At 35.4% G+C, this 57,671-nt stretch carries 60 protein-coding genes, 1 pseudogene and 1 riboswitch (1 of these 62 running past the window's edge); of the genes and pseudogenes, 47 read left to right on the top strand and 14 right to left on the bottom strand.

The window, feature by feature from the left end; all coding sequences use genetic code 11:
* The 3 genes from EKG35_RS09980 to EKG35_RS09970 form a co-directional block, all read left to right on the top strand.
* Positions 1 to 323, top strand: partial view of an ABC1 kinase family protein gene (locus EKG35_RS09980; protein WP_126294305.1) — the 3' end only. It extends 1,654 nt beyond the left edge of the window; the window shows 323 of its 1,977 coding nt (coding positions 1,655-1,977); its start codon lies beyond the left edge, outside the window; the stop codon is at positions 321 to 323.
* A gap of 849 nt (positions 324 to 1,172) precedes the next feature.
* The gene (locus tag EKG35_RS09975; protein ID WP_126294304.1) at positions 1,173 to 1,919 is read left to right on the top strand and encodes a hypothetical protein; all 747 of its coding nucleotides are present in this window, start codon (positions 1,173 to 1,175) and stop codon (positions 1,917 to 1,919) included.
* A 102-nt stretch (positions 1,920 to 2,021) separates the two neighbouring features.
* Complete coding sequence (locus EKG35_RS09970) at positions 2,022 to 2,909, top strand: 5'-3' exonuclease (protein ID WP_185807700.1); 888 nt, start codon at positions 2,022 to 2,024, stop codon at positions 2,907 to 2,909.
* A gap of 35 nt (positions 2,910 to 2,944) precedes the next feature.
* Here the strand turns inward: EKG35_RS09970 and EKG35_RS09965 are convergent, their stop codons facing one another.
* Positions 2,945 to 3,457, bottom strand: coding sequence for a C39 family peptidase (locus EKG35_RS09965; RefSeq protein ID WP_246020291.1), 513 nt, complete (start codon positions 3,455 to 3,457; stop codon positions 2,945 to 2,947).
* A 253-nt stretch (positions 3,458 to 3,710) separates the two neighbouring features.
* Here EKG35_RS09965 and EKG35_RS09960 point away from each other — a divergent pair, with 253 nt between their 5' ends.
* Positions 3,711 to 4,421, top strand: coding sequence for a YjjG family noncanonical pyrimidine nucleotidase (locus EKG35_RS09960; protein ID WP_126294302.1), 711 nt, complete (start codon positions 3,711 to 3,713; stop codon positions 4,419 to 4,421).
* A 183-nt stretch (positions 4,422 to 4,604) separates the two neighbouring features.
* Here the strand turns inward: EKG35_RS09960 and EKG35_RS09955 are convergent, their stop codons facing one another.
* Positions 4,605 to 4,922 carry a thioredoxin family protein gene (locus EKG35_RS09955; RefSeq protein ID WP_126294301.1) on the bottom strand — a complete coding sequence of 106 codons (318 nt, stop codon included), beginning with the start codon at positions 4,920 to 4,922 and terminating at the stop codon, positions 4,605 to 4,607.
* Positions 4,923 to 5,202: 280 nt separating this feature from the next.
* Between EKG35_RS09955 and EKG35_RS09950 the strand changes: the two genes are divergently transcribed.
* The 3 genes from EKG35_RS09950 to EKG35_RS09940 all read left to right on the top strand — a co-directional run bounded on the left by EKG35_RS09950 (position 5,203) and on the right by EKG35_RS09940 (position 10,747).
* On the top strand, positions 5,203 to 7,587 hold the full coding sequence (locus tag EKG35_RS09950) for a 3-hydroxyacyl-CoA dehydrogenase/enoyl-CoA hydratase family protein (protein WP_126294300.1): 2,385 nt from the start codon (positions 5,203 to 5,205) through the stop codon (positions 7,585 to 7,587).
* Between the two features lie 51 nt (positions 7,588 to 7,638).
* Positions 7,639 to 8,811 (top strand): acetyl-CoA C-acetyltransferase, encoded by a 1,173-nt coding sequence (locus tag EKG35_RS09945; RefSeq protein ID WP_126294299.1) that lies wholly within the window; start codon positions 7,639 to 7,641, stop codon positions 8,809 to 8,811.
* A gap of 154 nt (positions 8,812 to 8,965) precedes the next feature.
* A complete protein-coding gene (locus EKG35_RS09940) occupies positions 8,966 to 10,747 on the top strand; it encodes an acyl-CoA dehydrogenase family protein (protein WP_126294298.1) in 1,782 nt (593 codons plus the stop codon).
* Between the two features lie 244 nt (positions 10,748 to 10,991).
* Here EKG35_RS09940 and EKG35_RS09935 read toward each other — a convergent pair whose 3' ends face one another.
* The 3 genes from EKG35_RS09935 to tatC form a co-directional block, all read right to left on the bottom strand.
* Entirely contained in the window at positions 10,992 to 11,354 is a 363-nt protein-coding gene (locus EKG35_RS09935; protein WP_126294297.1) for a hypothetical protein, read from the bottom strand.
* A 212-nt stretch (positions 11,355 to 11,566) separates the two neighbouring features.
* Complete coding sequence (gene tatA, locus EKG35_RS09930) at positions 11,567 to 11,770, bottom strand: twin-arginine translocase TatA/TatE family subunit (protein WP_126294296.1); 204 nt, start codon at positions 11,768 to 11,770, stop codon at positions 11,567 to 11,569.
* A 29-nt stretch (positions 11,771 to 11,799) separates the two neighbouring features.
* Entirely contained in the window at positions 11,800 to 12,540 is a 741-nt protein-coding gene (tatC, locus tag EKG35_RS09925; RefSeq protein WP_126294295.1) for a twin-arginine translocase subunit TatC, read from the bottom strand.
* A 144-nt stretch (positions 12,541 to 12,684) separates the two neighbouring features.
* On the opposite strand from tatC, the gene EKG35_RS09920 reads away from it, so the two are divergent.
* From EKG35_RS09920 to EKG35_RS09875, 10 genes are all read left to right on the top strand, one after another.
* A complete protein-coding gene (locus EKG35_RS09920; RefSeq protein ID WP_126294294.1) occupies positions 12,685 to 12,942 on the top strand; it encodes a hypothetical protein in 258 nt (85 codons plus the stop codon).
* 15 nt (positions 12,943 to 12,957) lie between these two features.
* Positions 12,958 to 13,725 (top strand): gluconate 2-dehydrogenase subunit 3 family protein, encoded by a 768-nt coding sequence (locus EKG35_RS09915; RefSeq protein ID WP_126294293.1) that lies wholly within the window; start codon positions 12,958 to 12,960, stop codon positions 13,723 to 13,725.
* Positions 13,726 to 13,758: 33 nt separating this feature from the next.
* Positions 13,759 to 15,480 carry a GMC family oxidoreductase gene (locus tag EKG35_RS09910; RefSeq protein ID WP_126294292.1) on the top strand — a complete coding sequence of 574 codons (1,722 nt, stop codon included), beginning with the start codon at positions 13,759 to 13,761 and terminating at the stop codon, positions 15,478 to 15,480.
* Positions 15,481 to 15,798: 318 nt separating this feature from the next.
* The gene (locus tag EKG35_RS09905; RefSeq protein ID WP_126294291.1) at positions 15,799 to 16,152 is read left to right on the top strand and encodes an arsenate reductase family protein; all 354 of its coding nucleotides are present in this window, start codon (positions 15,799 to 15,801) and stop codon (positions 16,150 to 16,152) included.
* A gap of 80 nt (positions 16,153 to 16,232) precedes the next feature.
* Positions 16,233 to 16,616, top strand: a complete 384-nt coding sequence (gene gcvH / locus EKG35_RS09900) for a glycine cleavage system protein GcvH (protein WP_126294290.1) — start codon at positions 16,233 to 16,235, stop codon at positions 16,614 to 16,616.
* 336 nt (positions 16,617 to 16,952) lie between these two features.
* On the top strand, positions 16,953 to 17,309 hold the full coding sequence (locus EKG35_RS09895) for a toprim domain-containing protein (protein ID WP_126294289.1): 357 nt from the start codon (positions 16,953 to 16,955) through the stop codon (positions 17,307 to 17,309).
* 81 nt (positions 17,310 to 17,390) lie between these two features.
* On the top strand, positions 17,391 to 17,711 hold the full coding sequence (locus tag EKG35_RS09890; protein WP_126294309.1) for a thioredoxin family protein: 321 nt from the start codon (positions 17,391 to 17,393) through the stop codon (positions 17,709 to 17,711).
* Between the two features lie 44 nt (positions 17,712 to 17,755).
* A riboswitch (SAM riboswitch) is annotated at positions 17,756 to 17,861 on the top strand.
* Positions 17,862 to 18,025: 164 nt separating this feature from the next.
* Positions 18,026 to 19,051: a methionine ABC transporter ATP-binding protein gene (locus tag EKG35_RS09885; RefSeq protein ID WP_126294288.1), complete on the top strand. Its 1,026-nt coding sequence runs from the start codon at positions 18,026 to 18,028 to the stop codon at positions 19,049 to 19,051.
* Positions 19,044 to 19,712 (top strand): methionine ABC transporter permease, encoded by a 669-nt coding sequence (locus tag EKG35_RS09880; RefSeq protein WP_126294287.1) that lies wholly within the window; start codon positions 19,044 to 19,046, stop codon positions 19,710 to 19,712. Before EKG35_RS09885 ends, EKG35_RS09880 begins: the two co-directional genes overlap by 8 nt.
* Before the next feature lie 71 nt (positions 19,713 to 19,783).
* On the top strand, positions 19,784 to 20,644 hold the full coding sequence (locus EKG35_RS09875; RefSeq protein ID WP_126294286.1) for a MetQ/NlpA family ABC transporter substrate-binding protein: 861 nt from the start codon (positions 19,784 to 19,786) through the stop codon (positions 20,642 to 20,644).
* A 50-nt stretch (positions 20,645 to 20,694) separates the two neighbouring features.
* On the opposite strand, the gene gltC is transcribed toward EKG35_RS09875, so the two are convergent.
* Positions 20,695 to 21,597: a glutamate biosynthesis transcriptional regulator GltC gene (gene gltC / locus EKG35_RS09870; protein ID WP_126294285.1), complete on the bottom strand. Its 903-nt coding sequence runs from the start codon at positions 21,595 to 21,597 to the stop codon at positions 20,695 to 20,697.
* Between the two features lie 119 nt (positions 21,598 to 21,716).
* On the opposite strand from gltC, the gene gltB reads away from it, so the two are divergent.
* The 7 genes from gltB to sufB all read left to right on the top strand — a co-directional run bounded on the left by gltB (position 21,717) and on the right by sufB (position 33,448).
* Positions 21,717 to 26,237: a glutamate synthase large subunit gene (gltB, locus tag EKG35_RS09865; protein ID WP_126294284.1), complete on the top strand. Its 4,521-nt coding sequence runs from the start codon at positions 21,717 to 21,719 to the stop codon at positions 26,235 to 26,237.
* Positions 26,238 to 26,252: 15 nt separating this feature from the next.
* The gene (locus EKG35_RS09860) at positions 26,253 to 27,731 is read left to right on the top strand and encodes a glutamate synthase subunit beta (protein ID WP_126294283.1); all 1,479 of its coding nucleotides are present in this window, start codon (positions 26,253 to 26,255) and stop codon (positions 27,729 to 27,731) included.
* A gap of 542 nt (positions 27,732 to 28,273) precedes the next feature.
* Entirely contained in the window at positions 28,274 to 29,053 is a 780-nt protein-coding gene (sufC, locus tag EKG35_RS09855; RefSeq protein WP_126294282.1) for a Fe-S cluster assembly ATPase SufC, read from the top strand.
* A gap of 18 nt (positions 29,054 to 29,071) precedes the next feature.
* Entirely contained in the window at positions 29,072 to 30,379 is a 1,308-nt protein-coding gene (gene sufD / locus EKG35_RS09850) for a Fe-S cluster assembly protein SufD (protein WP_126294281.1), read from the top strand.
* Positions 30,379 to 31,602, top strand: coding sequence for a cysteine desulfurase (locus EKG35_RS09845; protein ID WP_126294280.1), 1,224 nt, complete (start codon positions 30,379 to 30,381; stop codon positions 31,600 to 31,602). The genes sufD and EKG35_RS09845 overlap by 1 nt, the downstream gene beginning before the upstream one ends.
* The gene (gene sufU / locus EKG35_RS09840) at positions 31,592 to 32,026 is read left to right on the top strand and encodes a Fe-S cluster assembly sulfur transfer protein SufU (protein ID WP_126294279.1); all 435 of its coding nucleotides are present in this window, start codon (positions 31,592 to 31,594) and stop codon (positions 32,024 to 32,026) included. Before EKG35_RS09845 ends, sufU begins: the two co-directional genes overlap by 11 nt.
* A gap of 24 nt (positions 32,027 to 32,050) precedes the next feature.
* The gene (gene sufB / locus EKG35_RS09835; protein ID WP_126294278.1) at positions 32,051 to 33,448 is read left to right on the top strand and encodes a Fe-S cluster assembly protein SufB; all 1,398 of its coding nucleotides are present in this window, start codon (positions 32,051 to 32,053) and stop codon (positions 33,446 to 33,448) included.
* Between the two features lie 37 nt (positions 33,449 to 33,485).
* Here the strand turns inward: sufB and cysC are convergent, their stop codons facing one another.
* The 3 genes from cysC to EKG35_RS09820 form a co-directional block, all read right to left on the bottom strand.
* Positions 33,486 to 34,082 carry an adenylyl-sulfate kinase gene (cysC, locus tag EKG35_RS09830; RefSeq protein ID WP_126294277.1) on the bottom strand — a complete coding sequence of 199 codons (597 nt, stop codon included), beginning with the start codon at positions 34,080 to 34,082 and terminating at the stop codon, positions 33,486 to 33,488.
* Between the two features lie 17 nt (positions 34,083 to 34,099).
* Positions 34,100 to 35,236, bottom strand: a complete 1,137-nt coding sequence (gene sat / locus EKG35_RS09825) for a sulfate adenylyltransferase (RefSeq protein ID WP_126294276.1) — start codon at positions 35,234 to 35,236, stop codon at positions 34,100 to 34,102.
* Positions 35,237 to 35,451: 215 nt separating this feature from the next.
* Entirely contained in the window at positions 35,452 to 36,153 is a 702-nt protein-coding gene (locus tag EKG35_RS09820; protein WP_126294275.1) for a phosphoadenylyl-sulfate reductase, read from the bottom strand.
* A gap of 501 nt (positions 36,154 to 36,654) precedes the next feature.
* On the opposite strand from EKG35_RS09820, the gene EKG35_RS09815 reads away from it, so the two are divergent.
* The 9 genes from EKG35_RS09815 (at position 36,655) to EKG35_RS09775 (ending at position 43,600) form a co-directional block, all read left to right on the top strand.
* Positions 36,655 to 37,695 (top strand): sulfate ABC transporter substrate-binding protein, encoded by a 1,041-nt coding sequence (locus tag EKG35_RS09815; protein ID WP_126294274.1) that lies wholly within the window; start codon positions 36,655 to 36,657, stop codon positions 37,693 to 37,695.
* 148 nt (positions 37,696 to 37,843) lie between these two features.
* On the top strand, positions 37,844 to 38,680 hold the full coding sequence (cysT, locus tag EKG35_RS09810; RefSeq protein ID WP_126294273.1) for a sulfate ABC transporter permease subunit CysT: 837 nt from the start codon (positions 37,844 to 37,846) through the stop codon (positions 38,678 to 38,680).
* A gap of 16 nt (positions 38,681 to 38,696) precedes the next feature.
* Positions 38,697 to 39,575, top strand: coding sequence for a sulfate ABC transporter permease subunit CysW (gene cysW / locus EKG35_RS09805; protein WP_126294272.1), 879 nt, complete (start codon positions 38,697 to 38,699; stop codon positions 39,573 to 39,575).
* Between the two features lie 13 nt (positions 39,576 to 39,588).
* Positions 39,589 to 40,659: a sulfate/molybdate ABC transporter ATP-binding protein gene (locus EKG35_RS09800; RefSeq protein WP_126294271.1), complete on the top strand. Its 1,071-nt coding sequence runs from the start codon at positions 39,589 to 39,591 to the stop codon at positions 40,657 to 40,659.
* A 135-nt stretch (positions 40,660 to 40,794) separates the two neighbouring features.
* Complete coding sequence (locus EKG35_RS09795) at positions 40,795 to 41,190, top strand: riboflavin kinase (protein WP_185807698.1); 396 nt, start codon at positions 40,795 to 40,797, stop codon at positions 41,188 to 41,190.
* A gap of 13 nt (positions 41,191 to 41,203) precedes the next feature.
* A complete protein-coding gene (locus EKG35_RS09790; RefSeq protein WP_126294269.1) occupies positions 41,204 to 41,479 on the top strand; it encodes a hypothetical protein in 276 nt (91 codons plus the stop codon).
* 207 nt (positions 41,480 to 41,686) lie between these two features.
* The gene (gene cysK, locus EKG35_RS09785; RefSeq protein ID WP_126294268.1) at positions 41,687 to 42,637 is read left to right on the top strand and encodes a cysteine synthase A; all 951 of its coding nucleotides are present in this window, start codon (positions 41,687 to 41,689) and stop codon (positions 42,635 to 42,637) included.
* Between the two features lie 118 nt (positions 42,638 to 42,755).
* On the top strand, positions 42,756 to 43,289 hold the full coding sequence (gene ssuE / locus EKG35_RS09780) for an NADPH-dependent FMN reductase (protein WP_126294267.1): 534 nt from the start codon (positions 42,756 to 42,758) through the stop codon (positions 43,287 to 43,289).
* A gap of 161 nt (positions 43,290 to 43,450) precedes the next feature.
* Complete coding sequence (locus tag EKG35_RS09775; protein ID WP_126294266.1) at positions 43,451 to 43,600, top strand: YezD family protein; 150 nt, start codon at positions 43,451 to 43,453, stop codon at positions 43,598 to 43,600.
* Positions 43,601 to 43,832: 232 nt separating this feature from the next.
* Here EKG35_RS09775 and EKG35_RS09770 read toward each other — a convergent pair whose 3' ends face one another.
* On the bottom strand, positions 43,833 to 44,213 hold the full coding sequence (locus EKG35_RS09770; protein WP_126294265.1) for a hypothetical protein: 381 nt from the start codon (positions 44,211 to 44,213) through the stop codon (positions 43,833 to 43,835).
* A gap of 292 nt (positions 44,214 to 44,505) precedes the next feature.
* Here EKG35_RS09770 and EKG35_RS09765 point away from each other — a divergent pair, with 292 nt between their 5' ends.
* The 7 genes from EKG35_RS09765 (at position 44,506) to EKG35_RS09735 (ending at position 51,017) form a co-directional block, all read left to right on the top strand.
* Positions 44,506 to 45,363 (top strand): DUF72 domain-containing protein, encoded by an 858-nt coding sequence (locus tag EKG35_RS09765; RefSeq protein WP_126294264.1) that lies wholly within the window; start codon positions 44,506 to 44,508, stop codon positions 45,361 to 45,363.
* Entirely contained in the window at positions 45,363 to 46,184 is an 822-nt protein-coding gene (locus EKG35_RS09760; protein ID WP_126294263.1) for a sulfite exporter TauE/SafE family protein, read from the top strand. The genes EKG35_RS09765 and EKG35_RS09760 overlap by 1 nt, the downstream gene beginning before the upstream one ends.
* A 37-nt stretch (positions 46,185 to 46,221) precedes the next feature.
* Positions 46,222 to 47,586, top strand: a complete 1,365-nt coding sequence (locus EKG35_RS09755; RefSeq protein WP_126294262.1) for a bifunctional metallophosphatase/5'-nucleotidase — start codon at positions 46,222 to 46,224, stop codon at positions 47,584 to 47,586.
* 81 nt (positions 47,587 to 47,667) lie between these two features.
* Positions 47,668 to 48,771 (top strand): HD-GYP domain-containing protein, encoded by a 1,104-nt coding sequence (locus tag EKG35_RS09750; protein WP_126294261.1) that lies wholly within the window; start codon positions 47,668 to 47,670, stop codon positions 48,769 to 48,771.
* 41 nt (positions 48,772 to 48,812) lie between these two features.
* A complete protein-coding gene (gene yunB, locus EKG35_RS09745) occupies positions 48,813 to 49,595 on the top strand; it encodes a sporulation protein YunB (RefSeq protein WP_126294260.1) in 783 nt (260 codons plus the stop codon).
* Between the two features lie 101 nt (positions 49,596 to 49,696).
* Positions 49,697 to 50,617: a lipoyl synthase gene (gene lipA / locus EKG35_RS09740; protein WP_126294259.1), complete on the top strand. Its 921-nt coding sequence runs from the start codon at positions 49,697 to 49,699 to the stop codon at positions 50,615 to 50,617.
* A 49-nt stretch (positions 50,618 to 50,666) separates the two neighbouring features.
* On the top strand, positions 50,667 to 51,017 hold the full coding sequence (locus EKG35_RS09735; RefSeq protein ID WP_126294258.1) for a YutD family protein: 351 nt from the start codon (positions 50,667 to 50,669) through the stop codon (positions 51,015 to 51,017).
* A 161-nt stretch (positions 51,018 to 51,178) separates the two neighbouring features.
* Here the strand turns inward: EKG35_RS09735 and EKG35_RS09730 are convergent, their stop codons facing one another.
* Positions 51,179 to 51,445, bottom strand: coding sequence for a DUF3055 domain-containing protein (locus EKG35_RS09730; protein ID WP_126294257.1), 267 nt, complete (start codon positions 51,443 to 51,445; stop codon positions 51,179 to 51,181).
* A 92-nt stretch (positions 51,446 to 51,537) separates the two neighbouring features.
* Here EKG35_RS09730 and EKG35_RS09725 point away from each other — a divergent pair, with 92 nt between their 5' ends.
* Together EKG35_RS09725 and EKG35_RS09720 are read left to right on the top strand one after the other, a co-directional pair.
* Positions 51,538 to 51,987, top strand: a complete 450-nt coding sequence (locus tag EKG35_RS09725; protein WP_126294256.1) for a DUF86 domain-containing protein — start codon at positions 51,538 to 51,540, stop codon at positions 51,985 to 51,987.
* Positions 51,987 to 52,751, top strand: a complete 765-nt coding sequence (locus EKG35_RS09720) for a TIGR01457 family HAD-type hydrolase (protein WP_126294255.1) — start codon at positions 51,987 to 51,989, stop codon at positions 52,749 to 52,751. Before EKG35_RS09725 ends, EKG35_RS09720 begins: the two co-directional genes overlap by 1 nt.
* A 122-nt stretch (positions 52,752 to 52,873) precedes the next feature.
* On the opposite strand, the gene EKG35_RS09715 is transcribed toward EKG35_RS09720, so the two are convergent.
* Entirely contained in the window at positions 52,874 to 53,110 is a 237-nt protein-coding gene (locus tag EKG35_RS09715) for a YuzB family protein (RefSeq protein WP_126294254.1), read from the bottom strand.
* Positions 53,111 to 53,304: 194 nt separating this feature from the next.
* On the opposite strand from EKG35_RS09715, the gene EKG35_RS09710 reads away from it, so the two are divergent.
* On the top strand, positions 53,305 to 54,378 hold the full coding sequence (locus EKG35_RS09710; RefSeq protein ID WP_126294253.1) for an NAD(P)/FAD-dependent oxidoreductase: 1,074 nt from the start codon (positions 53,305 to 53,307) through the stop codon (positions 54,376 to 54,378).
* A 136-nt stretch (positions 54,379 to 54,514) separates the two neighbouring features.
* Here EKG35_RS09710 and EKG35_RS09705 read toward each other — a convergent pair whose 3' ends face one another.
* On the bottom strand, positions 54,515 to 54,844 hold the full coding sequence (locus EKG35_RS09705; RefSeq protein ID WP_126294252.1) for a YuzD family protein: 330 nt from the start codon (positions 54,842 to 54,844) through the stop codon (positions 54,515 to 54,517).
* Between the two features lie 83 nt (positions 54,845 to 54,927).
* Between EKG35_RS09705 and EKG35_RS09700 the strand changes: the two genes are divergently transcribed.
* On the top strand, positions 54,928 to 55,164 hold the full coding sequence (locus EKG35_RS09700; protein WP_126294251.1) for a NifU family protein: 237 nt from the start codon (positions 54,928 to 54,930) through the stop codon (positions 55,162 to 55,164).
* Positions 55,165 to 55,282: 118 nt separating this feature from the next.
* Here the strand turns inward: EKG35_RS09700 and EKG35_RS09695 are convergent, their stop codons facing one another.
* Positions 55,283 to 55,981, bottom strand: a complete 699-nt coding sequence (locus tag EKG35_RS09695) for a DUF2225 domain-containing protein (RefSeq protein ID WP_126294250.1) — start codon at positions 55,979 to 55,981, stop codon at positions 55,283 to 55,285.
* A 197-nt stretch (positions 55,982 to 56,178) separates the two neighbouring features.
* On the opposite strand from EKG35_RS09695, the gene EKG35_RS09690 reads away from it, so the two are divergent.
* From EKG35_RS09690 to EKG35_RS09680, 3 genes and pseudogenes are all read left to right on the top strand, one after another.
* The gene (locus tag EKG35_RS09690; protein ID WP_126294249.1) at positions 56,179 to 56,553 is read left to right on the top strand and encodes a HesB/IscA family protein; all 375 of its coding nucleotides are present in this window, start codon (positions 56,179 to 56,181) and stop codon (positions 56,551 to 56,553) included.
* A 178-nt stretch (positions 56,554 to 56,731) separates the two neighbouring features.
* The gene (locus tag EKG35_RS09685; protein WP_126294248.1) at positions 56,732 to 57,229 is read left to right on the top strand and encodes an NUDIX domain-containing protein; all 498 of its coding nucleotides are present in this window, start codon (positions 56,732 to 56,734) and stop codon (positions 57,227 to 57,229) included.
* 161 nt (positions 57,230 to 57,390) lie between these two features.
* Positions 57,391 to 57,552, top strand: a pseudogene (locus EKG35_RS09680) (carbon starvation CstA family protein); the annotation flags it as partial.
* Between the last annotated feature and the right edge of the window lie 119 nt (positions 57,553 to 57,671).

Below are 57,671 nucleotides of genomic sequence, written 5' to 3'. Positions count from 1 at the left end.
TACCGAATTTGCGAAAAATCCCGCGAAGAGTAGATCAATTGTTTAAGCGTGTGGAGGATGGCAAGGTTATTTTACACCATGATATTTTTTCAGATAAAAATAATGCGAAATTCATTACTCAATTATTTTCAAAATTTATCTTGTTATTAGTCGGAATTACATTTGGGATTATATCGGTAGCACTATTAGCCATTTCGCAATTTATTAATACTGCTTATGCAATTTATCTAAATGCAGCAGCCTATTTAGGATTGTTCCTTTGCGCGGTATTGCTTGTACGATTATCCATCCAGGCAATTCGAGATATAAAAAAAATGGAGTAACTTAGACTAAATATTTTTTAATGAAAGTGTTTAATTTCCATAATTTGAATATTATAAATTGTGTGTTATAATTCAAGTGAAATAATCGAAAAATAAAAAGACCGATAGTGCTGGACACACTAAACGGTCTTGTAACAAAACTAATCGCTTCAAGGCGATTGGCACAAGGCGATTAAAAAACCATCCCTACCCTGCGCTAAAGGTATCTGGGGTGGTTTTTACTTTCTCTTTGAAAAAGTAAACGACAGCGAAAGTATTGCAACTACAAGCGATGAAAAACTTATAGAAATTATCAACACTTCATAAACTGTCATCATCGGCATCATCTCCTTTCCGCTCACAAGTTGTGAGTTAATTGGAAAGCAAAAGATGTGCCAACCACCCTCGAAACCTCAGTTTTGCTACAACTTCATTATACCATTCAACCACTAAAACTTCCATTTTGTAACAGATGACAATGCGATTAATTATCCAAAAAGTATATTGAAAAAAAGCAATTGCAATACATCATTATAAATTTTATTAATGAGTATAAAAGTTAGTAAATAATGGTAATGATATTCTTGAAGAATATTTTCATTATATTGCTAAATATAATAGCTATTATTTGAGTCCGTTAAATATTGTTCTTTCAATACATTAAATATTTCCCAGGTAATATGACTGCTATTTTTGTTATTAAAATATAATACTTATTTTTACCAACTTACATATTTGTGCAATTATTTAAAATAACTTTTTTGAAATTAAGTATATTTCTAATCAATAAATAATATAGAAAAGTATAAAGCCATAGATTTTAAAAGCTTTCACTAATAGAAAAAAATAGAAAACAAAGGAGTGTAATTAATGTTGCAAATAAGTAGAAAGTTTCTTGCATTGCCTTTTAACGAAGTATTTTTTTATGAACTAAAGAGTGAAAGTCGGTATGTACCGAAAGTAATTAATTATACACATCGACTAAAGCCTAGTCGTCAGCTCCAAAAACAGCAAACTATCCACATTGATTTAAGAAAAAATGAACAATTATTGTTTGCAGAGATGTCTTCCACTATAAAGAATGTAATACAAAACATCAAAGCGAATGATTGGGCTGTTTCAATCATCCAACAACCTTCCAATGATCAAATTATTGAGTTTCAACGGTTTTATAATGTTTATGCTGCACAAAACAAAATACAAAAAATAAACCGCTACGCTTTACAGACATTAATACTTCTTCGAGATAAAAATGGACTTATAATAACGAAGGTAACCGATGATAACAATACTTTATGTTATCGTGTTTATGCTGTAGATGGACAAAATGTCATGTCTTTATATACGACAGGCCAGTCTTTACAAGAAGAAAATGAAGCTTTTAAAAATGCATACTATTACCTTTGCTGGGAAAATATGAAGCGATTTCAGCGCTTAGGTTATAAAGTTTATGATTTTGGGGATTTACGAGACATCAGCTTGCTCAAGGATTTAAATGAAAACTTTGGGGGAAATGTTGTCAATGTTTATTCAGGATATATAACGAAATCCCGCTTTAGTAATATACTGCTGCAAATAAATAGTTTGACAGGTAGAACATATAAACTGAAAAAATAATGAACTCTTTAATTGTTTCCAATTATTTATAAGTACCTTTACCATCATTTCTAATTTAGAGATGTTATAATAATAGGACTAGAATTAGAGAGGATTATGAAAATGACAAATAAACCACATCTTTTAGTAGTTGATGGAATGGCATTGCTATTTCGTTCTTTTTTCGCATCAAGTGCTATGGGCCATTTTATTCGATTGGAAGATGGGACGCCAACGAATGGGGTACAAGGTTTTGCACGCCATGTTTTGACAGCTCAATCTATTATGAAGCCGACACATTTAGCAGTATGTTGGGATATGGGAACTCAAACTTTCCGCAATGAATTGTTTGACGGATACAAGGCAAATCGACCAGCACCTCCAGTAGAAATGTTGCCACAATTTGATATGGCAAGAGAAGTTTCAGAAATGATCGGCTGGAAAAACTTTGGTGAAGTTGGTATGGAAGCTGACGATACAATTGGTTCGATGATTGAAAAGTGGAAAAATGAAGCGGAGATCACAGTTATAAGCGGCGATAAAGATTTATTGCAATTGTTAAACCCTACGACTAAAATTGCCTTTACGAAAAAAGGTTATTCAGAATATGACGTTTATACAGAAGAGCGTTTTAAAGAAGAATATGTTATTGAGCCACATCAATTTGCTGACGTAAAGGCGTTTATGGGAGATTCAAGTGACGGCTATCCGGGTGTAAAAGGAATCGGCCCTAAAACAGCCCTGCAGCTCATTCAGAAATATGGTTCCATAGATGGTGTATTAAACAATTTAGATGAGTTAAAACCTGCACAGCGTACTAAAATTTCTGATTATATGGAAATGTTGCAGCTTTCTCTTAAACTAGCCACAATACACAGAGAAATGCCAATTCCTGCAGATTTGCATGACTTACAAATCGTTGATTATTCAAATGAAACATTTGAAAAACTTGAACAAAAAGGATTTAAGCTTATAGCAAAACATGCTCGAAGCTTGTATTCCTTAGTATAGCTACTTAAAGAGCCGAAGTAATTGATATTTATCATTTACTTCGGCTCTATTTTTACAAAGCTCAATACTTTCTCATTATTGGCATACCGCACTGTTCGAATTTGGCTTTCTCTATTCCGTCCGCCGTTATCATGAAGGATTAAAAAAAGCTCGTTATTTCTTATTTCATAGCCAATTAACGGTACCCAATGATATTTAAAAGCCGGATTAGCCTTCCATTGCCAAGTAAAATATTTATCAAATTTCATCGCAACAGGATTTCCTTCGTCAAGCTGCTGAAGAGCTTCTTTAAGCGTACAGCCTGCAATATTCCATTTTGGACCTAAATATTTTCTTAAATTTTTAATAAGTCTCCATTTAAATAAGCCGATTTTTGTTCCGCCAAGAAGTTTATACAGTTCGTTTACATTTTCGGAAAACTGTCGGCCTCTTTGTAAATAATTTAATATGACATAAACTGTAGTTGGACCACAAGCTGAATTGCGAAGCTGTGGGTCTATCTCATTGCTGTACTGTGACATCCCGGCTACTTGAAGTAAAACACGCAATTTTTTCACCCCCATATTGAATCTCTTTTAACTTCTTCATTATAGCATCCCTGGTCTGTCTTTTATCGAATGCATGTGGCATATATCCAAAGGAAAAATCATACTTGACTCTTAGGAGTTTCTTCTAATTGTTTCTACTAGATTCATGATAAACTTTCTCTTTTCTGATTATGATATTATGAAAATAGACTTATGGAGAGCTAGATTAAGTTAATTTTTCAATGAAAGAGCGTAAAATTTGGAGGTGCTTTTTTTGAAACACTATAGAACTTTATTATTCGATTTGGATGATACTTTATTAGATTTTGGTGCAACTGAAGAAGAGGCGTTAATTAATTTATTTAAGGACCAGCAAATAACATTAACACCGGAAATTAAAGAGCAATATAAAAAGCTCAATAGCCGATTGTGGAAAGCCTATGAGGATGGAGAGATGGAAAGGGATGAAGTAGTTAATACTCGCTTTTCTCTTCTATTTGAACAATACGGCAAACAAGTAGATGGAGCCGCATTAGAAAAAAACTATCGGAAATATTTAGCTGAAGGTCATCATCTAGTGGATGGAGCTATTGAATTAGTTAAACGGCTTTCTCAACAGTTTGATTTATATGTTGTCACAAATGGAGAATCTAAAACTCAATATAAAAGATTGAATGATTCGGGTTTATATCCATATTTTAAAAATATATTTGTTTCAGAGGATACAAATTATCAAAAACCAATGAAGGAGTTTTTTGATTATGTATTTTCAAAAATTGGCGACATTCAACTTGAAAGTACATTAATTATTGGGGATTCATTGAGCGCGGATATTACAGGAGGATTTAGAGCAGGTATTGATACATGCTGGGTAAACTTAAAAAAGAAAGATAATCATATTAACGTAATTCCTACATATGAAATTAATAAACTAGATGAATTATTTAGAATTTTAAATGTGAATGATAACATTACAACCCGCTAGAGGAGCGGGGATTGTACTTAGAGGAATTAGAAGTCCACTTAAATTGTGAACTGCGCTTACACAAAATACTTTCCTATAAAAGATAACGAAAAGTTAAAGTAATTAAAAATCTGCTCATTACTAAAAAATGAGCAGATTATATAAGATATTTAATTGTGGTAAAGAACCAGACTTTTTTAAGTCTTACGCTTGTGCAGTTAAAAACTCAATTACTTGCTCTGGAGATTTAGCGTTTGCACTGTGCAAGTGAGCTAACTTTTCTCCATTTTTAAAGATTAATAAACTTGGAATCCCCATTACTTGGTATTTTTCTGCAAGTTCTGGAAACTCATCGCGATTAATTTCATACCAGTCGTATTGGTTATATTCCTCGATAATTGGATCGATGAACATGTTCATACGTGTACAATCAGGGCACCAGCCAGCGAAAAATTTTACGATAACAGACTTCTCCGTACCAATAATTTCATTAAATTGTTGTTCTGTAGTAATTTCTTTCATTAATAATCACACTCCTTACATGTAGTTTACACATTTTATAAATTTTGAAAAGTAATTTGACTTAATGAATGACTGTTCATAAAATAGTTATAAAGCTATTAAATCATTAAAACTACTAATTTATTTTTAGAAAATTGAAAATAAATTATTGCTAAAATTGACAAAATCAACTACACTAAGAACAGAAAAACTGTTTAAAACTTTTATTTTCTTCGAAGTTATTTTTTTTAAACATAAAATGAATGAGTATTCATTCAAGTAATTGATAAGGGGGATGCTTATGACTTACAACATTCAAAAAGCAGCCGTACTAGGCTCGGGGGTTATGGGTTCAGGTATTGCTGCACATCTAGCAAATATCGGAATTCCAACATTAATTTTAGACATTGTGCCAAAGGAATTGACAAAGGATGAGGAAGCAAAAGGCTTAACATTAGATCACGCCGTAGTTCGTAATCGTTTTGCAAGTTCAGCTGTTCAAAAATTATTAAAACATAAGCCTGCACCACTTACTTCAAACCAAAACTTAGCTTTGCTTACTGTTGGGAATTTAGAGGATGATTTAGAAAAACTAAAAGACGTAGACTGGATTATTGAAGTTGTAGTCGAAAACTTGGAAGTAAAGCAAAATTTATTTGAAAGAGTAGATGCGGTTCGAAAACCAGGGACGATTGTTAGCTCAAATACTTCTGGTATAAGTGTCAATGAGATGGTAAAGGGGCGTTCAGAAGATTTTCAAAAACATTTCTTAGGAACACACTTCTTTAACCCACCACGCTATTTAAAATTATTAGAAGTAATTCCAACGGAGCAAACGTTGCCGGAAGTTGTTTCTTTCATGAAAACCTTTGCTGAGGATGTGTTAGGTAAGGGGGTAGTTATTGGAAAAGATACACCAAACTTTGTAGCGAATCGAATTGGAACATATGGTTTACTTGTAACTCTTCGTGAAATGCTGGAACGTGGTTACTCAGTTGGTGAAGTAGATTCTGTAACTGGTCCACTAATTGGTAGACCTAAGTCAGCAACTTTTAGAACTTTAGATGTTGTTGGTCTAGATACTTTCGTTCATGTTGCAAAGACAGTGTATGATCAAACAACAGGTGAAGAACAAAAAGTTTTTGAAGTTCCTGAGTTTATGAAAAAGATGGTTGAAAACGGCTGGCTAGGTGCAAAATCAGGTCAAGGTTTCTTTGTTAAAAAAGGAAAAGAAATTTTTGAGATCGCCCCAGCTTCATTCGAGTATGTACCGGTGAAAAAATTACAATCACCATCTATTGAAATGGCGAAGCAAACAAAAGGTCTATCAAATAAAGTGAAGACTCTAGTGTATGCAAATGATCGTGTTGGGGAGCTTTTATGGAATATATTTGCCCCTACATTAATTTATTCAGCAGAGTTAACAGGCATTATTGCTGATAATATCGTAGAAATTGATAATGCAATGAAATGGGGATTCGGTTGGACACAGGGGCCATTTGAGCTATGGGATGCAATCGGTGTTAAGCAATCAGTAGAAAAGATGGAATCTGAGGGCAGAGAAGTACCTGCTTTTGTAAAAGAATTATTGGCAAAAGGCTATGAAACCTTTTATTCAGAAATCGATGGAGATTTAGCATTTTATAATGGCTCTCAATATGAAAAAGTACCAGTAAATGAAAAAGTAATTGATTTAAAGCGTTATAAGAAAAAACATGGTGTTATTAAATCAAATTCTGGTGCTAGCTTAATAGATTTAGGAGATGGCATTGCTTTATTAGAATTTCATTCAAAATCCAATGCAATCGGTCTAGATATTGTCCAAATGATAAATTTCGCTATCGATGAAGTAGAAGCGAACTATAAAGGGCTTGTGATCGGAAACCAAGGTAAAAACTTCTGCGTTGGAGCAAACCTTGGCATGATTTTAATGGAAGCTCAGGATGATAATATTTTTGAGTTGGACTTTACAATTCGGGCGTTCCAAAAAGCGATGCGTCGTATTAAATATTGTAAAAAGCCTGTCGTTGCAGCACCTTTTGGCATGACATTGGGTGGAGGATCAGAGGTTTGTTTACCGGCTTCACATATCCAAGCATCGGCTGAAACATATATGGGATTAGTTGAAGTAGGTGTTGGATTGATTCCTGGTGGCGGCGGTAACCTAGGACTTTATGAAAAATTCCTAAAAGGTTTGCCAAATGGAGTAGAGATTGATTATCAAGCAATTGCAAATAAAGTATTTGAAACAATTGCCCTTGCAAAAGTTTCTACTTCAGGTGAAGAAGCAAGAGAAAATAATTTCTTAAACTTTGCTGACGGCATTTCAGTGAATCCAGATCACTTAATATATGACGCAAAACAAGTTGCCCTAGCTCTTTATGAAGCAGGATATACAGCGCCGATTCCAAAGAAAATAAAAGTAGTAGGAGCTCCAGGCTATGCAACATTGCTGCTAGGGGCACAAGGTATGTTCCAATCAGGCTATATTAGTGAGCATGATTTAAAAATTGCGAAAAAACTTGCTTATGTTATTGCAGGTGGTTTAGTACCATACGGAACAGAAGTAACAGAGGAATATTTGCTAAACCTGGAACGTGAAGCGTTTTTACAACTTGTAGCGGATCCAAAATCACAGCAGCGTATGCAGCACATGTTAGTAAAAGGTAAGCCATTACGCAACTAAAATTCGCTTTTATGTAATTGTAAAAGCAATCGATAAGGGGGATATATCAACATGCGTGAAGCCGTAATTGTAGCAGGTGCACGAACACCAATTGGCAAAGCTAAGAAAGGTTCTTTAGCAACTGTACGTCCCGATGATTTCGGTGCAGTTGTAGTGAAAGAAACTTTAAAAAGAGCAGGCTATGAAGGGCAAATAGATGATCTAATTATGGGCTGTGCAATGCCAGAAGCAGAACAAGGGATGAATATCGCAAGAAATATTGGTGCATTAGCGGGTCTACCAGATACAACACCAGCAATTACAATAAATCGTTTCTGCTCTTCAGGATTACAAGCTATCGCTTATGCAGCAGAACGTGTCATGCTAGGTCATTCGAAAGCTATTTTAGCAGGTGGTGTGGAGTCAATGAGTATGATTCCGATGACTGGCAATACGGTTCGTTTAAATCCGAAATTAGCAGAAGAAGCTCCACAATACTATATGAGTATGGGGCATACCGCTGAAGAAGTTGCAAATCGTTACGAGGTTAGCAGGGAAGATCAAGATGCATTTGCACTAAGATCACACCAACTTGCAGCAAACGCCATAAAAGAGGGCAAGTTTAAAGAAGAAATTGTTCCTATTGAGGTTGTACAGCATTATGTTGATGACAATAACAAGCTTCAAAAGAAAACTTTTATATTCGACACAGATGAAGGTGTGAGACTAGATACTTCAATAGAAGGGCTAGCAAAATTGCGTCCCGCTTTTAATGTGAAAGGGTCTGTAACAGCAGGCAACTCCTCTCAAACATCCGATGGAGCAGCGGCGGTACTCGTTATGGATCGGGAAGAAGCAGAGGCGCAAGGACTAAAACCTATGGCAAAATTTTTAGGCTTTGCTGTTGGAGGAGTTCCACCTGAAGTAATGGGGATTGGACCGATTGAAGCAGTTCCAAAAGCACTAAAAATTGCTGGTCTTTCTCTAGAAGAAATTGACTTATGGGAGTTAAATGAAGCATTTGCATCTCAATCAATCCAAGTTGTCCGTCATTTAGGAATTGACATGGATAAAGTGAATGTCAATGGGGGAGCTATTGCATTAGGCCACCCTCTAGGTGCAACAGGTGCCATTCTTACTTTAAAACTCATTCACGAGTTAAAACGTCAAGGTAAAAAGTATGGTGTTGTAACGATGTGTATTGGCGGCGGAATGGGCGCTGCTGGGGTATTTGAAGTATTATAAAAATTCTATTCGGGGATTGGCTTTAAGCAATAAAATCTACCGTTGCCTCCGAAATGATTTTGCTTAAAGCTTTTCTATAAATCTTTTGAAAGAGTAAAAATTTACTATCACTTAAAATATCTTTTACTACTAAATTAAAGGGGAGGAATTATGAATGGTTCAAACAACAAATATTATTAAAGGCGGCAGTTTTTTAATTGAAGACGTTGATTTAGAGCGAGTAATTACACCAGAGGATTTTACTGATGAGCAAAAAATGATTGCTCAGACTACAGCCGAATACGTTGAAACAGAAGTAAAACCTGTAGTTGAAAATCTAGAAAATCATGAATTTGAGCATTCAGTACGTTTGTTGAAAAAAGCTGGTGAGCTAGGATTACTTGCTGCAGATGTGCCAGAAGAGTATGAAGGGCTTGGTTTAGATAAAATTTCATCAGCACTAATTGCAGAGAAAATGTCGCCAGCAGGTGGATTCTCTATTACTCATGGTGCTCATGTTGGTATTGGGTCATTGCCAATCGTATTATTCGGTAACCATGAACAAAAGTCCAAATATTTACCGAAGCTTGCATCAGGTGAATTGATTGCTGCTTATGCATTAACAGAACCAGGCTCAGGTTCAGATGCTTTAGGCGCAAAAACGGTGGCAAAATTAAATGAAGCGGGTACGCATTACATTTTAAATGGTGAAAAACAATGGATTACAAACGCAGGATTTGCAGATGTTTTTGTAGTGTATGCAAAAATTGATGGCGATAAATTCTCTGCTTTCATTGTTGAACGTACATTCCCAGGCGTTTCAGTAGGTGCTGAGGAAAAGAAAATGGGGATTAAATCATCCTCTACACGTACATTAATTTTACAAGATGCCCAAGTGCCGGTTGAAAATTTGCTTGGTGAAGTTGGACGTGGTCATGTAATTGCTTTCAACATTTTAAACATCGGTCGTTATAAATTAGGTGTTGGTACAGTTGGGGCATCAAAACGTACTTTTGAACTTGCTGCTGCATATACAAATCAACGCCAACAATTTAAGACGCCGATTTCAAGCTTTAACTTAACTAAAGAAAAGCTTGCAACAATGGCTTCACATCTATATGCTTCAGAGTCTTTAAATTACCGAACAGTTGGATATTTTGAAGATCGTTTAAGCCAATTGTCGCCTGAAGAACAAAAAGACGGTAGAGCAATTGCTGCTGCAATTGCAGAATATGCTATTGAATGTTCAATCGCAAAAGTATTTGGCTCTGAAACACTTGATTATATTGCCGATGAAGCAGTTCAATTACATGGCGGTTATGGCTTTATGGCTGAATATGAGGTAGAGCGTATTTACCGTGACTCACGTATTAACCGTATCTTTGAGGGAACAAATGAAATTAACCGTTTAATCGTTCCAGGTACATTTATGAAAAAAGCGTTAAAAGGCGAGCTTCCTCTTCTTCAAGCAGCACAAAAATTACAGGAAGAATTATTAATGTTAATGCCTGAAGAAATTAGTGATGAGCCATTAGCACAAGAAAAATATCTTGTTAAAAATGCAAAGAAAATTGGTATTTTAGCTGCAGGAGTTGCTGCACAAGCATTTGGTACAAAGCTTGAAGCTGAGCAAGAAGTTTTAGTGAACATTGCAAATATTGCAAACCAACTTTATGCAATGGAATCAGCAGTCATTCGTACTGCGAAAGCAATTGAGCGTGACGGTGTAGAAAAGTCTAAACAAAAAATTCTTTATACTGAAATTTTCTGCCAAGAAGCATTCGCTGAAATTGAAAAAGAGGCGAAAGAAACGATCCTTGCTTCAGTTGAAGGTGATGCTGGCAAAATGACGCTTTCTGCACTTCGTAAATTAACACGCAGCAATCCATATAATATCATTAAGAAAAAACGCGAAGCTGCTGAGAAGTTAATTGAAGCAGAAAAATATGTAGTTTAAGAATCAATTGAATTTTATAGAATGACCGTCTGTAGAGCCATTTCGAGACGGCCCCTTTGCGATTGTTGGAAGCTTTCTTCGTAGATGAAATGTAATCTTATGGAGAATCAGACTGTAATCATCACAGGTGCAAAGGTTTATATTGATATTTAAACAATAGTAAAAAGGGCTGCTCATATATGGGTAGCCCTTTCCTCGTATCAAAGAAATCCGTCAAATTAATGTTGTTGCTAATTATTTTTTGCTATTCACGGTTATTTTGATCAGCTTCTTTATCATTTTCTATGTCTTTACGTTCGGAGCTATCTGTACCATTTTCACTATTGAAGTCTTGACCGTCAGCTCCACGAGTTGCATCATTATAAGCATCCTCGCCTTTACCGCCTTTGCCGTCAGTACCATTGTTAATATCATTACCGTTTGCATTATCATTATATGAATCGCTTTCTAGTGTTCCATCTACACCTTCATTGACATCTTCTAAAATTTCGTTTGCATTTTCGTTATTTACGGAGCTTTCTTCGTTTACGGAATTTTCGTCCTGTGTATTACATCCAACTAAAAATGTACTGCCAAGGATCAAAGCGTAAATCGACTTTTTCCACATAATAAAAATTCCCTCCTTTCGTTCTTAGCACGTCATCATATTCGTTAGTCAGGTGGATATAATTAGAGTGCCCGAGAAAGTAAGGACTATCCTAAGATTTCTTGGTTTGCACTTCATTAAACTTCAAAATTTTTTCTTTTATTGAACGGTCAAATAGCTAGCTCAATATCGCCTTATTTCCTTTTAGAGACGATTATTTTGAAGGGAAATGGCTAATTTGTTTTTTCTTGTTTCTTAACTTCTTCTATATTAAATTCCTCAGTTACTTCATCAACTACACCCTTTGTTGAATCTTTAAACTCCCTCAATGTTTGACCAAAGGCACGTCCTAATTGAGGTAATTTAGATGGTCCGAAAAGAATTAGAGCTATTACTAATATAATGATTAACCCCGGTACACCTATAGATTGTATCATGATGAAATTCTCCTCTGTTTTGTATATGTTTATTCAATAGTTTGTACTCTTTTTGGGAATTCTTTCTTATAAGTTTTCTCCGAAATGATAATACTTATTTCAAATAAAAGTAGTAGTGGAATGATAATTAAAAAGTCTGATACGAAATCGGGTGGTGAGATCATAACTCCAATGACAATCAAAATAAAATATGAAACCTTTCTCATCTTTTTTAATCGATCAGGTGTAACGATTCCTAATTTTGTCATAAATAAAATTATTACTGGCAACTCAAATACCAATCCTACAGGAATTATTAAATTAAACATTAATGTGAAGTATTGCTTCATACCATAAGTTTCTGTTGCACCGATGGACTTATTAATACTAGACATAAAATTGAGCATGAGAGGAAATAAGATGAAATAACTAAATACAACTCCAAGTAAAAATAATAGAAATGCGGCAGGGATAAATGTTGCAGTACTAGTTGCTTCTTTTTCTGTTAATCCAGGTTTCATAAATAACCATAGTTGATGCATTGCAATTGGCAAGGTTAAACAGATAGAAATCAATAGAGCACATTTCACATAGATAGAAATACCATCCGTGTAGCCAAAAACGTTCCAATCAACATTCTGAGCAACTTCTTGTGACTTGATAAACTGTAATAAATCAGGTGCAAATAGAAATCCGATTATTAGTGTGATTAAAAAGGTACTAGATATAATAATAAGCCTTGTCCGTAGTTCAGTTAAATGTTCGATTAGGGTAAATTCTTTATCTTCCATAATTATCACCACCATTCTAAGTATGAAAAAATAAAAAATAAGTATGCAAAAAAAAATAAATATTTGATTTAAAAACTAGAAAATAATACACGCTTAAAATACAAACTAGTAAGAATATATTTCACAAGGGTAAGGAAGGATATTATGACAGAGTATAACAGAGAAGAACTATTTCTAATCATCCAAATGTTAGCGGGAATCACATTCACTGCTGGTTGTGCATTTTCAATTGAAACCTTCTACGGAACAGTACCTGCTTTTGCACTAATCGGTTCAGCTGTTGGCTTATCCATTATCATCGGGTGTTGGTTAGGAGCTGAACATGTAGCATTTATGTTTACAATTATTGTTACAGCAGTTGTGTTCTCAATATATTTTAATTTTGGAACTTTATTTGGTTAAAAAGGAGGAGTCAGTATGTCAGAAAAGAAAAATAGCTTTACAGAAAAACGCTCAACAAGACGCAATTTTATAAAAAATTCGGGTTTAACACTTGGTGGTTTAGTTCTTGGTGGAGCTGTTACAAGCCTTTTTGTAAAAAATAACAATAATGCAACTACTACAACTCCAACTGAAGAGTCAGCACATGGTGGAGCAGTTACACAGTACAACCATGCGTTAATGTTTTTTAAACCTGCTGAATATCAAACTACAGCAGCTGCTGTAGAGCGAATCTATCCTGAAGATGAAAACGGACCAGGGGCAAAAGAATTAGGTGCAGCAATTTATATTGATCACCAATTAGCGGGTCAATGGGGAAATAATGTAAAGGATTACCGTCTTGGTGCTTTTTATAAGCCAGCTGATAACCAAAGTCCTCAAACTGTTTTATTACGTAAAGATTTGTTTAGAGCTGGCTTAGAAGCATTAGATGAATATTCTAAACAAAACTATGATGCAGTATTTACTGGATTAGAACCAGAACAACAAGATGAAGTGTTAACAGCCTTCAGTGAAGGAAATGTAACACTATATGGTGATACTAGTTCGGCTGAATTTTTCAGCTTACTGCGTACAATGACGATAGAAGGAGTTTATGCTGATCCGATGTATGGTGGTAACAATGAAATGAAAGGCTGGGCAATGCGTAAATACCCAGGAACACGTATGCAATATGTAAACGAAATTCAAAGTGATGAATTTATTGAATTGAAACCAGAGGGCTTAAGCAGTCATATGAGCTAATGAAATCAACAGCATAGAAAGGACTAAGGATAGATGGCAACCAAATTAGAAAAAGTACCTGTAGTTGTAATCGGAATGGGTTGGGCAGGTGGTATTGTATCAGCGGAGTTAACAAAAGCGGGAATCAATGTTGTTGGCTTAGAACGTGGTAAAGATCGTACAACAGCTGACTATACAATGGTTCACGATGAACTTCGTTATCAACACAGAACGGAACTTATGCAAGACTTATCAAAAGAAACCATTACGTATCGTAATACAATGGAAGGTAAAGCACTGCCAATGCGTTATTATGGAACATTTATTGTTGGCGATGGTGTTGGTGGTGCAGGCACTCACTGGAATGGACAAACATATCGTTTCTTACCCTATGACTTCGAAATTCGTTCAAAAACCGTAGAACGATATGGTGAAGGGAAAATTCCAGATTGGATGACGTTGCAGGACTGGGGAATTACGTACGATGAAATGGAGCCCTATTATGATAAGTTCGAAAAAATGGCAGGTATTTCAGGTGAAGAGGTACCAGAACTTTGGGGACCACGAAAAAATCCATATCCAACAGGCCCTTTAGTAAAGACGCCTTTAATGAAAACTTTTGAAAAGGCAGCTAAATCTCTTGGTTATAAACCGTTTGTAATACCGGCTGCAAATCTTTCGGAAAACTATACAAATCCAGATGGAATTTCACGTGGAGCATGTCAATACTGTGCATACTGTGAAAACTTTGGTTGTGAATATGGTGCTAAAGGGGACCCGGCAGTAACAGTAATCCCAGTTGCTAAACAAACTGGAAAACTAGATTTACGTACACATGCAAACGTTTTAGAAATTACTTCTTCGGGTGGAAAAGCAACGGGTGTAATCTACGTTGATATGTTAACAGGAGAACGATTTGAACAACCAGCTGATGTTGTCGTTGTTGCTTCTTATGTATTTAATAACACACGTCTTTTATTAAATTCAAATTTAGGTACCCCATACAACCCGAAAACTGGAAAAGGAACAATTGGCAAAAATTATTGCTACCAAGTAACAGGTGGTACAACTCAATTATTCTTTGAAGACCGTCAATTTAACTTATATGGTGGTGCAGGTGCTTTAGGGATAGAAATTGCAGAGTGGATGGGTGATAACTTTGATCACTCTGATGTAAACTTTATCCATGGTGCTGGTATTCGTTCTACACAATACGGTGATCGTCCAATCGCAGTGAACCGTGTACCAAAAGGGACACCGAACTGGGGCGCAGAATTTAAGAAACAATCCATTAAATATGCTAACGCAAACTTTCCAGTTAAAACGCAAGGGGCAAGCATGCCACACCGTGAAAACTATTTAGACTTGGACCCAGAATTCAAGGATGCTTGGGGTTATCCATTACTTCGAATGACTTATGAATACACAGATAATGACCGTGAAATGGTAAAATTTATGGCGCAAAAAACTCGTGAAATCGGTGAAAAAATTGGTGCTGATATTATTGAAACAGCTGAAGAACAAGGGAATTTCAGTGTAAATAAAGATACAAATACTCATAATACTGGCGGGGTAATTATGGGGGTAGATCGTGAAACTTCTGCACTAAATACCTATCTTCAAATGTGGGAAGTAGAAAACGTTTTCGTAGTAGGTGCATCTGCATTCCCTCATAACTCTTGTTTCAATCCTACTGGTACTCTAGGTGCATTGTCATATAGGGCGGCAGAAGGTATTCAACAATACATTAAAAATGGCGGCGGGTTATTAGTATAGTATATATTTAAAACTCAGTAATGTCTTAAGGAAGAAACGGCGTTTATCTGGATTCCAGACATTTTTCCCTCAAAAGCCGAGGTAATATCTGTAGGATATGCCCTTTAAAAGTTAGACACCAATCTACTTTTTTTGGTCAGTTCAGTTTGCATCGGCTTTTGAATTGTACATATTGTTTTGTATGACGATTGTTAGAATATTATTTATTGTAATGGCTCTTCAACTTATATATCTGCTAAGAAAAATTTCGCAATTTATTACTATTTAAGTTAATATCTTTATTAGATAAATAACATTAGTTAAAGGAGCTTTTTGCAAATGCTACAATTTATTCATTACCCACGATGCACAACTTGTAAGAAAGCACAAAAATGGTTAGATGAGAACGGAATCAAATACGAAGCATTACATATTGTGGAACAAACACCGACGAAAGAGCAATTAAAATCTTTATGGGAAAAAAGTGGACTTCCACTTAAGAAATTTTTTAATACATCTGGTATGAAGTATAAATCTTTAGGTTTAAAGGATAAATTAACAACAATGACTGAAGATGAGCAGTTGGAACTTCTTGCCTCAGATGGAATGTTAATTAAACGTCCAATTGTAACAGATGGACAAAAAGTGACATTAGGATTTAAAGAGCAGGAATTCATAGAATCTTGGAAATAATGAGCTTTACTAACTTGTTTTTACCAAAAAAATATGTCACACTGAACTTGATGGAACTACATAAATTGGAGGGGTTTTGAGTGAGCACACCGAAAGATTTACGTTACTCAAAAGAGCACGAATGGGTAAAAGTTGAAGATGGAAAAGTACGCGTTGGTATTACGCATTTTGCACAATCTGAATTAGGTGATATCGTATTTGTTGAATTACCGCAAATCGGTGACGAGATTCAATTGAACGAACCATTCGGTAGTGTTGAGTCTGTTAAAACAGTTTCAGAGCTATATGCGCCTATTTCAGGAAAAGTGGTTGAAGTAAATTCTGAACTAGAAGATAACCCAGAATTCGTTAATGATTCTCCATATGACAAGGCATGGATGATTGTTGTGGAACCGACAGATGTTTCAGAAGTTGAAGCTTTATTAACTCCTGAGCAATATGATGAATTAATTGATGCTGAATAAGAATATGATATATAAAAAACGCCAGAATAACACTGGCGTTTTTTTTACAATAAAATATAATATTAAACCACCTTCTTTTTAAAAATAAGAAATATAATTTTTATTGAAGAGTGTTAGCGCAAGCCACCCAGCTGATCGAGGCCTTCTCCAAGCTAATGAAATTAACTATGTGATTTCAGCCAATAGTCTCTTAGACGTTGATGACGACCAAGCTTAGGGATAAGAAAAAAGCATAATCGGCTAGATCTATGATATTACGTTTTAGAGTAGCGCAGCTAAGGGTGTTTATGCTCTTCATTTTTAGCTTATATTACTTACAAACCGTGGGGTGAGCAAATGACTGTTGAAAAGTGTATAATTGTTGAGGGTCGATCGGATAAGTTGAACATTGCACCAATCTTTGCTGAAGACGTAAAAATCATTTGTACAAATGGTACTATAAGTGAAGATGCATTGCTAGATTTGCTTGAACCTTTTGAAGAATGTAAACTTTATACTTTATTTGATGCAGATAATTCGGGAGAGAAGTTGAGAAAGCTAACGAAAAGAATTTATTCAGAGGCTATCCATCTTTGTATTCCTAGAACATATATTGAGGTTGCCAATGCACCGAAGAAAGTGTTGGCTCATCTGTTAAGTGAAGCTAAATTTTCTGTTCATAAACAATATTTATCCTCATCCAGTGAGGCGTAAAACCTTAATCTTGCATAGAAGCCTGAGGAGAGTTATAAATTCTAGTACTTGATTAAATTAATGATAGTAGGACTGATAACAATGGAAGAGTGGACAAAACAACATTGGGAGCAAACGATAAAGCAAAATAATTTAGCAGCGTTCTATTTATATACGCCAATGTGTGGTACTTGTGCCGTAGCATCTAAGATGATGGAAGTAATCGAAAAGTTATTGCCTGAAGTTCCAATTGGAAAAGCTAATATCAATTTTATAGAAGAACTTGCATTTGACTATCAAATCGAAAGTGTTCCATGCTTACTCATTAGTAATAATGGAGAAATTGTTGAAAAAGTGTATGCTTTCCAATCCGTACCATACCTATATGAAAAGTTGAAAAAAATGTTGACTATATCAAACTAACATGATAAAGTTACATTCGTAATATTTAAAATTTAATATCGTAACTCTTATAAAGAGCGGTGGAGGGAAGTGCCCTATGAAACCCGGCAACCATCACAATATGTGAAAAGGTGCCAAGTCACGCGAAGTGGATACTTTGAAAGATAAGAGAACGGTTAGCGTATAAACATAACAATGTACGATGCCCCTTCTACTTATCTGTGTAGAAGGGGTTTTATTTTAAATTAAGTATATATGCTAGAAAAGTATAGAGAATATTATAATGCTTTGTCGCGGTACAAATACGTAACAGCGTATCTTAAAGGAGTACAAATATGATCGAATTAAAGGATATAACAAAAGTATATAAAACGAAGAATGGCGAGCTGACTGCTGTTCAAGATGTCAATTTGACGATTAATAAAGGTGAAATTTTTGGAATTATCGGTTACAGCGGTGCCGGAAAAAGTACATTAATTCGATTGTTAAATGGTCTTGAAAAGCCAACAAGTGGAACAGTTAATGTAAATGGTCAACAAATTTCATCTATATCAGGGAGTAAATTGCGCCTTGCTCGCCAAAAGATAAGTATGATTTTCCAACATTTTAATTTGTTATGGTCTCGTACAGTTGCAGAGAATATTGCATTTCCATTAGAAATTGCAGGTGTAGCGAAAAGCGAACGAGCAAAGAAAGTAAAAGAGCTGATTGATTTAGTTGGATTATCTGGCAGAGAAAACGCATATCCATCACAATTATCAGGTGGACAAAAGCAGCGTGTCGGCATTGCTAGAGCTCTTGCAAACAATCCAGAAGTATTACTTTGTGACGAAGCGACGAGTGCATTAGATCCAGAAACAACGGATTCAATACTAGAGCTTTTACTTGATATTAATAAGCGTTTAGGCCTTTCAATTGTTCTTATTACACATGAAATGCATGTAATTCAAAAAATTTGCCATCGTGTTGCAGTGATGGAAGCTGGACGAATTGTGGAAACAGGCGAGGTACTCCGAGTATTCCAAAATCCGCAAGCTGAAATAACAAAAAATTTCGTAATGCAGGTTTCGGGAACAAAAGAGACTAAAGTATCAATCGAACAGGTTTTAGCAAACTATCCAACAGGGAAAATTGTAAAATTAACGTTTATTGGCAACAAAACAGAACAGCCAATTATTTCACAGCTAATTAAGCAATTTGATGTAGAAGTAAATATTGTTCACGGGAATATTTCGCAAACAGCAAATGGACCATATGGAACATTAATTGTTCAAATTGATGGAGAAAACTCAAATGTTGTACAAGCATTAAATCTCCTTAAATCAAATGAAATTCAAACGGAGGTGATTGAACATGCTTAGTACATTATTTCCAAATGTAAGTTGGGAGGATATGTGGCAAGCTACATATGACACCCTTTATATGACGATCATCTCAACTGGTGCAACATTTGTTCTTGGATTAGCTATTGGGATTCTATTATTTTTAACTAGCCCACATCAAGTTTGGGCAAATAAAGTGGCAAACTTTATAACTGGATCGCTGGTAAATATTTTCCGCTCTATTCCATTTATCGTATTAATTATTTTATTAATTCCATTTACAAAGTTTTTACTTGGGACAATCCGTGGGGTTAATGCAGCATTACCTGCACTTATTGTCGGTGCTGCCCCATTTTATGCCAGAATGGTATTAATCGCGTTGAGAGAAATTGACAAAGGTGTAATAGAAGCAGCTCGTTCAATGGGGGCAAAAACTTCGACTATTATTTGGAAAGTGCTCATCCCTGAAGCATTACCTGCACTTTTATCAGGGATTACAGTAACAGCTGTTACATTGGTAGGTTATACAGCAATGGCTGGTATTATTGGTGCTGGCGGATTAGGAAACTTAGCATTTATCGATGGATTCCAGCGCAGCCGTGAAGATGTAACGCTTATGGCAACAATATTTATTTTAATAGTTGTATTTGTCATTCAATTTATTGGAGACTTTGTAACGACAAAAACTGATAAGCGGTAAACAAACAATTTTGGTGCATACGGTATAGATCCGTTCACATAGAACATTAAAAGAGAGAAGGGAAACAAAAGATGAAGAAATTTTTATCATTTCTAGTTTTATCAGTAATTGTTTTAGCTTTAGCTGCATGTGGTACTAAAGAAGATACTTCTTCTACAGATGGAGCTGCTGAAGATGATGCTGCAAAAGAATCAGAAACTGTTACTTTAACTGTAGGTGCTTCTCATACACCTCATGCTATAATTTTGGAACAAGCAAAACCACTTTTAGCTGAACAAGGTATTGAATTAGAAATTGAAGAATACCAAGATTATATTTTGCCGAACCAAGATTTAGCAAATGGAGATATTGACGCAAACTATTTCCAACATATTCCGTTTTTAGAGCAAAAAAATGCTGAAGAAGGCTATGATTTAGTAAATGCTGGCGGAATTCATATTGAACCAATGGGAATTTATTCTAAAAAGTATGCATCTTTAGATGAACTTCCAGAAGGGGCAACAATTCTTATTTCTAGCTCAGTCCCTGACCATGGGCGTATTTTATCTTTACTAGAAGCAAATGGTTTAATTAAATTAAAAGAAGGTATTGATAAAACTGCAGCAACTCTTGATGATATTGTTGAGAACCCTAAAAACTTAAAAATTGAGGCAACTGATGCACCTGAAATGATGGTTACTTACTATGAAAATGAAGAAGGCGATGCGGTAGTTATTAACTCAAACTTCGCTATCGACGCTGGCATCAACCCAATTGAAGATTCAATTGCGATTGAAGATTCAGAGTCTCCATATGTAAACGTAATCGCAGTTCGTTCTGAAGATAAAGATAATGATGCAATTAAAAAATTAGTTGAAGTATTACGCTCTGAAGAAATTCAAAACTTCATTCTTGAAGAATGGGGCGGCGCAGTAGTACCTGTAAGTGAATAAAATAAAAGAAAAGCTCATTCGCTCTCGAAGCAAATGGGCTTTTCTTTTATTTATAAAAATCGATTAAGTCGTGAGAAGAAAGTATTTACAAATTTCAAAAATACTTGTTCTGACGGTGCAAGCTCACGATTTGTCGGGTAAATTATTCCGACAGTTCGCATAATATTTGGGCTTTCAATAGGCATTTTGACAGTAAATCGTGGTGTTGAATCATATAGTGAGCTTTCAGGAAGTAGTGTAATTCCTATACCTGCTGCAACCAATCCTTTTAAGGCATCCATATCCTCACCTTCAGATGTTACAGTTGGAACAAATCCAGCAGATTTACATGCATCAACAACGACTTCATTTAAAATATAGCCTTCAGGAAATAAAACGAAATTTTCTTTGCGTAAATCAATTAAATTTAATTTTTCCTTCTTTACCAAAGAATGATTAGCGGGAAGGAGGGCGTGAATGTTCTCGCTAAAAAGAATCATTGTATTAATGCTTTCGTCTTTGGCAGGAACAGGTCCTAAAAAAGCTAAGTTTAATTCACGGTTTTTTACAGCATCAATCAAATAACGATATGATCCTTGACGCAAATGGAATAAAACATCAGGATATTCTTTTTTAAAGGCAGAAATTACAGTTGGCAATACATAACTGGCTAAACTTGTTGGAAATCCGATTTTAATGGTACCTTTTGCTGGATCTAAATATTCTTCTACCTGTTTAACCGCAAAATCAATTGCCTTCAAGGCAGTAACACTATGTTCCAAAAAGATTTTACCTATTGGTGTAAGTTTTACATTTCTGCCTACTCGTTCAAAAAGCACTGTACCAAGCTCATCCTCTAAGTTCGCAATTTGTCGGCTGATGGCTGATTGGGCGACATGTAAATGTTCGGCAGCTTCAGAAATATGTTCACGCTCCGCAACCTCAACAAAGTACCGCAATTGGCGTAATTCCAACGTTTTCACCTCATTTATCTAAAAAGTAGATTAATTCAATCCAAACTATATATTGTTTATATTATTCTAAAAACTTTACAATGTAAATAAGGTATTTACGAAGATTTGGGGGGAATTACATGACTTTTCATCAACTACCGAACGCACAAGGCCTTTATTCTCCAAGTTTTGAGCATGATGCTTGTGGGATAGGTTTTTATGCAAATATTAAGGGACGCGCATCACATGAAATCGTAAAAAGTGGATTAGAAATGTTATGTCGTTTAGACCACCGTGCAGGGCGCGGCGGTGATGGCAAAACAGGTGATGGTGCCGGATTAATGGTACAAATTCCTGATGCATTTTTTAAAATGAATTGTCCAGAACTGAACTTGCCGGCTAAGGGTGAGTATGGTGTTGGTCAATTGTTTTTTACAGAGGATATTAGAGAGAGAGAATCCATTGAACAAAAAATCAACGAATTGATTGAACAAGAAGGGCAAACGTTAATCGGTTGGAGAACAGCTCCTACAAATAAGGGGAATTTAAGTGATATTGCTAAATCAACTGCCCCGGTTGTTCGTCAAGTTTTTATAAAAGCCAAAAATGTAAAAGATACTTTGGCCTTTGAACGAAAATTGTATTTAATCCGCAAGCAAGCAGAATTTTGGGCGAAAGAAAACGGCAAGAAATTTTATTGCCCAAGCATGTCAAGTCAAACAATGGTATTTAAAGGATTGTTAACTCCAGAAGAAGTAAGTGAGTTTTATATGGATTTACAAGACGAAAGCTTTATTTCTGCATTTTCAATCGTTCACTCACGCTACTCTACAAATACATTCCCAAGCTGGGAACGTGCACATCCAAACCGCTATATTGTACACAATGGAGAAATCAATACATTGCGTGGAAATATTAACTGGATGACTGCTCGAGAGCAACAATTTATTTCAGAAAGCTTTGGAGACGATTTACAAAAGCTATTGCCAATTATTGATAATACAGGCTCTGACTCCTCAATGTTAGATAATGCATTTGAATTTTTCGTATTAGCAGGCCGTACTCCAGCACATACTGCAATGATGTTAATCCCTGAGCCATGGACTGAAAACCCACATATTTCTGAAGAGAAAAAAGCATTTTATGCATATCATTCTACATTAATGGAACCATGGGATGGTCCAACAGCAATCTGTTTTACAGACGGCAAGCAAATCGGTTCGATTTTAGATCGCAACGGTTTACGACCAGCTCGCTACTATGTAACGAAGGATGATATGATTGTCTTTTCATCAGAGGTAGGTGTAGTTGATATTGATGAAAAGTACGTATTATATAAAGAACGTTTAAGTCCAGGCCGCATGCTGTTAATCGATTTAGAACAAGGAAAGATTATTTCTGATGAAGAGCTAAAAAGTGAAATGGCAAATGCACAAGACTACAAAGGATGGCTTGAAGATAATTTAGTTACAGTTGATTCAAAGGAAGAATTGCCAAAAGAAGTGGATCAATTAACATTACGCCAAAAGTCATTTGGCTATACATTTGAAGATATTCATAAATATATTGTTCCAATAGCGAGCAGTGGAAAAGATCCAATTGGTTCGATGGGGAATGATTCACCATTAGCTGTATTATCTGATCGACCACAGTCTTTGTTTAACTACTTTAAACAATTGTTTGCACAAGTAACAAATCCACCAATCGATTCGATTCGTGAACATATTGTTACTTCAACAATGACACTTTTAGGAGCTGAAGGGAACTTATTGCATCCAAATGCGGACAATGCTAGACGCATCTTCTTAGAGACTCCTATTCTAACAAATGGCGAATTAGAAGAATTAGTAGGTTTAGATAATAAATATTTCCAAAATTCAATCATTACATTACAGTTTGAAAATTCATTAGAAAACGAATTAGAACGAATTTTTAAAGAGGCTGATTCAGCGATTGAAGAAGGAATTTCCTTATTAGTATTATCTGATGAACTGGATGATGTAAACACGCCAACAGTTCCAGTTTTACTTGCTGTAAGTGCCCTGCATCAGTACTTAGTTCGTACAGGTAAACGTACACAAGTAAGTATTTTGGCAAATAGCGGTGAAGCAAGAGAGGTTCATCACTTTGCTGCATTGATTGGTTTTGGTGCAGATGCAATTAATCCGTATTTAGCATATGCCTCAATTAAACAATCTATCGAATCAGAGCATTTAACAATTAGCTATGATGATGCGGTTAAGAAATATCGCAAAGGTATAGCAGATGGTGTAGTAAAAGTAATGTCAAAGATGGGTATTTCAACAGTTCAATCTTATCGTGGTGCTCAAATATTTGAGGCTGTTGGTATCAGCAAGGAAGTAATTGATAAATATTTCACAGGTACTGCATCGCAAATTGATGGGATTGGTCTTGAAACAATTGGCGAAGAAGCAAAGCGCCGTCATAAGTTAGCACTTGAATCGAAAAGTGATTTACTTGATTCTGGAAGTGATTTCCAATGGCGTGCAAGTGGTGAACACCATGCCTTTAATCCAAAAACAATCCATACATTACAAACTGCTACAAGAAGAAATGATTTTGGTTTATATAGAATGTATGCAGAAATGGCAAATGAAGAGCGTATCGGATTTTTACGTAATTTATTTGAATTTAAAAAGTCGAATAAATCAATTCCTTTGGATGAAGTAGAATCAGTCGATTCAATTGTAAAACGTTTTAAAACAGGTGCTATGTCTTTTGGTTCAATTTCAAAAGAAGCGCATGAAACATTAGCAATTGCAATGAACCGTTTAGGTGGCCGTTCTAACTCTGGTGAAGGTGGAGAAGATGCTGGTCGTTTCACGGTTGATGAAAATGGCGATAATCGCAATAGTGCTATTAAACAAATTGCATCAGGACGCTTCGGTGTGAAATCGCATTATTTAGTAAATGCAAAAGAATTGCAAATCAAAATGGCGCAAGGAGCAAAGCCTGGTGAAGGTGGACAATTACCTGGTAATAAAGTATATCCATGGGTTGCAGAAGTTCGTGGTTCAACTCCAGGTGTAGGTTTAATCTCACCTCCTCCACACCATGATATTTATTCAATTGAAGATTTGGCAGAACTAATTTACGATTTGAAAAATGCAAACCGTGATGCACGAATTTCAGTAAAACTTGTTGCAAAAGCTGGTGTTGGTACGATAGCAGCAGGTGTAGCAAAAGGTGGAGCAGATGTTATCGTTATTTCTGGTTACGACGGAGGGACAGGTGCATCACCAAAAACTTCAATTAAACATACAGGGTTGCCTTGGGAACTTGGTTTAGCTGAGGCTCATCAAACATTAATGTTAAATGGCCTTCGTGAACGCGTAACATTAGAAACTGACGGTAAGTTAATGACTGGTAAAGATGTTGTAATGGCAGCATTACTTGGAGCAGAGGAATTCGGTTTTGCAACAGCGCCGCTAATCGTTCTTGGATGTATTATGATGCGTGCTTGTCACCTAGATACATGTCCGGTTGGTGTTGCAACACAAAATCCGGAGTTGCGTGCGAAATTCATGGGGACAGCTGACCATGTTGTCAATTACATGCGCTTTGTTGCTGAAGAAATGCGTGAATATATGGCAGCTTTAGGCTTCCGTACTATTGAAGAGATGGTTGGCCGCACAGATGTATTACAAGTAAGTGACCGTGCTAAATCACATTGGAAGGCGAGCCAATTAGATTTATCTGCATTGCTATACCAAGTACAAGGAACTCGTACAAAACAAACAAATCAAGATCTTCGTATTGATGAAACATTCGATATTCGTGAGCTTCTGCCAAAAGTAGAAAACAGTATTAAAGAGAAAGAACCAATTGAATTACAATACGAAATTAAAAATACTGACCGCGTTGTAGGTACAATTATCGGAAGTGAAATTTCGAAAAAGTACGGAGAAAAAGGTCTAAATGACGAAACAATTAAGTTGAAATTTACTGGTCATGCTGGTCAAAGTTTCGGTGCATTTGTTCCACGTGGTATGACGTTATCTTGTGTAGGAGACGTCAATGACTACTTTGGTAAAGGATTATCAGGTGGTAAATTAGTGGCGATTGCTCCAATTAAAGGTGAACAAGAGAGAAACGTTATTGCTGGTAACGTATGTTTATACGGTGCAACTAGCGGTACAGCTTATATTAACGGTCGAGCAGGAGAACGTTTTGCAGTTCGCAACAGTGGTGCAAACGTTGTTGTCGAAGGGATTGGAGACCATGGCTGTGAATATATGACTGGCGGACGTGTCGTTATTTTAGGGGATGTAGGGAAAAACTTTGCAGCAGGTATGTCTGGTGGTGTTGCATATGTATTACCATCAAATGAAGCTGACTTCAAAGAAAAATGCAATATGGAAATGATTCAGTTCGAACGTTTAGAAGATAAAACAGAAATTGAAGCTGTACGCTCTATGATCATTAAGCATTTAGAACATACGGAAAGTACAATTGCGTTAGACATCCTTGCAAAATGGGAGCAATTTGTACCGAAGTTTGTGAAAGTTGTACCAACTGATTATAAAGCGATGCTTGAAAAGATTAATTATCATAAGTTCCAAGGATTAACAGAGTCGCAATCAGCAATGCAAGCATTTGTTGAAACAACTGGCGCTAAAGAATTAGCCATTTCCAAATAAGAGGAGGTTCTAGGCATGGGGAAACCAACAGGATTTATGGAATTTAAAAGGGAAAAGACGAAAGAACAGCCTCCACTAGAGCGTATTTCGAATTGGAATGAATATGCTGCAAGGCTGTCAGATGAATCATTGCAAACGCAAGGTGCTCGTTGCATGGATTGCGGCACACCTTTCTGTCATATGGGTATTGAAATACGTGGTGCAGCTGCGGGCTGTCCAATCCAAAACGTAATTCCTGAATGGAATGATTTAGTTTATAAAGGGCAATGGAAGGAAGCGTTAGACCGTCTTCACATGACGAATAACTTTCCAGAGTTTACAGGGCGCGTTTGTCCAGCGCCTTGTGAAAGCTCTTGTACACTAGCGATAACAGATCCAGCTGTTGCGATTAAGTCGATTGAACGTTCCATTATTGATAAAGGTTTTGAAAATAATTGGATTGTTCCACGTATTCCACAAAATCGTACAGGCAAAAAAATTGCAGTTGTTGGCTCTGGGCCTGCAGGATTGGCTGCAGCAGACCAATTAAACCAGCTCGGTCATAGCGTAACAGTTTATGAAAGAGCAGATCGTCCAGGCGGTTTATTAATGTATGGTATCCCAAATATGAAGCTTGAAAAGGATGTAATTGAGCGCCGAGTGAATTTGCTTCGCCAAGAGGGAGTCGATTTTGTATTGAATACTGAAATCGGCAAAGATATAACAGCAGATGATCTAAAAGCACAATTTGATGCAGTTATTTTATGTATTGGTGCTCAAAAGCAGCGTGTTCTTCACTTAGAGGGCAGTGAATCAAAAGGTGTTCATTTAGCAATGGATTACCTAACTGGTGTTACACAAAGTTTGCTTGATTCTAATTTTAAAGATGGTAAAGCGATCGATGTAAAAGGCAAAGATGTTATTGTAATTGGTGGTGGAGATACTGGTGCGGACTGTGTCGCAACAGCAATTCGCCAAAATTGTCGCTCTGTATACCAATTTGGGAAGCATCCTCAAGCTGAAAAAACTAGAACTGAAGATACTCCGTGGCCTCAAGAGCCTAATCTTTATAAATTAGATTATGCATATGAAGAAGTGGCAGCAGTAAAAGGACGCGATCCACGTGAATATTGCATCCAAACGAAAAAAATTGTATCGGATGAAAATGGTAATGTAAAAGAACTCCATACAATTCAAATGGAGAAAATATTAGGCGATGATGGATTCCATTACTTTAAAGAGCTTCCGGGTACTGAAAAAGTTTGGCCTGCACAATATGTATTTGTTGCAATTGGATTTGAAGGTGTTGAAAAACCACTACCAGAGCAATTTGGTGTTAATTTAGTTAGTAACAGAATTCAAGCTTCTATAAAAGATTATGAAACAAATGTTCCAGGCGTATTTGCTGCTGGTGATGCAAGACGCGGTCAAAGTTTAGTCGTTTGGGCTATAAAAGAAGGCCGCGCAGTAGCTGCAAGTGTTCACGAATACTTAACAACTACTGTAAATGCATAACAAGAGAAGTATAGCGCTGATTAAAAAGTTCTATTTCGAAATAGTTTTTAAAATAGTTTTAAGAATCTGCTCATTTTAATTGTAGAAATGAGCAGGTTTTTTTTTATAATTTTTTGATTGTACTCAGATGGAGGAGAGTTCTTCTGACTCTTAGCTTATGAATTTAAATTTTTAACGGGAATCTACATATTAAAAACACAATTTTACTGCTATAATTTTAAAGTTAAAATGTATAGGATGATATTGGTTAGCGGAAAACTAAACAAGTCTGTAGTTTAAACGTTCATGAAAAGTGATTGGTGAAATGAATTCTCAATTAGAAATGTATTATTGAAAATGATTGATCACCCTTTTAATCAACATTGTTTTCCTTATAAACATTAAAAATGTATAACACGCCTATATTTTAATGGTTTTAGCTGAAATGTAATGTTTGTGGAATAAATCTTTTGCATGGTTCGCTGTTTTCGGTTAAGATTAGAATGATAATAAATTAAAAATGGTTCTACCATTCAATGCACAACTTACGGAGGTAATTATTAATGTCAACTTTAGTTATTAAAGATCTTCATGTTTCAATTGAAGATAAGGAGATTTTAAAAGGTGTAAACCTAACAATTAATACTAATGAAATCCATGCAATTATGGGTCCTAATGGTACTGGTAAATCAACATTAGCTTCTGCTATCATGGGTCATCCTAAATATGAAGTTACTCAAGGTACTATTGAAATAGATGGCGAAAACGTGCTTGAAATGGAAGTTGATGAGCGTGCAAAAGCTGGTTTATTCCTAGCAATGCAATATCCATCAGAAATTTCAGGGGTTACAAACGCTGATTTCATCCGTTCAGCAATTAACGCACGCCGCGAAGAAGGCGATGAAATTTCATTAATGAAATTTATCCGTGAACTAGATAAAACAATGGACTTCCTTGAAATGGACCAAGATATGGCTCAACGTTACCTAAACGAAGGCTTCTCTGGTGGGGAAAAGAAACGCAACGAAATTCTTCAATTAATGATGATCAAACCAACATTCGCAATCTTAGATGAAATTGACTCAGGTCTTGATATCGACGCATTAAAAGTCGTTGCAAAAGGAATTAACGAAATGCGCGGTGAAGGATTTGGCTGTCTTGCAATCACTCACTACCAACGCTTACTTAACTACATCACACCAGACCAAGTACACGTTATGATGCAAGGCCGTGTTGTAAAATCTGGTGGACCAGAATTAGCTCAACGTCTTGAAGCTGAAGGTTATGATTGGATTAAAAAAGAACTAGGTATTGAAGACGAAACAGTTGAACAAGAAGCATAATTTAGGAGGACGAATGAGATGACGGTTGAAACAAAATTGGCCTTATCAGCAAGTGAAGTACGCTCGTTCTCGCAAAGCAATAATGAACCATCATGGTTTGCAGATTTGCGTGCGGCTGCAATTGAAAAAGCTGCTGAACTACCAATGCCAAAGCCAGATAAAACAAATATTACAAAATGGAACTTTACAGAGTTCCTTCAACATACAGTAGAAAGCAAACCATTTAATTCATTAGATGAACTTTCTGACGAAGTAAAAGATATTATTGACATTGAAGGACAAGAAAACCTTTATATTCAACGCAATAATACACCGGCTTTCATTAAAGTTTCTGATGAATTAAAAGCACAAGGTGTAATTTTTACAGATATTTTAACAGCAGTTCGTGAACATGGCGATTTAGTTCAAAAGTATTTTATGACTGAAGCTGTAAAAGTTGATGAGCATAAATTAACTGCTTACCATACAGCATTAGTAAACGGTGGCGTATTCGTTTATGTACCGAAAAATGTTGTAGTTGAACAACCTTTACAAGTAGTATTTTTAAACGATAACGCTGATGCTTCATTATTTAATCATGTTCTTGTCGTTGCAGATAACAACTCGGCTGTTACTTACGTTGAAACTTATGTATCAACTGTTGAACAAGCTAAGGGACAAGCAAACTTAATTGAAGAAGTTATCGCTTTAGATAATGCACAAGTTACATTTGGAGCAGTAGACGTACTTGCAAAAGGATTTACAACTTATGTAAACCGTCGCGGGCATATAAAACGTGATGCGAAAATTGATTGGGCATTAGGTTTAATGAACGATTCTGATACAATTTCTGAAAGTATTACTCATTTAGTGGGAGACGGTTCAACAGCTAATACTAGAACTGTTGTAGTAGGAAGAGGAGAGCAAAAGCAAAACTTTACTACTGAAATCCGCCATTGGGGTAAAAACTCAGAAGGCTTCATCTTAAAACATGGTGTTATGAAAGATGCAGCTCAAACAATTTTTAATGGTATTGGTAAAATTGAACACGGTGCAACAAAGTCAAACGCAGAGCAAGAGTCTCGTGTATTGATGCTATCTGAAAATGCACGTGGAGATGCAAACCCAATTCTTTTAATTGATGAAGATGATGTAATGGCTGGACACGCGGCATCTGTTGGGCGTGTTGATCCTATTCAGCTTTACTACTTAATGAGCCGTGGTATCTCAAAACAAGAGGCGGAACGTCTAGTTATTCACGGATTCTTAGCTCCTGTTGTTACTAACATTCCTATAGAAAGTGTTAAGAAGCAATTGACGAAAGTCATTGAAGGGAAAGTTCGCTAATGAATGAAATCCGAAAATATTTTCCTGTACTTAATCAAGAAGTAAACGGGCATCCACTCGTTTACCTTGATAGTGCAGCAACATCTCAAAAGCCAGTTCAAGTATTAGAAGCTGTAAAAAACTATTATGAGTTGGATAATTCAAACGTACATCGTGGTGTACATACATTAGGAAATCGAGCAACCGATTCATATGAAGGTGCGCGAGAAAAAATCCGCAAATTCATTAATGCTAAATCGACTAAAGAAATTATCTATACTCGTGGTACGACAACTTCTTTAAACACTGTTGCAGCGGCATATGGCAGAATGAATGTAAGTGAGGGGGATGAAATTGTCATCTCTTACATGGAGCATCATTCTAATTTAATTCCTTGGCAACAACTTGCAAAAGAAAAAGGTGCTGTGCTAAAGTATCTTGATTTAGAACAAGACGGCACAATTACGATTGACACTGTACGTAAAACTATTACAGATAAAACAAAAATCGTTGCCATTACAATGGCTTCAAACGTACTTGGTACAATCAATCCAATAAAAGAAATTGCAGAGATTGCTCATCAAGCTGGTGCAATTATCGTGGTAGATGCTGCACAAGCTGCACCACATATGAAAATAGATGTGCAAGATCTTGATTGTGATTTTTTAGGTTTCTCTGGTCATAAAATGTGTGGTCCAACAGGTATCGGTGTACTTTATGGTAAAGAAGCACATTTAGAAAACATGGAACCAATTGAATTTGGTGGAGAAATGATTGATTTTGTAGAATTGTATGATTCTACATGGAAAGAATTGCCTTGGAAGTTTGAAGGTGGAACACCAAACATTGCAGGTGCGATTGGATTAGGAGCTGCAATTGATTTCCTAACTGAAATTGGATTAGATAAAATCGAAGAACATGAGCATGCTCTAGTAGAATATGCGATTAGTGAAATGGATAAAATCGATGGTTTAACAATTTATGGACCTCGTGATCCAAAAAAACGCTGCGGTCTTATTACTTTCAATTTAGACGGTGTACATCCACATGATTTAGCAACTGTATTAGATATGAACGGTATTGCAATCCGTGCAGGTCATCATTGTGCACAGCCTTTAATGAAATGGCTCCAAGTTTCTGCAACAGCACGAGCAAGTTTCTATATGTATAATTCAAAAGAAGACATAGACGCTCTTGTTAAAGGATTACGCCAAGCGAAGGAGTATTTTAACGATGTCTATTAATAATCTAGATCAACTATATCGCTCTGTTATTATGGATCACTATAAAAAACCACGAAATAAAGGATCCCTAGAAGAAAATAGTGTTACAATTGATATGAACAACCCTACTTGTGGTGACCGTATCCATTTAACATTAAAAATTAACGACGGTATAGTTGAAGATGCTAAATTTGATGGAGAAGGATGTTCAATTTCGATGTCTTCTGCATCAATGATGACAGAGGTCATTAAAGGGAAAAAAATTGAAGAAGCTCTTGAACTAGCAAATATTTTTTCTAAAATGATGTTAGGTGAAGACTATAGCGATAAATATGATTTAGGTGACGTTGAAGCATTGCAAGGTGTTTCAAAATTTCCAGCCCGAATTAAATGTGCGACACTCGCATGGAAAGCGATGGAAAAGGGCGTTAATGGATCAAATTAATTAATTTGAACGGAGGAGAATAAAATGGCGAAACAAATGCCTGATATCGGCGATTACAAATACGGCTTCCATGATAAGGACGTATCAATTTTCCGTTCAAAACGTGGATTAACCGAAGAAATCGTTCGTGAAATTTCAAATATGAAAAATGAACCTGAGTGGATGCTAGACTATCGCTTAAAAGCGTTGGAAATCTTCTACTCAAAACCAATGCCACAATGGGGTGGCGACCTTTCTGCATTAAACTTCGATGAAATTACTTACTATGTAAAACCATCTGAAGCTACTCAAAGATCTTGGGATGAAGTACCTGAGGAAATCAAAGCAACATTTGATAAATTAGGTATTCCTGAAGCTGAACAAAAGTATTTAGCAGGTGTATCTGCTCAGTACGAATCTGAAGTAGTTTATCACAACATGAAAAAAGACCTTGAAGATTTAGGTATTGTCTTCAAAGATACAGATTCAGCTTTACGTGAAAATGAAGATATTTTTAAACAATATTGGGGTACAGTAATCCCTGCATCAGACAACAAATTTGCTGCACTTAACTCAGCAGTTTGGTCTGGTGGATCATTCATCTACGTGCCACCTGGTGTTAAACTTGATACACCGTTACAAGCATACTTCCGTATTAACTCAGAAAATATGGGTCAATTCGAACGTACTTTAATCATTGTAGATGAAGGTTCAAGTGTACACTATGTAGAAGGATGTACAGCTCCTGTTTATACAACAAATTCTCTTCACTCTGCAGTAGTTGAGATTATTGTTAAGAAAGATGCTTATTGCCGTTATACAACAATTCAAAACTGGGCAAACAACGTATATAACCTAGTTACAAAACGTACTGTTGTTGAAGAAAACGGAACAATGGAATGGATCGATGGTAACATTGGTTCTAAATTAACAATGAAATACCCAGCATGTATCCTTAAAGGTGAAGGTGCACGTGGTATGACGCTTTCAATTGCAATTGCAGGTAAAGGTCAACACCAAGATGCTGGTGCAAAAATGATTCACTTAGCACCAAATACATCTTCAACAATCGTATCAAAATCCATCTCTAAACAAGGTGGTAAAGTAACATATCGTGGTATTGTTCGCTTCGGTAAAAAAGCTACTGGAGCACGTTCAAACATCGAATGTGATACTTTAATTTTAGACAACGAATCAACATCAGATACAATTCCATACAACGAAATTTTAAACGATAACGTATCTTTAGAACACGAAGCGAAAGTTTCAAAAGTATCTGAAGAACAATTATTCTACTTAATGTCTCGTGGTATTTCAGAAGCAGAAGCAACTGAAATGATCGTAATGGGCTTCATCGAACCATTCACAAAAGAATTGCCAATGGAATATGCAGTAGAAATGAACCGCCTTATCAAGTTTGAAATGGAAGGTTCTATCGGGTAATAGAAAAAAATCGAGTGCAATTACGCACTCGATTTTTTTATTTAATATATTCCTTTTCAATTAAAAACTTAATAATTTGCTCCGTACACTCTTCAATAGAAAATTTCTCGCTATCCACAACAATTTCAGGGTTGTCTGGGGCCTCATAAGGTGCACTAATGCCTGTAAAGTTTTTAATTTCTTCATTGCGTGCTTTTTTATAAAGCCCTTTTGGATCTCTTCGCTCACATTCTTCAATCGAGCATTTTACATATACTTCAACAAACTCATCATCTGCTACGAGTGCTCTTACTACATGACGGTCATCTTTGTAAGGTGAGATGAAAGCAGTTAAGACGATTTGGCCGCCCTCAATGAAAAGCTTTGAAACTTCACCAATTCTTCGTATATTTTCTTTACGTGACTCTTCATCGAACCCTAAGTTTTTATTTAAACCATGACGGATATTATCACCGTCTAAGACAAAAGTTTGATTGCCGCGCTCAAATAATGCTCTAGCAACTGCATTGGCAATTGAAGATTTTCCTGAAGCCGATAATCCAGTGAACCATAGTATAAAGCTATGATGTTTATTTTTTTCTCTTCTTTCAGATTTGTTAATAGATGCTTCATGCCAAACGATATTTGTACTCAATACGGACACCTCTTTTATTAATGAACTGTTTGTCGTAATCCACGAATTAAAACTTCGACTACTTCTTTACGGCTAAATGTGCTAGGAGGGATTTCTCCGTTTCGCAGCAATTCACGAACCTTTGTACCTGAAAGAATAACTCGAGACGATGCATCATGCGGGCATGTTTTAGTTGTTGCCATTCCTTCGCAATCATTGCAATAGAAGCTATGCTCAAATTTTAGCGGTGTAATACCGATTTCTTCAGGAGCAAATTGCTCAAATATCTTTTGTGCATCATATGTCCCATAATAATCACCTACACCAGCATGATCACGGCCGACAATAAAATGTGTACAGCCATAATTTTTTCGTACCAGTGCATGGAAGATGGCTTCTCTTGGTCCTGCATAACGCATTGCAGCAAGGAAAACACCTAATTGAACACGTTCTTTTGGATAATATTTATTAAGTAAAACTTCATAGCTCTCCATACGAATATTCGCAGGGATATCATCGGACTTCGTTTCGCCGACTAATGGATTTAAGAAAAGTCCATCGACAATTTCTAAAGCGATCTTTTGAATATATTCATGGGCACGATGTACAGGGTTTCTAGTTTGGAACCCAACAACAGTACGCCAGCCTTTTTCTTCAAATAATGCTCTCGTTTCTTTTGGTTCAAAGCTGTAAGAAGGGAATTCCTTTTTCGCCTTTTTCAATAAAGTTGTTTTTCCACCTACATAAGTTTTTGGTCGTTCAAAAAGTTTTTTTACTCCAGGGTGGTTTAGATCATTTGTTCCATAAACTAATAAAGCTTCAACATTTTTATCTGGTGTATAAATATCATTAATTTCGATTAGGCCATAAATTTCACCATCAAATGTTAATTTTGCCTTTTCTCCAACTTTTAAATTTGAAGCTATGTCGTCAGCTACTGGTAGAGTAATAGGAATACTCCAAACAATCCCTGATGAAAGACGCATTTTTTCAACAACGTTTTCATAGTCCGATTTTGTTAAAAAACCTTCTAGTGGGCTATATGCACCAATGCCAATTAATTCAAGATCACTAAGTGCAATCGCATCAAGTTGAATTTCCTTTTCAATGTTTTGAACAGGTTCATTTGGATTGTATGAATAAACTAGTTTGCCTCCATGTGGTTGAATACTCATTGTTTTAGTTCCTCCTATTATTTGATGTTTTGTAAGTGTCGGATATTTGAAAACCGTCTAGCTCAGACACTAGATTCTCCATAGTTTGAAACTCGCCTGCAAGGAGTTAGTCGATTTTCCGATGTGCAAGGTTTTGCATGTGACGACAACGCAATTAAGATGCTGTGTTTTTGTTGGCTAGTTGATTTCAGAGTGTGCTAGCACCTTCCACTTTTCTAATCGTGTAATCCACATTCAGTTTTATTTAGTCCTTGCCATCTTCCAGAACGTAAATCATCCATTGTAAAGGCTGGCTTCGTACAGTGTGAACAGCCAATGCTTGGGTAACCTTGGTCGTGAAGTGGATTGTATGTTAAATTATGTTTGCTAACATAACGCCAAACATCTTTCCACGTCCAATGGATTAGTGGACAGATTTTAACAGATTGAAATTTATTATCCTGGTTAATAAAATTTGTATTTTTTCTTGTTTCTGACTGGTCTCGGCGCAAGCCTGAAATCCATGCTTTAGCACCAGTTAATGTCTCTTTAAGCGGCACTAATTTTCTAATTTCACAGCATTTATTCGGATTTGCCTTCCATAATTCATCTCCAAATTGTTTAGCTTGCTCTTCCAATGTTAAGGCAGGCTTTTTAATTTCGATGTTTAACTTTGGATAGTTTGCTTTTACTCTTTCAATAGTTTCATAAGTTTCTTTAAAGTGGACATCTGTATCCAAAAAGACGATTTTAGCGTCTGGCTTTACTTTTGAAATTAAGTCGATGAGTACAATTCCCTCAATTCCAAAGCTGCACGCATAGACAATATCTTCGCCATAATGTTTGTAAGCCCAATTTAAAACATTAAGGGCACCTTTATATGTGTCGTCTACTTCAAAATCAATGAAAGAATTCTCCCATGTATGATAAGTAAGCAATTAAATTCCTCCTTTTAAAATGAAAGAGGCGTTTTAATGCAACGTAATCCGTGTTGCATTAAAACGCCTCCAGTTGTCTAGACAGCAGTTTAAACAATAATATGATTTTTAATTAAAAAGAGTTTAAGAACTGACATTTATTGCCTTATTCTTAATCGTATTATAAAGTATACTATATTTATAGTATTAGTCAATTATAAAATGGTTTACTTTTATAAAGAATTGGAATTTTAAAAAAATAAATTTATTCACCTAATTCCTTGTTGACTTATCGGATAAATTTGTTTAATGTAATTTTAAGGCAAAAGCTAATTAATTTATCTTGATACTAATTAGCAACAACTAAATAGTTACTGATCAGACAAACTGAAGGTTGCATGCATTTCCTTTTTCAATAAGGAGAAGTTGCAGCCTTTTTTATTTTAATCGGCAGGGAGTAGGTAGTAAAACCTGCTGATTGAAATAAGCCTCTTAATTAAATCAAAAAGGAGAGTAGAAAAGATGAAAAAATCTAAAAAGCTATTAATTCTATTTCTGAATGCAGTTTTGTTAATCGTATTATCGGCTTGTGGCGCGGAAAAAGAAGAGGGAACTTCTGCAGAAGCATCAAAGGAAACTGTAGAACTACTAAATGTTTCATATGATCCAACGCGAGAACTATATGCAGAATTTAACGAAGCATTCGCTGCCCATTGGAAACAAGAAACAGGGCAAGAAGTTACGTTTCAACAATCACACGGAGGTTCTGGAAAACAAGGTCGCGCGGTAATTGATGGCTTGGAAGCTGATGTTGTTACTCTAGCACTAGCTTATGATATTGATGAAATTGCATTAGCTCGCCAGCTGCTAAATGAAGATTGGCAAACTGAATTTGAATCAAATTCTTCACCATATACATCGACAATCGTATTTTTAGTTCGAAAAGGAAATCCGAAAGGTATAAAAGACTGGGATGACTTAACGAAGGAAGATATATCAGTCATTACACCTAATCCAAAAACAAGTGGCGGAGCCCGCTGGAACTACTTAGCGGCTTGGGGCTTTGCTGATAAAAAATTTAATGGTGATGAAACTAAAATTAAACAGTTTATGAAGGAACTATTTGCAAATGTTGAAGTTTTAGATTCCGGTGCTCGTGGTGCTACTACGACATTTGTAGAACGTGAAATCGGTGATGTATTAATTGCTTGGGAAAACGAAGCTTATCTTTCCTTAAATGAATTAGAGAAGGATGAATTTGAAATTGTCACACCGTCTTTAAGTATTTTAGCTGAACCACCAGTAGCAGTTGTTGACAAAATTGTTGATAAAAAAGGAACACGTGAAGTTGCGGAAGCATACTTAAATTACCTATATACAGAAGAAGGTCAAGAAATTGCGGCTAAAAATTACTATCGTCCACGAAATGAAACAGTTTTAGATAAATATAAGGATCAATTCGAAACGCTAGATCTGATTACGATAGATGATTTTGGTGGTTGGCAGGAAGCACAAAAAACACATTTTGCTGATGGAGGTACATTTGACGAAATTTATCAGTAGCAAAAATAAATTTATTTTGAGGATGCTTTAGAGTTTTAAAAGAATGATATAAAAAAATTGTGTTGATTGAAGTATAGATTGACACAAGGGAGGCGTCTCATAGTTGGGAGACACCTCCTTTCATGCTTATTTAATTTAGGGGGTACATATGGAGTTAACATTAAAGAAACGAAAAAAGAACTCAATCATTCCTGGATTTCCCTTAACCCTTGGGTATACGATGCTTTATTTAAGCATCATTGTATTATTGCCTTTATCAATGGTATTTTTCAACACTGTGTCGATGAGCTGGAGTGAGTTTTACGAAACAGTTTCACATCCACGGGCTGTTGCATCTTATAAGCTAAGTTTAGGTACTGCTGCTGCGGCGGGTGTTATTAATGTTATTTTCGGGACAATAATCGCATGGGTATTGGTGCGTTATCAATTTCCTGGGAAGAGAATTGTAGACGGTCTTGTTGATTTGCCTTTTGCATTACCAACAGCTGTTGCTGGTATTGCACTGACAACTCTTTATGCACCAAATGGCTGGATTGGACAATTTTTTGACTTTAAAATTTCGTTTACACCACTAGGAATTATTATTGCCCTCACATTCATTGGTTTACCTTTTGTAGTGAGAACAGTGCAGCCGGTTTTGCAAAATCTTAGCAGCGAAGTAGAAGAAGCGTCGGCAAGCCTTGGAGCTTCAAGATTTCAGACGTTTACGAAGGTTATTTTCCCAGAGCTTTTACCGGCAATAATTACTGGATTTTCTTTAGCCTTTGCAAGGGCATTAGGTGAATATGGTTCAGTCGTATTTATAGCAGGAAATATGCCAATGAAAACTGAAATTACTCCATTTATTATTATGACAAAGTTAGAACAATACGATTATGTGGGAGCAACCGCAATTGCTACAGTGATGCTCGTAACTTCGTTTGTGCTGCTTTTTATTATTAATCTAATTCAATGGGTTACGAATAAAAAATTTAATCAGCAATAAGGAGAGGCGCAAATTCATGACAAAACCAATAGAGTTGAAGAATGAAGCATCAATAACGAATAGTCATACATCATCAAAGTCCTATGCCTTACAGGAATCTGCTTTTATAAAATGGACTCTTATAACAATTTCATTATTATTTTTAACACTCTTTTTAATTTTGCCATTGATTTCAATTTTTGTAACAGCTCTTGAAAAAGGCTGGGACACATATGTTGCATCGATTACTCATCCTGATGCGCTTGCTGCCATTAAGCTTACATTAACTGTAGTGTTAATCGTAGTTCCATTAAATGCGATTTTCGGTATTGCGGCTGCTTGGCTTATTACAAAATTTTCGTTTAAGGGAAAGAACTTTTTAATAACATTAATAGATTTACCATTCGCAGTTTCTCCAGTAATCGCCGGATTAGTGTTCATTTTGTTATTTGGAGCACAAGGATTGTTTGGTGATTGGCTATTTGAGCATGATATAAAAATTGTCTTTGCTTTACCTGGTATTATCCTTTCGACAATATTTGTAACCTTTCCATTTATAGCGCGAGAGCTCATTCCACTCATGCAAATGCAAGGTATTACGGAAGAAGAGGCTTCCATTTCTCTTGGGGCAAGTGGATTAAAAACATTTTTCCTTGTAACATTGCCAAATATTAAGTGGGGATTATTATATGGTTTGATTTTATGCAACGCTCGGGCAATAGGGGAATTTGGGGCTGTATCTGTAGTATCAGGGCATATTCGCGGCCTAACTAATACGATGCCATTGCATATTGAAATTTTATATAACGAGTATCAATTTACTGCTGCATTTTCAGTAGCTTCATTAATGTCCATTTTAGCAATTATCACGATTATTGTTAAAAATATTATTGAATGGAAAGCAAAAGACGTGTAGGGGGTATAAATAAATGAGTATTCAAGTACAAAACGTTTCAAAATCCTTCGGTTCATTTCAAGCATTAAGTGATATTTCAATAGATATTGAATCAGGTGAGCTAATTGCTCTTTTAGGTCCATCAGGCTCGGGGAAAACGACCCTTTTACGAATCTTAGCTGGTTTAGAAGGGCTAGATGAAGGTGTAATTTTATTCGATGGTCATAATATTACAAACGTTAGCCCAAAGGAGAGAAAGGTTGGGTTTGTATTCCAGCATTATGCGTTATTTCGTCATATGACAGTATTTGATAATGTTGCTTATGGTTTAAAAGTTCGTCCAAGAAAAACTCGTCCTTCAAAAGAGGAAATTAGTAAGAAAGTGAATGAATTATTGGCTCTTGTTAAGCTTGAAAATTTAGCGGATCGATATCCCTCTCAGCTATCAGGTGGGCAGCGGCAACGTGTAGCGTTAGCTCGTGCACTTGCTGTAGAACCGAAAGTATTATTATTAGATGAACCTTTTGGAGCTTTGGATGCGAAAGTTCGAAAAGAACTACGTCGTTGGCTGCGTAAATTACACAATGAATTCCATGTTACAAGTATTTTTGTAACACATGATCAGGAGGAAGCTCTTGATGTAGCGAATCGTATTATTGTGATGAATAATGGGAAGATTGAACAAATTGGCACACCTGAAGAAGTATATGAACGGCCAAATAGTCCGTTTGTCTATGATTTCTTAGGGAACGTTAATCTATTTAAAGGAAGATTGCATAATGGGAAACTAACTCATGGACAATTTGAAATAAATGTACCTACTTATCTAGATTCCCATGAAGAAGCGGTTGGCTATGTTAGACCACATGATATTCAAATTGAAAAGCAGCCGGTTAACAATGAGACGGTTGCTGCAAAAATCGTGCATATTCACGTTGTAGGACCCATTGTTCAAATAGAATTAAAACGTGAAGACATTGACGAATATTTAGAAGCAGAGTTACAAAAAGAACATTACAAAGAATTAGACATAAAAAAAGGTGACATTGTATATATTCGTCCAAAACAATTAAGGGTGTTTATACCTGAGGATTTTTCGATTTAATTTCATTTTATATAAAAAATCTAGTATTGTATGAAAACTATTCTAATGTATTTATTTTTAAAATTAATCCTACTGTTTAAACAAGAATACTTATGAAAGGCAATTCGCTTTCATGGAGAGGGTGGAATAGACAGTTTGCGTCAACTTAATAACCCGATTATATTAGGACGTGTTGAAAAAGGAAAACAGCTTGGAAGAACGATTGGTTTTCCGACTGCCAATTTAAAATTATATGATGATGTTGAATTAAAAAATGGTGTTTATGGGGTTTACGTCTATCACTATGTAAATAAATATTTAGGAATTTTAAATGTAGGGACTAGACCAACTTTTAATGATGGGGACAGTAAAACATTCGAGGTTCATATTTTAAATTTTCATCAACATATTTACGATGAAAATATTACGGTTGAATTGTTGTTTTATATTCGAAAAGAAATAAAATTTCCTCATGTGCAAGACTTAATTAGGCAAATACATGAAGATACTTTTTATGCTCGTAAAAAATTTCGTGAATTAAAAAGTAAGTGAGGGGGAAATCGTTGTGGATAGATTTGAGTATGTGATAAATTTACCAGATTTACAATTTTCTCAATTTTGTCAACATCAGTTTTCTTTGAATAAAGGAATTTACAATACAATTGATAGTTGGTTTTATAATAATGGAATCATCGATATTCTTGTTAGAAGAAAGATGATTTTACAGTTTATGAAATTTAGCAGTTCGGATGAAACAAAAGTAAAATTTGGATCAGGTGGATTATCAAAAAAACTAGATGATTTTTGGAACCAAAGTATAGGAGAGATATTTGTTAATTAATGACTTCTGATTTTAAAAATTAAATTTTAACTGTTAATAAAAAAACTATTGACGATTGTCTTAATAAATCTTATTATGTATATAAAATAACTAGGGATTAATAATGCCAACTAGTCAACTAGAGGCACCATTTCAGAGAGAAACTGATTTGGTGCCTCTTTTCCGTTTAACTAAAGGTGCATTTGAAGTCTTAAAGGAGAGAGAAATATGAGTAAATTGGCAAATTCTATTGTAGATTTAGTAGGTCGTACACCAATCGTAAAATTAAACCACGCAACAGGAGAAAACGAAGGTACTGTTTGGGTAAAATTAGAGTTCTTTAATCCGGGAAGTTCAGTAAAAGATCGGATAGCTCTTGCTATGATTGAAGCAGCTGAAAAAGATGGTATTTTAAAACCAGGTGGTACAATTATCGAGCCAACATCAGGCAACACAGGTATTGGCTTAGCAATGGTTGCGGCGGCAAAAGGTTATCGAGCTATTTTAGTAATGCCTGAAACAATGAGTATTGAACGCCGTAAATTACTTCGCGCTTATGGAGCAGAGTTAGTATTAACACCTGGTTCTGAAGGAATGAAAGGTGCAATCGCGAAAGCAGAAAGCCTGGCAAAAGTAAACGGCTACTTCTTGCCACAACAATTCAATAACCCAGCAAATGCTGAAATACACCGTCTTACAACAGGCCCTGAAATTGTAGAAGCATTCGAAGGCTTAAAATTGGATGCATTTGTAGCAGGTATTGGTACAGGTGGTACGATTACTGGTGCAGGGGAAGTGTTAAAAGGAAAATACCCTGAAATTGAAATTATTGCAGTTGAACCAAAGGATTCTCCAGTACTATCTGGTGGCAAACCTGGATCACACAAAATTCAAGGTATCGGTGCTGGATTTGTACCAGAAGTGCTAAATACGGAAGTGTACACTTCAATCTTCACAGTTGAAAATGAAACAGCATTTGAAGTTGCTCGTAAAGTTGGGCGTGAAGAAGGTATTTTAGTAGGTATCTCTTCAGGTGCAGCCATCCACGCAGCAATTGAAACTGCAAAGCGTCTAGGTAAAGGGTCAAACGTATTAGCAATCGTTCCATCAAATGGTGAACGTTACTTATCTACGGCTCTATATCAATTTGATGAAATAGAAACAGAGATAGTAAAATAATTAATTTTAAAATATAGCTTGACCGATTAGTCAAACTAAAGGTCCCTATTTCTTTTTAATTAAAGAAGTAGGGACCTTATTTATTGGGGGAAAGTTGGAAATTAAGGAGAGGATATAGATGGTAAGAGGAGTATTGATAAATGGCAATCATAAGAAACAATCGCGTTTAAGCGGTGTTCATCAGTATATATTGGATTATTTCATGAAGGCACAGGTACATGTACAATCCATTTTCGTACATGATTTGCCTGCCGAAGACTTAATTAAAGCAAACTTTTCAAGCGAGGAAGTTAAGCATGCAAATTTGCTGGTGGCAGATGCGAATTTCATTATTATATTAACTCCGATTTATAAAGCATCTTTTTCAGGAATTTTGAAAACCTATCTCGATTTACTGCCCCAAAAGATATTAGTTGGGAAAAAGGTCATTCCTGTTGCAGTTGGAGGCTCTTTAGCACATTTGTTAGCTCTTGAATATACATTAAAACCAGTACTTTCGGTATTAGGTGCAACTGAAGTCTTTAATTCAGTTTATATTGTGGATAAGCAAATTGAAAGGTTAGAAGATGGCAGCTATCGTATTGAAGAGGAAGCATTAACGCGGTTAACAAACGAATTACAAGTTGTACTTTCTTCAAGAGCGTTCGTTTAATTTCTCGTTAATTTTAAAAGTTAATAGTTAAGGCTGACAATCACTTTTCATATTTTTTTAATAAAATAGCTGACTAGATTTCTAGAGGCTCTTAATTTCCATCTCACATGGTTTTAAGAGCTTTTTTGATAATAATTAATATTTTAGAAGGGATGAAGTCCATGACTAAAAAGCAAGAAAATATTCGACTAGTGTTAAGAAATATTGAGAACATGCTTACTTCCATGAATTATGGGTCAATCACCCTTGTTGTTCATGATGATCAAATTGTACAAATAGAAAAAAATGAAAAAATTCGTTTAAATAAGTAAGTATATTATGAATAAAAATTTAGCTCGACAAATAAAAATTGGTTAGGTAAAAATCCTAACCAATTTTTATATTAAACTAATTTAAATTAACTATATAAAAAGTGTAGACAACATAATATGATAATAATTCCCATAATACTAAGTATGATAGTTAAAATACTATGTCCTAAGTTCTTAAATATTATTGATAGGTTGAGTAGTACTTCTAAGCTCTTAAAATCTAAACATATATTTATTTTTTTAATTTTAAATCGATTATATCTACATTATCATTCCATTTTATAGTTGCTTTAATCTCTTGTTCTTCAGTTGTTAATGCACAGCCACTACAATTATGGCCTTTAATTTTTAACATACCATTTTCATCCAACGTACTTGTCCCCTCCACCATACTATCTAGAGAGTATTCAATCTTGTCAGGTATTGCTTCGCTTCCTGTATATTTAAAATTAGCAGTCGTTATTTCTCGTTCATTTTCTATAATTAAAACTTCGTAACTAACAGACCAATTTTCACTAACTCCTGAAAAAGTTAAAGTTTTATCTGAACATCCAATTAATAATACGCACATAGAGATTATCAAAAAAACTAAATAAATTCTTTTAATTGTCATTCAACAAACCTCCTTGTTCTTATATTTTATAACTTTATGAATTTTAAGTGTGTTTTAAAATGTATTTTTTTTCATTGCAAAATTTGGCAAATAGATGTGACACTATAGACAACATTTTTTGTTCCCATATAGATTTGAGGGAGAGGAATTTGTACATAAAGATACCTTCATAAGAAAAACATAGATTTTTGCTATTATTGGAGAAAATCGTGATTTTCTAATATTATGGTTTATACTAAAAGAGAGAAAACTTGGGAAAAAACATAAAGTAACTTACAATAGGAGATAGGTAATGATTAAAATTGGTCTAACTGGATGGGGGGACCATCCAACTCTTTATAGTACGGCAACTTTAAGTCGAGATAAATTATTTGATTATAGCGGGCATTTCCCAATTGTAGAAGTTGATACTTCCTTTTATGCCATTCCTTCTGTCCAAAATGTTGAAAAGTGGTGCATCGAAACACCGTCAAACTTTCAATTTATTGTAAAAGCTTATCAAGGAATAACAGGTCATTTAAGAGGGGACCTACCCTTTGAATCTAGGAATGACATGATGAATGCGTTTAAGGAAAGTGTTGATGCATTCAAAAGAGCGGGAAAATTAGGCATGGTACTTGTTCAATTTCCCCCATGGTATGACTGTAGCTCTAAAAATATACAATATATTCGTTACATCAAGGAGCAGCTAAGTGATTTTCCCATAGCAATTGAGTTTCGAAATCAAACATGGTACAGCGATGCCATGAAAGAAAAGACGCTTCAATTTTTAAAGGAAAATGAATGTATCCACACTGTTTGTGATGAACCTCAGGCTGGTACTGGATCAATTCCTCTAGTTCCAATTGCAACATCAGATAAAGTCCTATTAAGAATACATGGACGCAACATTCATGGTTGGCGCAATGCAGGAAATAACTCGAATTGGCGCGAAGTGCGATTTTTATATGATTACAATGAAGAAGAACTTCAAGGTCTAGCAAGATGTATAGATGACCTTCAACAACAATGTAATGACGTATTTGTATTATTTAATAATAATTCCGGACATCATGCGGCTAATAATGCAAAACGATTACAGCAAATTTTAAAAATTGAATATAGCGGGTTATCACCAAAACAATTAGACATGTTTGAAGGAGATTTGTAATGGAGTTTTTTTTACTAGTAATTATTGCATTATGTGCGGGTGTTATCGGTTCGGTAGTTGGGCTTGGCGGGGGAGTTATTTTAGTACCAGCAACCTTATTTATCGGGAATAATCTCGGATATATCCCTAATATAACACCACAATCTGTTGTTGGATTATCCGTAATTATGATGATTTTTATTGGGCTGTCCTCAACACTTTCCTATATGAAATCCAAAACAGTAGATTATAAAAGTGGTTTAATTTTCTTTATTGGAAGTATACCAGGTACGATGGTAGGTGCATGGATTAATAAAGGACTTGATTTACCATCATTTAATTTATACTTTGGAATATGGTTAATTATCCTATCATTTATATTGCTTGTGAGAGATAAATTAAAACCAATTAGCTGGTTTGTGGATAATGGAATAAAGAGAGAATTTATCGAGCCTGATGGAACAAAACAAATTTACGGCTATCCTATTTGGTTTGCAATTTTACTTACATTTGTAGTAGGGCTTACTTCAGGGCTGTTTGGTATTGGTGGAGGTTCTTTATTAGTGCCTGCAATGCTATTATTATTTCAATTTCCACCACATGTTGCAGTGGCAACTTCGATGTTCATGGTATTTTTAACATCATTAGCAAATTCAGCAAGCCATATTTACTTAGGAAATGTTCCTTGGATTTATACTCTTCCAGTTATTATTGGAGCATATATTGGTGCGAAAATTGGTGCAGCATTAAATAAAAAAATGAAATCAGAAACGCTCGTAATAGCTTTAAGGATAATTTTATTATTACTGGGCATACGTTCGATTTTGGATGGTTTATTTTAACGAAAAATAATTGATTATTGAAAAGATGGTGAGCAGCATGCTTGAAACAATTCATATTTTTCATACGAATGATGTACATAGTCATTTTGAATATTGGACAAGAATGCAAGCCTTTATAAAAAAGCAGCGTTTAGAATATGCAAAACTTGGTGAACCAAGCTTTTTATTTGATATCGGTGATCATCTTGATCGTTCAAATATTTATACAGAGGCAACACTCGGAAAGGGCAATGTTCAGCTTTTAAATGAAGCACGCTATGATGTCGTAACTATAGGAAATAATGAAGGGATTACATTATCTTTTGAAGAATTGTACTCTTTATATGATGATGCAAATTTTGAAGTAGTCGCTGCAAATATTGAGCCTATAAAGGGAGACGCCCCAAAATGGTTAAAGCCATACACAATTTTAACAACAAAGTATGGAACAAAGATTGGGGTTATTGGTGCTACTGCATTATTTGATGTATTTTATAATGAACTAAATTGGCGACTAACAGAGCCTAGAAAAGTGTTAAAAAAGCTTGCTGAACAATTGAAAGATGAAGTAGATATTGTTGTTTGTTTATCGCACTTAGGGATAACAGAGGATGAATTGTTAGCGAGTGAATGCAGCTCTATAGATGTTATTTTTGGCTCCCATACACACCATTTGCTTGATGAAGGAAAACTAGTCAATCATGTACTATTAACTGGTTGTGGCAAATTTGGCCAATATACAGGACATTTAACTTTGCAATTTGATCATGAATCGAAAAAAATTATCAAAAAAGAAGAAATGGTAATCGAAAATGCACTTCTTCCTGAAATTGAAGGAGAAGGGAAGTTTTTGGAGGAGATTTCGGAAACGGGGAAACAGCTTTTACAAACGCCAATATTTCAAACTGCAAAATATTATAATAAAGAATGGTTTCATTACTCTCAACTGTCAAAACTATTCGCACAATCTGTACTAGATTTCACTAATGCAGACTGCACGATGTTTAATGCAGGTATTTTACTCGATAGTTTAAAAAAAGGGACCATTACAAATTATGATATTCATAAAATTTTGCCGCATCCGATTAATCTTTGTGTAATTGAATTAACTGGTAGAGAGCTAAAGGAAGTTTATTTGCAAGCACAAAATGAAGAATGGCCGCTGTTTGAATTAAAAGGGTTAGGATTTAGAGGTTCTATATTTGGCAAAATGCTTACATATGAGTTCTCTATTAACAATAAACGTGAACTAATTGTAAGAGGCGAAGCTGCTGATTTAAATAAAATATATCAATTAGCAACACTCGATATGTTTACATTCGGCTATTTTTTTCCGACATTTAAATACGCTAAGAAAAAATATTATTTACCAATGTTTTTAAGAGATATATTCATTGACTATGGGAAAAAAACCTTTAATTGACAATGAATGTGAAAATCTTTAATATTTTTACATTGGATATTTTTTATGGCTCGTTATTGAACTAGAATTGGGGTAACATCTATGCGTTTAATATCAATCAATGCACTAAAATCACAAATGGTAGTTGGAAAGACCATATGGAATGAGGCTGGACTTCCTTTATTGCAAAAAGATGTTGTCGTAACAGATGGAATCATTAGTAGATTAAAGGAATTAGGAATCCAGTATTTGTACATTGAAGACAAAATATCGGATGGAATTATTATTGAGGAATCTATTTTACCGGAAGTACGAACAAATGCTATTAAAAAAATAACTACTTCTTTTAATAAAGTAAAGGGCTTAAACAGCCAATCAGCATCTCTAGTTATAGATAAACAGTCAAAGGTTATCGGAGAGATTGTTGATGATTTGCTTACAACGATTGTAAAAAGCGACGAAGTTTTAACGGTATTAACTGATACATTAATTTATGACGAATATTTATATCAGCATTCATTTCAAGTAACATTATATTCAATTGCGATTGCAAAGGAATTAGGTTATTCTTCTGAAGATTTACGAGTAATTGGAATTGGTGCAATGCTGCATGATATCGGAAAACTAGTCATTCCACCAGATATTTTATTTAAAGAGGGAAGTTTAACGGACGATGAATATGAAGTAATAAAGCAGCATACCCGTTTTGGCTTCGATATTTTGCGTAATTTACATACTGTATCACTTCTTGTTGCACATTGTGCGTTTCAACATCACGAAAGGATTGATGGGAGTGGGTATCCTCGAGGAATATCAGGGGCCGAAATGCATCCATATGCGAAAATAATTGCTGTAGCTGATGTTTTTGATGCTGTAACCTCTAATCGTGTATATCGACAGAAAATGCTTCCATCTGAAGGAATAAAGATTATCGAATCTGGTAGCGGTACCATTTTTGATAAGCATATAGTTGATGCGTTTAAACGCAGTATTGTTCACTATCCGAACGGGACGATATTATTATTGTCGGATGGCCGCCGCGGAATAGTAGCAAAGCAAAATTTACATAAACCTGAATTGCCATATATTCGAATATTCGAAGAAAATAATACGATATTAAACAGCCCATATACTATTAATTTAGTTGAGTACCCAGAAATCATTGTTGAAAAGGTAGAAGTAGATTATGTAGCTGAAATCGAATAGGTTGCTCCTCTTGTTCATAAATTGGAACAGGAGGAGATTTTTTGTTTTACCGTCAACCAAGAAAAATGAAGTTTTATAAACGGAAAAGACGTAGGAAGTTAAATCGTTTTACATTATTTATTGCGAGCTTCGTCATTGCTGTTACGTTTTTTCTATATATTTTGAATGCTCGATTAATGCCAACGTATTTGGAATATGCAGAGGTACAAACCTTCAAGATTGCTTCTCATGTAGTAAGTAAAGCTATTAATGCTCGAACTTCGAGGGTTCTGGACATTAATGAGATTATTGAAGATTTACCGTCTGAATCGGATTACATGCTAACGACACGATTTAACACAGAAATTATTAATCAAGTTCGAGCCGAAACTGTTACTCTCGTAAAAGAACATTTAGAACTTGCAGAGCAAGGTGATTTGAGCCAATTACCGGATCTAGAAAATGTTGAATATGATGTGAGTGAGATACAAAAAGGGGATGGCATTGTATTTTTTGTACCGATAGCTCAGGCTCTTAATCTCCCTTTATTAGGAAACTTAGGCCCTCGTGTACCAATTCGCTTTCATATTATTGGAAACGTAGCTAGTGATGTTTCAAAATCAATTGAGGAATTTGGAATTAACAATGCAATGGTTGAAGTAAATATCGACCTTAAAGTGAATGTACAAATTATTATTCCATTTGCAAGCAAGCAATCAACAGTAGAACAGTCAATTCCGGTTGCTATTGGATTAGTAAGATCGCAAGTACCAAATATTTATACCAATGGCGGAGATGGAGCACAGCCATCGATAGAGGTGCCAGTTCCTTATGACGGACAATAGAATTTATTAATTGATAAACTAAATTAAGTAAGTTAGTTGTTTTCATTTGTAGGAATATGTTACATTGACATCAGTATGTATCTTAATAGGGGATGATATTAATGACAAGTAAACCTACTAGTGAAAAAGATGAAATTTTACGTAAACCTGAATGGTTGAAAATAAAATTAAATACAAATGACGAATATAAAGGCTTAAAAAAATTAATGCGCGAAAAAAACTTACATACTGTTTGTGAGGAAGCGCGCTGCCCAAATATTCACGAATGTTGGGGAGAAAGAAGAACTGCAACAATGATGATCCTTGGTGCTGTTTGTACACGTGCCTGTCGGTTTTGTGCTGTTAAAACAGGTTTACCAAACGAATTAGATTTAGCTGAACCAGAACGCGTTGCTGATTCAGTAGAAATTATGAACTTGAAACATGTTGTTATTACAATGGTTGCCCGTGATGATTTGAAAGATGGAGGGGCAGGGGTACTTGCAGAAACAGTAAAAGCAATTAGACGAAAAACACCTCAAACTTCTATAGAAGTACTGCCATCCGATCTTGGCGGCGTTGAAGAAAATTTAAAACTGGTAATGGATGCAAAGCCAGATATTTTAAACCATAATATTGAAACAGTTCGCCGTTTAACTCCAAGAGTTCGTGCGCGTGCAAAATATGACCGTTCATTGGAGTTTCTAAGAAGAGCTAAAGAGATGCAGCCAGAAATTCCAACTAAATCTTCATTAATGATTGGTTTAGGAGAAACATGGGATGAAATTTTAGAAGTAATGGATGACCTTAGAGCAAATAATGTTGATATTATGACAATCGGACAATATTTACAGCCAACTAAAAAACATTTGCCGGTGAAAAAATATTATACTCCTTTAGAGTTTGGAAAACTTCGAAAAATCGCAATGGAAAAAGGGTTTAAACATTGTGAGGCTGGACCATTAGTTCGAAGCAGTTATCATGCAGATGAACAAGTAAACGAAGCAACGAAAACAAGACAACTCCAAGCTGAAGCGAAATAAATAATTACTTCCTTTTTGACACAATGTAAATAGAATAGGAGGAGTTTCGATGATTATTGCAGAAGGCTATGCATACGAAATTATCGAAAATGTCCGAGATGGATTTGATGAGGAGGCATTTTTAGCACGCTATTCAGATATATTAGCTAAGTACGATTATATTGCAGGTGACTGGGGATATGGCCAGCTGCGATTAAAAGGTTTTTTTGACGATAAAAATCAAAAGGCGACTTTTGATACAAAAATTAGTACTTTTGAAGATTATTTATTTGAATATTGTAATTTTGGCTGTGCTTATTTTGTTCTTCGTAAGACTGGGAAAGCTCCAAAACACCTTGCATCGTCCGCAAGAATAGAAGGAGATTTACTCGAACAAGAGGCAGAAGAAATTGAGCAATAAAATAAAGGGCTGTACAGAAACTAAATTTCTGTACAGCCCTTCTGTTTTCCTAGAAGTAATCTTTTAATGTGATTGAAACTGTCCCCGTCCTCGGAAGGGTGTTCATTGGAGGTTACGATATATGTCATCGCCCCAAAATAACTTTTTTGTCACTTACTTAGCTAAGCCAGTAATTCAGTCAAATATTCCCGTAAATCTTCAGCCTCTTCTTCAGTTTTGTTAAAGGCGAATTCTAGGTAGCCTGGCTCGTCTAGGTCATCTGGACCGATAATTGCAAATCGTCCAAACTGCATATCTAAAACAAGCACTTTTCCGAAAAATCGAGTTGATTGCATAATTGCTAAATCATAGCGCAGTTTTTTGCCAGTAAAGCTTACAAATCTCGTTTTTGTATCTTCAACATCATCATATAAGAAAAAACGCTCCATATTGTTTAGTACTCCTTCCAAATCTATATAATATGTTACTATAGAAAAGAAACGACTATCAACTTTTAAAGATTTGATTGGGGGATTTATCTATGTATTTTGTAGATCGAAATAAAATTAGCATCACGTTAAAGCATTTAGATGAGCTACTAGCCATCTTCGAAAAAGAAGATAACTGGCTGAGAGATGATATCTCTAAATTAGCATTACAAAGAATTGGCCATAATGTAATGGAATCGATGATGGATGTAGGAAATTTAATTATCGATGGATTTATTATGCGTGATCCAGGAAGCTATGATGACATAATAGATATTTTGATTGACGAAAAGGTCGTTACAACAGAGATGGAAAAGCCATTAAAAGACGTTGTAGGCTTACGAAAAATGTTAGTTAGAGAATTTGTTCAAGTGGATAATGAACAGGTTTTAAACGTATTACAAGAGAGCTTACAGGCGATAAAGCAATTCCCGGATTTGGTAAGAAACTATTTAGAAAATGAGCTTGGACCTGTATCTGCTTTTTTACCGGAGAAAGAGTAATGAAACAGTATAGAGCATATTGTTTTGATTTAGATGGCACAGTATATCGCGGAAAAGACGGGATTGAATCTGCTGTTCGTTTCATTCACAAATTACAACAGCAAAATATTGATTATTTTTTAGTAACAAATAATGCTTCCAAAACACCGATGCAATTACAGGAGGCATTGCTGAACATTGGCTTGGAAGTTCCGACTAAGCGTATCTATACGAGTGCTTTAACTACGGCTAAATATGTGTCGCAGAATTATAGAGATGCAAAAATACACATGATTGGCTCAGATGGGCTGCGCTTTGCATTGGACGCGGAAGGTATTGAAATCGCCCATGAGGATGAACAGCCAGATGTAATCGTAATGGGAATTGATCGTACAATAAATTATGCGAAACTAGCAAAAGCCTCTATTGCAGTTCAGAATGGTGCTAAATTAATTGGAACGAATGAAGATATCAAGTTCCCATCGGAGTTCGGTTTATTGCCTGGCAATGGCTCGTTTGTGCGGCTAGTAGCAAATGTTGCATCTGCAGAGCCAATTTTTATCGGCAAACCGTCACCAGTTATGCTTGAAGTTATACAAGATGAGTATGGCTTTACAAAAGAAGAAATGGTTATGATTGGGGACAATTATGATACGGATATTCTCTGTGGTATTCGTTTTGGCTGTGATACAATTCATGTTAATACAGGGGTTGTGAGTACCGAAGCTGTCCTTCAAAAAGATTTGAAACCTACATACTGTGTTGAGGATTTAAGTGAATTCTAATCTTCATTCAGTGGAAGCTTTCCGCTTCAAAATTGGAGAGATTAATGGGTAAAATAATAACCGCGTACTTCAATAGTACGCGGAATTTTTTATGAAGGAGCTAAATCGAATACCCATTTAATTTAGAATAGTGGGTTTTCTTCAATATATTGATAAATTTTTTTCGTTAGCTCTTCAGGTGTATCTGCTTCTACGATATCCCCATTTACAAGTGCATAGAAGGTTTGATCACAAACTGTACAATAGCTTAAACAGCCATATTCAAGAACATCAATATTCGGATCTTTTTCTAAAATTTCATAAGTTTCTTGAGCACCTTTTGCTAAATTACTTATACAAAACTCAACTAATGGATTCAAGGGCTGTCACCTCACTCAATGACATGCTACTCTGTTTTGGAAGTTTCGTCAATGGAATCGAATTTTTGTGAAATAATTCACAAAAAGTTTCATTAACATATTGTGAAACATCTCACAATAAGTTATACTCTCTATGTACAAATTGTGAACATTTTTGCATATGCAAAATAGAGAATGATGTAGGGGAGTATTTTATGAGAAAACTAGTATTACTAGGTGGAGGTTATGGAAATATGCGAATCTTACTTCGCTTATTGCCAAATAACTTTCCAGAAGACATTATGATAACATTAATTGACCGCACACCTTTTCATAGTTTGAAAACAGAATTCTATGCTCTAGCAGCAGGTACGACAACTGATAAAAAAGTACGTGTTAGCTTTCCAGAAAACCCTCGATTAGAAATGGTATATGGAGAGATTACTAAAATTGATCGCAAAGAAAAATCTGTCATTTTAGAAGATGGTCAAGTAATTCCATATGATGATTTAGTCATCGGATTGGGTTGTGAAGATGATTACCACGGTGTTCCAGGAGCAGAAGAAAACAGCTATAGCATCCAAACGATTGCAAAATCACGTACTACATTTGAAAAATTATGCGGTTTACCACCAGGATCTGTAGTTGGTATTGTCGGAGCAGGTTTAAGTGGTATTGAGCTAGCAAGTGAACTGCGTGAAAGTCGCTCGGATTTAAAAATAAAATTATTTGACCGTTCAGATCGAATTTTACGTGCATTCCCAGAGAAACTAAGCAAATACGTAAAAGACTGGTTTGTAAAAAACAATGTAGATGTAATTGCTGAATCAAATATCACAAAGGTAGAGCCTACGCGTTTATATAACCACGAAGAAGTAATTGAAGTTGATGCAGTTGTATGGACAGCTGGCGTACGTCCTGTAAAAATTGTTCGTGAAATGGATGCAGAAAAAGATAAAAAAGGCCGCCCACTCGTTAACCAGTATTTCCAATTAATTGATGACGAAAATGTGTTTGTAGTTGGTGACTGTGCTTCTTCTGATTTACCAGCAAGTGCCCAACTGGCAGAAGAACAAGGAGAACGCATCGTAAAAGTATTGAAACATCGTTGGAACAATGAAGCACTTCCTGAAAAAATGCCAGAAATTAAGCTAAAAGGTTTCATGGGTTCTCTTGGCAAGAAGCAAGGTTTTGTACATTTAGCAGATACAACAGTAACAGGCCGAATCGCACGTTTGATGAAATCTGGTCTATTATGGATGTATAAACGACAAAACGATTCTCAATAACAGCTTATAATCATCAATTAGCTGAACATAATAAGAAAGAGGGCGGCTGAAAAGTCTGCCCTCTTTACAACTGTCACTAAGGTCTTCGTCGCAGAGGAATTGCGATGAGGATGGAAATACAGTAGGAATAAAATACTTATTCAGTAGAAGTAAATCCTAATTTCTCCAACGTGGAGAAAATTGGTTGAATTTGTATATAACCTTCACCAATTACTTCATTATTGATTAATACAAGTGGGTAGAAAAATTCATCATTATTAATACGCTCAGCCCACTCTTTATCGCGTTCACTGTCAAGAGGTTGTTCAATATCTATATAACGAATGGAAAATGATTGGTTTGGAAATTTTCGACTGATAGCAGCCTGCAGCCATTCGTATGTATCTTTTGATGATGGTGCATTGACACAGCTTGCGCAAATAACATCAGCACCAAAAACTTCTATTATGGGATTATTTTCTTTCATAGATTAACAACCTTTCATAACGGAATAATGGATTTTTTCGTTTCTTCACATTATAATAATTTTAATGAAAGGAGTCGAGAGAAATGACAGATTTAGAACAAAAAGAACAAGTGCAAGAAGTTTTAGATAAATTACGTCCGTTTTTACTTCGAGATGGAGGGGACTGTGAATTAGTAGATGTAGAAGACGGTATTGTTCGTTTACGCCTATTAGGCGCATGCGGAAGCTGCCCAAGTTCTACAATTACTTTAAAAGCAGGTATTGAACGTGCCCTTTTAGAAGAAGTTCCAGGCATTGTTGAAGTTGAACAAGTATTTTAATGAATAAAAAAACTAACGTTTACAACTAGATTGTAAACGTTAGTTTTTTGTTAATTGTGAAGTGTTTTGCAACACTCATTAAGTGCGGACGTTGTCAGATGAAGATAAAATTTTTTAATCATATAGCCGATCTTTCTTTTTCTCGTTGTTCTCGGACTAATTGCCATTGCTCTTTGGCAAGATCAACTAGTTTTGCTTCTCCTCCATCAATACGTTGACTTTCTATCACTTTTGAGAAGAAGCGAGTTGCATCATCCAAATCTCCAATGCGTCTTGAAAGCTCTGCAATCATATACATAATTCGTGTATCTGACATTTGAGTACCTTTATAATCTTCAGTTGAAAATGATTCAATATATTGATCTCGTGCAATTTTTATAAACCGGTTTTCTTGTTCATTTTTTAGACTTCTATATAACCAACCAATGCGCAATGCAAGGCCTGCAAGTGAAACTGCTTTTTCTTTTTTTAACATACCACTCACAAATGCTAATTTATAGGACTCAATCGCCTGATCAATGGTGCGTTCACCATTAAAACTGCGTGGAACCCATTTTTTCGTAATTTGCTCTTCAATAACCTCTCGAGTACCAGGTGCAAAGTATTTTGAAAAGTCCTCTGTAAATGAAAAACCACAATGTTCACATACGAATATATTATAGAATAAAGCATTGACGTTCGAATCAGAATAAATAGGGCAGAAATCTGTATCTGTATGATCTACTTTTATGGACTTAGAACGAACTTTGTACGTTGGAAACGTTTTTTTGCAGCAGAGACATTCTATTTTCTTCTCATAATACGGAGATAGTTCCATACAATTTACCCCCATTCAGATGGACTTTGTAAGACTATTATAGCAATTCTTTTGTCGGATTGAGTGATTATAATTTACTATTTATGAACTATTTATAATAAATGAGGTATAAATACAGTAAAATTAATGCGAGTGCACAAAGCTTTCTTTTTGTAAATGTCCTTGGTATCATATTAATTAGAAGGAAGGTGAATGGGATGACAAGTGAAAAACAAGTAATAGTGTTAACGGAAGCGGCAGCATTTCGTGTAAAGGAAATGCAGCAACATAATGAAGAAGAAAGTTCATTTTTACGTGTAGCTGTCCATGGCGGAGGTTGCAGCGGGTTATCATATGGCATGAATTTTGATCAAAATCAAAATGAAGATGATTTTATAGATGAACAATATGGTTTAAAAATTCTTGTTTCCCGTGAAGATGCACCAATTTTAATGGGAACGAAAATCGATTATAAGCAATCTTTAATGGGCGGAGGCTTTACCATCGACAATCCAAACGCCATCGCATCTTGCGGCTGTGGAACGTCTTTCAGAACGGCTAAAGTTGAAGGTACGCCAGAGGTTTGTGAGTAATAAAATAAAATACTGCTCATCATAATTCGTAGATGGCAGCTGTTAAAAAGAATATAAAACATTAAGTTTACCCATTCATTTGATGCATAAGCTCGAATGAATGGGTTTTTATGTAACTCGGTAAATATCATTAGTATAATAAAAGATATCTGTAATAATTTACAAAGGGTGATGGACAGTGAAGCAAGATAGAGGAAAGGTATGGTTAGGGGTAGCTGGAGTAGTAGTTAACTCAAAGGGACAGTGGCTTGTTGTAAAAAAGAAATATAGTGGACTAAAAGGGGTTTGGTCGCTTCCAGCTGGGTTTGTAAAGGTTGGAGAGACAGCCGATGAAGCTGTTGTACGAGAGATAATGGAAGAAACGGGAATTGATTGTGAGGTTACGGGTTTGGTTGGATTTCGGTCAGGCGTAATTCGTAACGAAGTAAGTGATAATATGGCTATTTTTTGTTGCAAACCTTTAAATGAAAATCAGTCAATTCATATACAAGAGTTGGAGTTATCAGATGCTCGCTGGATTACAATTGATGAACTTCTTAATGGTGGGGGATCATCTGTAATGCTGCAAGAAATGGCAAGTGATGAATTAATAAAATATCAGCTGTTAAAAAAAGACGGCATCAATCCAGGAGATATTTTTAGCTACTCATCATATAAATTATTTTTTAATAAATAAATTCCTTAAAATTCCTTTAAAAAAGTTTTCTATTAATATACATGTTTTTTATAGTTGTTTCATATTTTGTGGAAAGTGCTCGAGTACTTTTATTGTCATTCTTAAATTTTATCCACCGGTTTTGTAATTATTTTCATGTCAATTTAGGATGGGGGTAAATTATGAATGCATTATCAATTGTAATTGGTTCTATTTGTGTGCTTATTATTGGATATCGGTTATATGGCTATTTTTTTACGAAAAAAGTATTGCGGTTAAATGAAAAAGAGCTTACACCAGCACATGCCTATAATGATGGGAAAGACTATGTTCCTACAAATAAAGGTTCTATGTCAAATGTTGGGGTGAAGTGATATTACACGGCACCCCGATTATCCTAAATGAACCCCAATTTTCTTATATAAATTATTTAATAAAATTTTCGCTTTAAAGTGTTCATAGC

This window comes from Lysinibacillus telephonicus (genome assembly GCF_003966145.1).
Lineage (GTDB): Bacteria > Bacillota > Bacilli > Bacillales_A > Planococcaceae > Ureibacillus > Ureibacillus telephonicus.
The sequence above is the reverse complement of the archived record's forward strand: the minus strand, read 5'-3'. Positions and strand labels throughout refer to the sequence as shown.

Bases quoted from the DNA above. Each gene is read 5' to 3' on its own strand.
- EKG35_RS09975 (WP_126294304.1), top strand. From the start codon at position 1,173: ATGTTGCAAATAAGTAGAAAGTTTCTTGCATTGCCTTTTAACGAAGTA.
- EKG35_RS09970 (WP_185807700.1), top strand. From the start codon at position 2,022: ATGACAAATAAACCACATCTTTTAGTAGTTGATGGAATGGCATTGCTA.
- EKG35_RS09955 (WP_126294301.1), bottom strand. From the start codon at position 4,922: ATGAAAGAAATTACTACAGAACAACAATTTAATGAAATTATTGGTACG.
- EKG35_RS09950 (WP_126294300.1), top strand. From the start codon at position 5,203: ATGACTTACAACATTCAAAAAGCAGCCGTACTAGGCTCGGGGGTTATG.
- EKG35_RS09945 (WP_126294299.1), top strand. From the start codon at position 7,639: ATGCGTGAAGCCGTAATTGTAGCAGGTGCACGAACACCAATTGGCAAA.
- EKG35_RS09940 (WP_126294298.1), top strand. From the start codon at position 8,966: ATGGTTCAAACAACAAATATTATTAAAGGCGGCAGTTTTTTAATTGAA.
- EKG35_RS09935 (WP_126294297.1), bottom strand. From the start codon at position 11,354: ATGTGGAAAAAGTCGATTTACGCTTTGATCCTTGGCAGTACATTTTTA.
- tatA (WP_126294296.1), bottom strand. From the start codon at position 11,770: ATGATACAATCTATAGGTGTACCGGGGTTAATCATTATATTAGTAATA.
- tatC (WP_126294295.1), bottom strand. From the start codon at position 12,540: ATGGAAGATAAAGAATTTACCCTAATCGAACATTTAACTGAACTACGG.
- EKG35_RS09920 (WP_126294294.1), top strand. From the start codon at position 12,685: ATGACAGAGTATAACAGAGAAGAACTATTTCTAATCATCCAAATGTTA.
- EKG35_RS09915 (WP_126294293.1), top strand. From the start codon at position 12,958: ATGTCAGAAAAGAAAAATAGCTTTACAGAAAAACGCTCAACAAGACGC.
- EKG35_RS09910 (WP_126294292.1), top strand. From the start codon at position 13,759: ATGGCAACCAAATTAGAAAAAGTACCTGTAGTTGTAATCGGAATGGGT.
- EKG35_RS09905 (WP_126294291.1), top strand. From the start codon at position 15,799: ATGCTACAATTTATTCATTACCCACGATGCACAACTTGTAAGAAAGCA.
- EKG35_RS09895 (WP_126294289.1), top strand. From the start codon at position 16,953: ATGACTGTTGAAAAGTGTATAATTGTTGAGGGTCGATCGGATAAGTTG.
- EKG35_RS09890 (WP_126294309.1), top strand. From the start codon at position 17,391: ATGGAAGAGTGGACAAAACAACATTGGGAGCAAACGATAAAGCAAAAT.
- EKG35_RS09885 (WP_126294288.1), top strand. From the start codon at position 18,026: ATGATCGAATTAAAGGATATAACAAAAGTATATAAAACGAAGAATGGC.
- EKG35_RS09880 (WP_126294287.1), top strand. From the start codon at position 19,044: ATGCTTAGTACATTATTTCCAAATGTAAGTTGGGAGGATATGTGGCAA.
- EKG35_RS09875 (WP_126294286.1), top strand. From the start codon at position 19,784: ATGAAGAAATTTTTATCATTTCTAGTTTTATCAGTAATTGTTTTAGCT.
- gltB (WP_126294284.1), top strand. From the start codon at position 21,717: ATGACTTTTCATCAACTACCGAACGCACAAGGCCTTTATTCTCCAAGT.
- EKG35_RS09860 (WP_126294283.1), top strand. From the start codon at position 26,253: ATGGGGAAACCAACAGGATTTATGGAATTTAAAAGGGAAAAGACGAAA.
- sufC (WP_126294282.1), top strand. From the start codon at position 28,274: ATGTCAACTTTAGTTATTAAAGATCTTCATGTTTCAATTGAAGATAAG.
- sufD (WP_126294281.1), top strand. From the start codon at position 29,072: ATGACGGTTGAAACAAAATTGGCCTTATCAGCAAGTGAAGTACGCTCG.
- EKG35_RS09845 (WP_126294280.1), top strand. From the start codon at position 30,379: ATGAATGAAATCCGAAAATATTTTCCTGTACTTAATCAAGAAGTAAAC.
- sufU (WP_126294279.1), top strand. From the start codon at position 31,592: ATGTCTATTAATAATCTAGATCAACTATATCGCTCTGTTATTATGGAT.
- sufB (WP_126294278.1), top strand. From the start codon at position 32,051: ATGGCGAAACAAATGCCTGATATCGGCGATTACAAATACGGCTTCCAT.
- sat (WP_126294276.1), bottom strand. From the start codon at position 35,236: ATGAGTATTCAACCACATGGAGGCAAACTAGTTTATTCATACAATCCA.
- EKG35_RS09815 (WP_126294274.1), top strand. From the start codon at position 36,655: ATGAAAAAATCTAAAAAGCTATTAATTCTATTTCTGAATGCAGTTTTG.
- cysT (WP_126294273.1), top strand. From the start codon at position 37,844: ATGGAGTTAACATTAAAGAAACGAAAAAAGAACTCAATCATTCCTGGA.
- cysW (WP_126294272.1), top strand. From the start codon at position 38,697: ATGACAAAACCAATAGAGTTGAAGAATGAAGCATCAATAACGAATAGT.
- EKG35_RS09800 (WP_126294271.1), top strand. From the start codon at position 39,589: ATGAGTATTCAAGTACAAAACGTTTCAAAATCCTTCGGTTCATTTCAA.
- cysK (WP_126294268.1), top strand. From the start codon at position 41,687: ATGAGTAAATTGGCAAATTCTATTGTAGATTTAGTAGGTCGTACACCA.
- ssuE (WP_126294267.1), top strand. From the start codon at position 42,756: ATGGTAAGAGGAGTATTGATAAATGGCAATCATAAGAAACAATCGCGT.
- EKG35_RS09775 (WP_126294266.1), top strand. From the start codon at position 43,451: ATGACTAAAAAGCAAGAAAATATTCGACTAGTGTTAAGAAATATTGAG.
- EKG35_RS09770 (WP_126294265.1), bottom strand. From the start codon at position 44,213: ATGACAATTAAAAGAATTTATTTAGTTTTTTTGATAATCTCTATGTGC.
- EKG35_RS09765 (WP_126294264.1), top strand. From the start codon at position 44,506: ATGATTAAAATTGGTCTAACTGGATGGGGGGACCATCCAACTCTTTAT.
- EKG35_RS09760 (WP_126294263.1), top strand. From the start codon at position 45,363: ATGGAGTTTTTTTTACTAGTAATTATTGCATTATGTGCGGGTGTTATC.
- EKG35_RS09755 (WP_126294262.1), top strand. From the start codon at position 46,222: ATGCTTGAAACAATTCATATTTTTCATACGAATGATGTACATAGTCAT.
- EKG35_RS09750 (WP_126294261.1), top strand. From the start codon at position 47,668: ATGCGTTTAATATCAATCAATGCACTAAAATCACAAATGGTAGTTGGA.
- lipA (WP_126294259.1), top strand. From the start codon at position 49,697: ATGACAAGTAAACCTACTAGTGAAAAAGATGAAATTTTACGTAAACCT.
- EKG35_RS09735 (WP_126294258.1), top strand. From the start codon at position 50,667: ATGATTATTGCAGAAGGCTATGCATACGAAATTATCGAAAATGTCCGA.
- EKG35_RS09730 (WP_126294257.1), bottom strand. From the start codon at position 51,445: ATGGAGCGTTTTTTCTTATATGATGATGTTGAAGATACAAAAACGAGA.
- EKG35_RS09725 (WP_126294256.1), top strand. From the start codon at position 51,538: ATGTATTTTGTAGATCGAAATAAAATTAGCATCACGTTAAAGCATTTA.
- EKG35_RS09720 (WP_126294255.1), top strand. From the start codon at position 51,987: ATGAAACAGTATAGAGCATATTGTTTTGATTTAGATGGCACAGTATAT.
- EKG35_RS09710 (WP_126294253.1), top strand. From the start codon at position 53,305: ATGAGAAAACTAGTATTACTAGGTGGAGGTTATGGAAATATGCGAATC.
- EKG35_RS09705 (WP_126294252.1), bottom strand. From the start codon at position 54,844: ATGAAAGAAAATAATCCCATAATAGAAGTTTTTGGTGCTGATGTTATT.
- EKG35_RS09700 (WP_126294251.1), top strand. From the start codon at position 54,928: ATGACAGATTTAGAACAAAAAGAACAAGTGCAAGAAGTTTTAGATAAA.
- EKG35_RS09695 (WP_126294250.1), bottom strand. From the start codon at position 55,981: ATGGAACTATCTCCGTATTATGAGAAGAAAATAGAATGTCTCTGCTGC.
- EKG35_RS09690 (WP_126294249.1), top strand. From the start codon at position 56,179: ATGACAAGTGAAAAACAAGTAATAGTGTTAACGGAAGCGGCAGCATTT.